Below are 56503 nucleotides of genomic sequence, written 5' to 3'. Positions count from 1 at the left end.
GCGCCGCCCCGCGCGACCGCCTAGGCTGGGGCTCGGAGACGGGGAGCAGCAGGCCGGGGAGCCGAGACGAGGGGGCGCGATGACGCGGTGGATCGAGACGATGTTCGTGCGGGGAGGCACGAGCAAGGGCCTGATGTTCGCCGCTGCGGCGCTGCCGGGCGGGCTCGCCCTGCCCGGAGACCCCGCGGCCGATCCGGCGGTGCTCCGCGAGCGCGATGGGATCCTGTGCGCGGCCCTCGGATCGCCCGACCGCTTCGGTCGGCAGCTCGACGGGATGGGCGGCGGGGTCTCGTCCCTGTCGAAGGCGATGATGGTCGATCGCTCCGTGCGCCCGGGGATCGACCTCGACTACACCTTCGCGCAGGTCTCGGTCGACGAGCCGGTGGTCGACTACGCGGGCAACTGCGGCAATCTCTCGTCGGCGGTCGTGCCCTTCGCACTCGCCGCGGGACTGATCGCGCGTGTCGACGGGCCGCAGCGGTTCGCCCTCTGGAACACCAACACCGGGAAGCGGGTCGACGTGCGGCTCGCCGTGCAGGGCGGGCTCGCGGCGGTGCCGGGCGGGCTCTCGATCCCCGGCGTCGCGGGTACGGGATCACCCATCGAGCTCGTCTACCCCGATCCGGGCGGGAGCCGCACCGCCGGCCTGCGGCCCACCGGCCGCTCGGTCGAGGAGATCGAGGTCGACGGCAGGGCGGTGCGCGTCTCGCTCGTGGACGCCACGAACCCGCTCGTGCTCGTCGCGTCCGCCGACGTCGGCGTCACCGGGGCCGAGCTGCCCGCGGAGCTCGACGCGAACACGGCGGCGATGGAGCTGCTCGAGCGGCTGCGTCGCGCGGGCGCGGTGCGGATGGGGATGTGCACCGACCCCGAGGCGGCACCGCTCGCGGTGCCCAAGGTGGTCGTGATCGCCCCCGCTGCGGCCTCGAGGCAGCTGGACGGCGTCGAGCTGCCGGCGTCGGAGGTCGACGTGCTCGCGCGCACGCTCTCGATGGGGCGCACCCACAACGCGGTGCCCGGCACGGCCGCCATGTGCCTCGCGGCGGCCGCCGAGATCCCAGGCGGCATCGCGGCGGAGGCGGCGGGCGGCGGGCGCCTCGGCGGATCGCTGCGCATCGGCACCCCGTCCGGAGTCGTGACCGCCGGAGCGGTCGTGACGCACTCGGGCGCGGTCGATCCCGAGCCCGACGACGCCCCGCACGCCGTCGAGACCTCCCTGGCCCGCACCGCGCGCATCCTCATGCGCGGGTCGGTGGCGGTGGATCCTGCGACTCGCTCCGCTGGCGCAGGATGACGGGTCGCGCCCGTTGCGCGCAGGGTGATGGGTAGCGCCCGCTGCGCGCAGGGTGATGGGTAGCGCCCGTTGCGCGCAGGATGACGGGTAGCGCCCGTTGCGCGCCGCATGACGGGCCGGGCCCGCTGCGCACCGGGGACGGCCCGACCCTGCGGGTGCCGGCTGAACTCGGGGTGCCGTCCGGGAGCGACCGCTAGGCGAGCCCGGTCTCGCGGATGCGGCGCGCGACGACCGCGAGGTGCAGTGCGGCCTCCGCGGCCTCGCGCCCCTTCGACTCGGGAGCGCCGGGTCGGCCCGAGCGGTCGAGCGCCTGCTGCTCGGTGTCGGTGGTGAGCACGCCGAAGCCGACGGGCTTGCCGGTGTCGAGCTGCACACGGGTCAGCCCGTCGGTGACCGCGTTGCAGACGTAGTCGAAGTGGGGCGTGCCGCCCCGGATGATCACGCCGAGGCAGACCGCGGCGTCGAAACCGCCGCCGCCCTCGTTCGCCGGGGTGAGCGCAGCCTGCGCCGCCAGCGGCAGCTCGAAGGCTCCCGCCACGCGGAACAGCTCGTGCTCGGCCCCGGCCTCGGCCAGGGTCTCCCGGGCGCGTTCGATCAGCGACGACATGATCTCCTCGTGCCAGCTGCCGGCGATGACGGCGACGCGCAGATCGCCCGCGTCGACGGCGAGGTTCGGGGCTCCAGCTCCGCTCATGATGACTGCTCCTTCGGGGGTGGTCCTTCCGCTGCCGCCGAGCGGGTCGCGGAATCTCGGATGGGTGTGGATCCCGCGCTTTGGGCGGGATGGGGGGCGGCAGGCGGGGCGCGGTGCCGTCAGGCGCCGCGCACGTCGCCCGGCAGCTGATGCCCCATGCGGTCGCGCTTCGCCGAGAGATAGCCGATGTTCTGCTCGGTCACCCCGACGAGCAGCGGCACGCGCTCCGTGATCTCGATGCCGTGGGCGCGCAACTGCGCCACCTTGTCGGGGTTGTTGGTGAGCAGCCGCACGCGGTCGACGCCGAGATCGGACAGGATCTCGGCGGCGGCCGAGTAGTCGCGGGCGTCGGCGGGCAGGCCCAGCTGCAGATTGGCGTCGAGCGTGTCGAGGCCCTGCTCCTGCAGCTGGTAGGCGCGGAGCTTGTTGGCCAGGCCGATGCCGCGCCCCTCATGCCCGCGGAGGTATACGACGATGCCGCCGCGCTCGTGGACGAGGCCCAGAGCAGCGTCGAGCTGGGGCCCGCACTCGCACTTCAGCGATCCGAACGCCTCGCCGGTGATGCACTCCGAGTGCACGCGCACGAGCGCCTCGGAGCCGGGCAGCGACCCGTCCGGGGTCGGCGCGACGAGCGCGATGTGGTCGACTCCGATGCGGCGGTCGCGGTACGCGAGCGCGCGGAACTCGCCGTGCTCCGTCGGGAGCAGCGTGTTCGCGCGCAGGCTCACGCTGCGGTGCTGCGGTTCCTCGACAGCGGGCTCTGTACCCGTATGCTCGTTCAGGTATGCGATGAGGCGCTCGATGGTGATCACCGGCACGTCCTCCCGCCGCCCCAGCTCGAGCAGCTCCGGCAGGCGCATCATCTCGCCGTCGCCGGCCACGATCTCGGCGATCACCGCGACGGGGCGCAGGCCGGCGAGCCGCATGAGCTCGACGCTCGCCTCGGTGTGCCCGTCGCGGGCGCGCACGCCGCCGTCGACCGCGCGCAGCGGCAGCACGTGCCCCGGGCGGCGCACGTCGCCGGGGACGGCGTCGGGGTTGGCGAGGGCCCGCACCGTGGTGGCGCGATCGCTCGCGCTGATGCCGGTCGTCACCCCGTGAGTGGCGTCGACCGTCACCGTGTACGCGGTGCCGCGCACGTCCTCGTTGGACTCCACCATCATGGGCAACTCGAGCTGATCCGCGATCTCGTTCGTCATCGGAGCGCAGAGCAGGCCCGAGGAGCGCTGCACGGTCCACGCGATGGTCTCCGGCGTCGCGAGCTCCGCGGAGAGGATCACGTCGCCCTCGTTCTCGCGATCCTCGTTGTCGGCGACGATGATGGGGCGCCCGGCCTTGATCGCGGCGACGGCCTCCTCGATGGTCGAGATGCCGGGGGTGGCGCTGGAATCGCTCATGACGGGTGTCCTTCGGTGGTGGGGATGGAGAAGTCGGCCGCGGTCCCGAGCCGCAGCATGCGGGCGACGTGACGCGCCAGGATGTCGGTCTCGACGTTCACCCGGTCGCCGGGCCGCAGCGCGCCGAGGGTGGTGGCCGTGAGCGTCTCCGGGATGAGCGAGACCTCGAACCACTGCTCGGGGTCCTGCTCCGGCGCGATCGCCGAGACGGTCAGGGAGACGCCCGAGAGCGTCACGGAGCCCTTGTCGACGAGCAGCGGCGCCAGCTCGGGCGAGAGCGAGAACCGCAGGGTGCGCCAGGCCTCGTGCGGCGTCACCGAGAGCAGCTCGGCCGTGCCGTCGACGTGGCCCTGCACGATGTGTCCGCCGAGCCGGGTGTCGACCCGCACCGCGCGCTCGAGGTTGACGGCGCTGCCGGGTCGCAGCTCGCCGAGTGCGGACATGCGGATCGACTGCTGCATGACATCCGCGGTGAAGGCGCCGCGGCCGTCGGGCGCGTCGCCGCGCTCGATCACGGTGAGGCAGACGCCGGAGACGCAGATCGAGGCGCCGTGCGTCGCGTCGGAGGTGACGAGCGGCCCCGCGATGGTGAGGCGCAGCGAGTCGCCGACCGGTTCGACGGCGACGATCTCGCCGATCTCCTCGATGAGTCCGGTGAACATTGATCAACCCTCCTCGGGTGTGGTGGTGGTGGAATCCGTGACGATGGTGGCCGTGATGAGCAGATCGGCGCCGAGCTGCACCGTGCGTGAGACGCGCAGCTGCGCGATCCCGCTCATGCTCTCGATGCCCAGGTCGCCGAGCGCGAGGCGCGGACCGCCGAGCAGTGCGGGGGCGATGTAGACGAGCACGTCGTCCACGAGTCCCGCCGCGATGAACGCACTGGAGACGGTGGGGCCGCCCTCGACGAAGAGGCGGCGGTACCCGCTGGCGTGCAGCTCCGCGAGGTCGGCGGCGAGATCGTCGCCGGTGAGGTGCAGCGGGGCGTCGAGGCCCCGGCCCGCGAGTGCCGGGTGCTGCCGCACGCGGGCGCCGTCGGGAATCGTCCGGTGCCCCATCACGACCGGGACCGGCTGCTGCTCGGCGGGCACGAGCAGGCCGCCGAGTTCGGCGCGCGCCGTGAGCGCCGGATCGTCGGCGATGAGCGTGCCGGTGCCGACGAGGATCGCGTCGGCCTCGGCGCGGCGCCGGTGCACGTCGGCCCGGGCGTCGACGCCGGTGATCCAGCGGCTCGTTCCGTCGGCTGCGGCGGCGCGGCCGTCGAGCGTCTGCGCCCACTTCACGGTCACGTGGGGGCGGGTGAGCGCCCCGCCGGCCGGTCCGTCGCCGGTCGAGCGAGCCGCAGGCGAGTCGGAACCCGATCCCGCCTCGCCGTCGACCCGCTCCGATCGCTCGACCGCCGGAGCGGCCTGCCGGGCGAGCCACGGCCCGAGCACCGCCCTCGCCTCGCCGGGGAGCACGCCGCCGCGCACCTCGACCCCGGCGGCGCGCAGGGTCTCCGCCCCGCCGCCGGCCTCGGCGCCGGGATCGGCGAGCGCGTACGCGACGGACCCGATGCCCGACTCGAGCAGGGCGAGGGCGCAGGGGCCGGTGCGGCCGGTGTGGTTGCAGGGCTCGAGGGAGACGACCGCGGTGAGTTCGGCCGCGCGGGGCCGCCAGGCCTCCGGCAGCTGCCGCAGCGCGTCGATCTCGGCGTGCGGGGTGCCGGATCCCCGGTGCCAGCCCTCGGCGACGATGCGCCCCTCGGCGTCGAGCAGCACGCAGCCGACCCGCGGGTTGGGGTCGTCGGCCGGGCCGCGGCGCGAGATGATCAGCGCGCGACGCATCGCGTCTTCGATAAGCGTCTGATCGAGCATCCCGTTCTTCCATACTGCGACCGGGGTGCTGCAACGGACTCCGGCATTCGCGGAAGTCCGTGTTCCTCTCATCCAGACTCGACCGCGACTCTCGTCGCGGCCATCACTGTCGGCACCGGAATCTCACCGGTTCGGCCTCGCAGGTGCGAGGTTCGCGGGCTGTACCGCCGGTTCGGATTCTCACCGACCCCGGAACACGCTCCCCATCATACCCCTCAGAATGTGACCGCGCTCCACTGTGCCGCTCTGTTACGTCGGATCTCTCGGCACGACCACTCGCCGAGAGGGGTTCTCCCGCGGGAGTCTCCGCGCCTTCGGCCTCGCTCTCCGCCGCTCGGAAACCCTTGAACCGGGTGCGGACGGCCGAGCTACGCGAAGAGGTCGGTGAAGAGCGAGCCGTTCGCGATCACGTTCATCGTGAGCACGATGATGAGCGCATTGAAGAAGAACGCGAGCGTCGTGTGCCACACGACGGTCCAGCGCATGTGCGTCTGCACCACCTTCACATCGGACACCGAGAACGTGGTCGCGTTGGTGAACGCGAAGTAGGCGAAGTCGACGAGGCGGGGCTCGTCGGTCTCGGGGAACTCGAGCGGCGGCCGGTCGGCGCGGTGGAAGCGGGAGAAGTAGATGCGCGCGTAGCCCCAGTTGAACAGCACCCACGAGAGCAGCATGGCCCACACCGCGCTGAACTCGAGGAACGGGTTGTGCACGTCCTGGCCGAGGCTCGTGATGAGGTCGAGCGCGACCGTCAGCCCCAGCAGGCTCGCCCCGAAGGTCAGCACCATCGACAGCAACCGGGTCAGCGGATGGCCCACGAGCAGCCGCGTGGCCGCGGGATCCGGGGTGTCGATGCGCACGAGGATGTTGAGCCAGAGCAGGGTGAGGCCGAGGTACAGGCTCGCGACGAGGCACCAGACGATCAGCACGACCGCCTCGTCCTCGTCGATCTGCCCCTCGCTGCCCCAGATGATGCGGGCGCCGAGCCACACGAGCACGAGCTGCAGGAGCAGGCCGAGGATCTCGCCGGCGATGCTCAGTACGGCGCCGGTCGTGGTGCGGAACGCGTGCAATCTGGACATGATTCCCAACTGTAGGCGGTTTCGGAACGGTGCGGATCGGTGGTGCGGATCGGTGGTGCGGCGGGCGGTGCGGATCGGGACGCGGGTCGGGAGCGGAGCGAAGCGCTGATCAGTCGGCGCGGCCGATCGCGGCCGCCGATGCGACGAGATCGCGCAGCGAGGCGTCGGGCAGGTAGGCGCGGGTGAGCGCGATGCCGATGCGGGGCAGATCCCCCTCGTCCCGATACAGCAGGTGGAGCGACTCGTGCCGCGGGTTGAACTTCTGCTTGAAGCGGTGCAGCGACTTGAACCCGTAGAGCGGCTCGATGAGCCCGCCGATCTGCTCGAGCACCTGATCCACCGGTCCGGCCTCGGCGTGTGCCGGCCGCACGAGCGGGGCGCCCGACAGCGAGACGAAGTCGTAGCCCGCCTCGGAGAAGTGCTGGGCCGACGCGGCGATGAGGAACTCCATGACGGGGCCGAAGCCGCCGTCTCGCCGCCGCATGAGATCGAGCGTCCAGCCCGCGATGCGGGGCTCGCCGCCTCCGGTCGGCACGCCCGGGTGTCCGGTCGCCTCGTTCGCGTCCCGCGCTTCCGGATCCGCGGTCGGGACCGAGCCGTGCGTGTCGGGAGGCGCCGGCGCGTAGACCGGCAGCCACGAGGTGACCCCGTGCAGGCTGCCCTCCCGGTCGACCGCGAGACCGACGAGGGCCTCGGGATCCAGCGCCTCGTCGACCGTGCCCAGCGTGAACCGCATCTCGGGCAGCCCCCGGTCCCCGGTCCACTGCTCGGAGATCGCGCGCACCTGCGCGAGCACGTTCCACGGCTGCTCGGCCAGGCGCACCATGCGGAACTCGATGCCCTCCCGGCCGGCGCGGTTCATCGCGGTGCGCACCGCGCCCCACGCCTTGCCCGTGAAGGCCAGCCCCGGCAGATCGACGATGGTGTCCTCCGCCACGATCACCGAGCGCCACCCGGGCGGCCGCGCGGCTGCGGTGGCCCCGTTCGCCGAGAACACGCAGGGGATCAGCCCGGCGTGCTGCGCCGCCCGCTCGAACCCGGCGAGTGCGTCGGCCCGCGAGGCGTCGTCCACGATGGGGTCGCCCAGCATCACCGCCACGCCGGCGTGCGACTGGTAGGCGACCGCGCCGCCGCCCGCAGCGCCGACGCGGCTGTTCGCCTCCCAGGTGGTCATCCACGAGATCGTGCCGCCGCCGAAGCGCCGCAGCCGCCCGATCAGCTGCTCCCGGCTCAGCGGATCGGAGGAGAGCTCTCGGCGGGAGGTGCGCAGCCGCACGCGCCAGGCGCTGCGTCCCACGATCAGCAGGACCAGGGTGGCCGACCAGAAGAAGGTCGGGGCGATCAGCAGGCCCAGCACATCCGACGGCGAGTCGAGACCGCCGAGCTCGACGAGCAGCGGCAGCAGCGCCAGGCCGAGCACACCGGTCGCCACGTTGAAGACGCCCAGCACGATCGCCGCGATCCACGCGACGCGGTAGCCCTGCCGGATGCCGTTCGCGATGAGCAGGATGATCACCACGTCGATCGCGACGTCGACGAGCGGGGCGGCGGGGTCGTTGCTGCCGAGCGGCCCGTCGTAGGGGACGACTAGGTCGAGCACCTGCACGGCGCCGATCGTGATGAGTGCGGCGAGCCCGATGAGCCGCCACTCGCGCCGGCCCGGCCGGCCGGCCGGGTGCCGGAACGCGGGCAGCCAGCCGCTCGCGGCGAGGGCCGCGACCATCGCGACCGCGTGCTCGAGATCGTGCAGCTGCCCCAGGTACAGCACCGAGATGCCCACCCACACCGCGATCGCGATGCGCGCCCGCAGCCGCCACGGGGCGGGCAGCGTCGCGATCGCGAAGACCAGCGCGGCGAGCGCGCCGCACGAGGGCCCCACGTCGTAGGTCTGCGAGAGCCGTACGGCCCACGGCCAACCGCTCTGCGAGACGAGGGCGAGGATCCCCGCGGCCCCCAGCACCCCGACGACGTGGCCCGCGGCGAAGAGGCCGGCGGTGCGCAGCGTGCCGAAGCGCCACTCGGCCCAGCCGGCGCCGCCCACCACGAGCGGCAGGAGGGTGAGGTAGATGAGCGGATGGCCCACGAAGAAGGGCGATGTGAGGACCGTCCACCAGCGGCCCTCGGCGAAGGCGGGAAGACCCGTCGCCACCTGCGGGTACCACGGCTGCTCCGAGGCGGGGGAGAGCAGCGTACCGGTGACGGCGCCGGCGATCAGCATGGCGAGCACGAAGGACGCCGTGAACGGGGTGCGCCGGAGCACCGCGAGCGCGCGGGGCGAGCGGCGCGGGGTCTCGGCGGACCGGGTGCTGACGGCGTCGTCGGTCATGGACCCAGTCTAAGGATTTCGGGATCGGGGAACCACGGCGGGCGAGGCGAACGGCCCGTGAATGAAAAGCAACGGCTGATGCTTTAAGGTGCGCTCAGGAGTACCCTGGAGGCGAGGACGCCGATCCGACGCCCTGACCCACCGTGGCCGCGAGCCCCGCGGCCGGAACAGGAGAAGCGATGCGCGTAGTGACCTACGTGAAGAACGACACCGTCGAGATCTGGGACAAGCCCGTTCCCGAGATCGAACCGGACGAGGTGCTGCTGAGGGTCGGCGGCGCCGGCCTCTGCCACTCCGACATCACCATCATCGGGATGGGCGACGACAATCCGCTGATCGGCGGCACGCTGGGCCACGAGGTCGCGGGCACCGTCGAGCAGGTGGGGGACGACGTGCTGGGCTGGCAGCCGGGCGAGGGCGCGATCGTGGCGCTGATCCTGTGCTGCGGGCGATGCCGGGAGTGCCTCGCGGGCCGCGACAACCAGTGCGAGGTCTACTACCCGAGAGCGGCCCTCGCGCCGCTCTCGCCGGGCATCGGCAGCCCGGGCGGCATGGCCGACTACATCGCGGTGAAGGCGCATCACCTGCTGCCCCTCGGGGGCCTGGATCCCGTCGCCGCGGCACCGCTCGCCGACGCCGCACTGACCCCGATGCACGCCATCAACTCGGTGCGGGATCGCATGACCGGCGACGCCACCGTCGTCACGATCGGCCTCGGCGGGCTCGGCCACATGGCGCTGCAGATCCTCGCCGCGACCACGGGCGCGAGGATCATCGCGCTCGATACCGACCCCGAGAAGCTGGCCTTCGCGGAGACCCACGGCGCCGATCTCGCGCTGCCGAGCGACGCGAGTGCCGCCGCCCGCATCCTGCAGGAGACCGGCGGCCTGGGCGCCGATGTGGTGCTCGATTTCGTCGGCGTGCAGCCCACCGTGGAGCTGGCGCTCGCCGTCGTGCGCGGCGGCGGTGCGATCCGCTTCGTGGGCCTGGGCGGCGGTGCGTTCACCTACGCCGCGGCCGCGAGCGAGATCCCCTGGGGAGTCAACATCGAGCGCGCCTACGGCGGCACCCGTGCGGAGCTGCTGGAGGTGCTCGGGCTCGCGCGGGCGGGCAAGATCGGCGTCGAGGTGGTGCGCTACCCGCTCGACGACGCGGTGCGCGCGTTCGACGATCTGCACCACGGCCGCGTGCAGGGGCGCGCGGTGCTCGTGCCGTAGGCGGGCCCGGCCCGGATCCCGTCGACACCGAGCCCGTTGCGCGAGCCCGAGTCCTTCAGCGCCGACAATTCATGCGGGTTCGGGCAGTGGGCTCGGTTTCGTGCGAGCGGGCCCGTGCTGACGGAGCCGGGTCGCCCCTCCAGCACGCCCCGGCTCAGCCGCGCAGCAGGCCGATCCGGTCGTAGACCAGGTCGAGAGTGCGGTTCGCCACCTCGTTGGCGCGATCCGCGGCCCCGGCGAGCAGGCGGTCGAGCTCGGCGGGATCCGCCAGCAGCTCCTCCGTGCGCGCACGGACCGGGGCGAGGCTCTCCTCGACCACCTCGACGAGGCCCTTCTTGAGGTCGCCGTAGCCGCGTCCCGAGTACTCCTCGACCACCGAGTCGATCGAACGCCCCGACAGCACCGAGTAGATGGTGAGCAGGTTCGAGACCCCGGGCTTCGCCTCGCGGTCGAAGCGGATCTCGCCGTCGGCGTCGGTGACCGCGCGCATGATCTTCTTCTTCGTCACGTTCGCGGGATCCAGCACCTTGATGAGGCCGGCCTCGGTCTCGGCCGACTTCGACATCTTCGCGGTCGGCTCCTGCAGGTCGTAGATCTTCGCGGTGCCCTTCGGGATCTGCGCCTCGGGCACCACGAAGGTCTCGCCGAAGCGCGAGTTGAAGCGCGCCGCGAGGTCGCGGGTCAGCTCGACGTGCTGGCGCTGATCCTCGCCCACCGGCACGCTCTCGGCCTGGTAGAGCAGGATGTCGGCGGCCATGAGGATCGGATAGGTGAAGAGGCCCACCGAGGCGGCGTCCGCGCCCTGCTTCTGCGACTTGTCCTTGAACTGGGTCATGCGGCTGGCCTCGCCGAAGCCGGTGACGGTGTTGAGCACCCAGGCCAGTTCGGCGTGCGCCGGCACCTGCGACTGCACGAAGAGCGTGGACTTCCGGGGGTCGATGCCCGCCGCGATGTACTGGGCGGCGGTGCGGCGGGTGCGGGCCACGAGTTCGGCGGGATCCTGCGGCACGGTGATCGCGTGCAGGTTGACCACGCAGAAGAAGGCGTCGTAGTCCTCCTGCATCTGCGTCCACTGGCTGAGCGCGCCGATGTAGTTGCCGAGCTGCAGCGAGTCGCTGGAGGGCTGCATGCCGGAGAAGAGGACGGGCTTGGACGGGGTGGAGCTATCGGTCATGGTGTGGGGTTCTCTTTCCCTTGCAAACGAGGCCTAGGCGGTGATGCCGCCTGAAGAAGGTGAGCGGTGCGGGGCCGGATTCCGGGCCGAGCAGCCTGGCTGGGACTGGCGGGAGCGGCCCCCGCGCAGCACCGGCCGCGGATGGACGCCTGCGAGGAACGGGATCCGGTCCCGCACCGCGAGGTTCAGACGCGGTAGTCGACGATGACGGGCGCGTGATCCGACCATCGCTCGGCGTAGGAGGCCGCGCGATCGATGGCGTAGTTCTCCACCCGCTCCGCGAGCGTCGGGGTGACCACGTGGTAGTCGATGCGCCAGCCCGTGTCGTTGTCGAACGCCTGGCCGCGGTTGGACCACCAGGTGTAGGGGCCGTCGATCTCGCCGTGGAAGCGGCGGCCCACGTCGACCCAGCCGAAGCCGGGGCCCTCGGTGCCGTCGACGCCCAGCACGGCCTCGCCGCGAGGGCCGAAGAAGCGGTCGAAGTAGGCGCGCTCGCGGGGCAGGAAGCCGGAGCGCTTCACGTTGCCGCGCCAGTTCTTGATGTCGAACTCGCGATGACCCACGTTGAAGTCGCCGACGATGGCGACGAGGTCGCGCTCCTCGATGAGCTCGTTCATGCGCACGCCCATGGCTTCGAGGAAGGCCCACTTCGCCTCCTGCCGCGGGGTGTCGACCTCGCCGGAGTGCGTGTAGTTGCTGATCACGGTGAAGGGGGAGCCGCCGAGCTCGAAGTCGGCCTCCAGCCAGCGGCCCGACGACTGGATGCTCTCCTGCGCGTCGAGCGCTCCGAGGCCCACTCGGTGCTCGGCGGCGGGCACGCGGCTCGCGATCGCGACGCCGGCGCGGCCCTTGATCTGGCAGGGATCGTGCAGGATGTGCCAGCCGTCGCCGAGCAGCTCGAGCAGGTGCGAGTCGTCCGCGCGCACCTCCTGCATCGCGAGCACGTCGATGTCCCGGCGCTCGAGCCAGTCGCCCATGCCCTTGCGGAAGGCGGCACGGATGCCGTTGACGTTGACGGAGGCGACGCGCAGGAACTCTGACATGCCCACCAGTCTAACTTTCTCCTCCGACACCGTGCTGGTGCGGGGCGGGCGGCGCTACGCGTCAGAACACCATCGGCCGGTCGTACTCGTCCTCGAAGGTGTCGCCGAGCAGGGAGGGATCGATATCGCACACGACGGGGACGTGGTCGCTCGGGGCGTCCCCCTTGCGCTCGTCGCGGTCGATGGACGCCCCGGTGACGGCATCGGCGAAGGTGCGGGAGCCCAGGATGAAGTCGATGCGCATGCCCTGGTTCTTGGGGAAGCGCCCCGCCTTGTAGTCCCAGAAGGTGAAGCCCTCCGGCACGATGGGCCGAACGACGTCCTCGACCGTCGGCGAGAACGACGCGAACATCGACCGCTCCTCCGGGGAGACGTGGGTGGACTCGCCCACGACGAACGAGGGGTCGGCCATGTCGCCGTCGAACGGGGCGATGTTCCAGTCGCCCATCAGCGCGAGCGGCAGATCCGGATCCTCCTCGAGCCATGCCTCGGCGTCGCGCCGCAGCGCCTCGAGCCACGCGAGCTTGTAGTCGAAGTGGGGGTCGCCGAGCGCCCGGCCGTTCGGCACGTAGAGGCTCCACAGCCGGAGGTCGCCCACGGTCACCCCGAGCGCGCGGGCCTCGGCCGGCAGCCCGTTGGCGCCGGTGCCCTGCACCGCCTCCTGGCCGTTCACGGGCTTGCCGAAGCCCGGCATGCCCGTGAAGGAGCGCGCGACGTCGGTCATCTCGTGGCGGCTCGCGAACGCCACGCCGTTCCACTGGTTCAGCCCGTGGATCTCGAGCTCGTATCCCTCCTGCGCGAACGCGTCGACGGGGAACTGCTCGGGCCGGCACTTGATCTCCTGCATGGCCAGGACGTCGATGTCCTCGCGCACCATCCAGTCGACGACACGGCCGAAACGGGTGCGGATCGAGTTGACGTTCCAGGTGGCGATGCGCATGGCTCTAGCGTAGCGGGACGACGAACGTCTGCCAGGACCTGGACTTTCGTTATAGATGAACTGGATCTTTGTCCAGGCAACACGCCGTTCACCTATGACTGAAGTCTGAGAATCGCTTGCTATTTAGCTAGGGCGGGGTGAGAATCTGCCTGAGGGGGAGTCGGGGGGCGAGGGAAGCAGGAGGGAACCAAGATGCCTGTCGGGTCCCGTCGTGGGAGTGGCGGCTCGCACGACGACAAGGGACGCCGAGATCGAACGGCAGGAGCGGGTCCGCAACGGCTTGAACGCGTGATCACCGCTGCCGATTCTCCGGCGTCAGTCACCGTGCTCATCGGAGAGCAGGGGAACGGAAAAGCGTTCCTGGCCGTGCAAGCGGCCGATGAACTGCACGAACGTCTCAGCGGCACCGAAGTGCTGGTGCTGCCCCATCCCCCGCACGCCTCGAGCGGGGTCGTGTCGGTCTTCGCCGGCGACTGCCGGGTGCTCGACGGCGAGCAGAATCCCGTGGAGCTGTCGCACCGCGTCCTGGAGCAGTTCGAGCGTCGAGTCGAGGGGCGCGAGATGATCCTCGTCGCACCGGACATCGACGAGTACTCGCCCCTCGACGCGCAGATCCTCACCCACCTCATCCATCTCGCGCGGGCCCGCCGCGTGCGGATCATCGCGACCGCGAAGCACCTGACGAGCGAGGTGGAACGGCTGTGCCGCGGCTCGAACGGCCGTCTGGTCTCGGTCGGGCCGCTCGACCGCGGGGAGAGCGAGGCGTACCTCGCCTCGCTGCTCGGGGTGGAGCGGATCGAGGCGGAGACCCTGCACCGCTGGTACCAGGCATCCGACGGCAACCGTCATGCGCTCTCGGTGCTCGCCCTCGCGAGCGACCGGACGGGCGCGGTGCACCGCAACCGGGGCACCGCCTGGGTGTCCTCCGACGAGGACTACGTGCCCGGCGAGTTCGCCGAGCTCATCACCGACGCCTGCAGCCAGCGGGAGGTCGACGTCCTCGAGATCATCGCGCTGGCGGAGCCGGTGGCCGAGACGGCGCTGCTGCGCAGCCTCGACGCCGGGTGCCTGTCGCGGCTGTTCGAGCGCGGGCTCGTGACGTCGCACATGCACGACGGCGGCCTGTCGCTGGTGCTGGGGCACACCCTGCTCGCCGCCTCGCTGCGGACGCGGATGTCGCCGGTGCGGCGCATCCAGCTCAACGACCGGATCTTCCGCGCCCTCGACGAGGACCGCGGCGGCGTGGATCCCACGCACATGCCGGACCGGCTGATGCGCCTCGTGGCCTTCGGGCTGGAGGGCGGCAGGGACATCCCGCTGTCGTGGCTCTGGACGGCGTTCGAGCTCACCGCGCGTCACGGCGACCCCCGGGTGATCCTGCGTCTCGCGATGGCCACCGCGGTGCACCCGGAGGCGGAGACGGCGCAGGCCGGAGCCGCTGCGCTGCGGGCGTTCCGGATCGCGAGCCTGCTGGGGGACGACGTCGCCCTGCGCGGCACGATGCGGGTGATCGACGGCATCCTCGACGAGGCCGAGCGGTCGGCATCGGTGGGAGTGCGGCTCTGCATCGCCCTGCGCACCGCGCTGATCCGTCAGCTGGTGTGGGACGGCGAGGAGGTGGGCCAGGCGCTGCTCGCGCTCGACCGGCTCGACCGGGACGCGGAGCGGGCCGAGGATCCCGTGGCCCTGGAGATGGTCCGCAGTACGCGGGTCCTCCTGCTCGCCTGCTCGGGCCGCATCCGGGCCGCGGCCGAAGCCGCACCGGAGCCCGAGCTGTCCCCCGACCTCGGGGTCGAGTGGGTGCGATCGCCGGCGCGGGCCGTGCAGGCGCTGATCCTCGAGCAGCAGGGGGCCCTGCACTGCGCCGTCGCGAGTGCGGAGAGCGCGCGCCGCCTCAGCCGCCTCGGCACCCGCTCGCGCACCGACCACGTCGACCTCCAGGGCTTCTGCTGGCTGCTCGGGTACTGGGGCAGCGGCAGCAGCGAGACGGCGCGACAGGTCCTCGACGAACTCGTCGAGGAGGCCTACGCCGACACGCACGCCGAGGCCCGCTATTCGGGACTGGTCGAGGTGGGAGCCGTGCTGCTCGGAGTGCAGGAGGGCCGCTGGGGAGACGTCGTCGAGAGTGCGGAACGGCTGGTGGATCGCTTCGCGCGCCGCGATCGGTACGGCCTGGAGCCGCTCGTCCAGGCTGCGCTCGCGCTGGCGCTCGCGGTGCTCGGAGAGCGGGAGGCTGCGCTGCGTGCGATTCGGGCCTCGGAGTCGCCGCGGCCCGGCATCGCCCGGGCCCTCGGCGGGCACGGCGCGATCCTCGCGCTGCGCGCGCGTCAATGGCTGCGGTGCGCGGATGCGCCCGCCGAGGCCGAGCGCATCGCGGATTGGGCGCGGGCCGAGGGGCTGACGCTGATCGAGCTGCAGGCGCTGCACGCGATCGCGTTCGAGACGCGCGCACCGTCCGACGCGCTCCGGGCGCGGGCCGAGGGCATCGCCGCGGGGATCGATCCGACCGTCGGGGACGCCTTCGCCGCGCACATCGAGCGCATCGCCGCGCAGCCCGGGTTCACCCCGGCCGACAGCGACGAGCCCGAGGTGCGGCTGCTCGCCGATCTCGGCGTCTGGCTGCCGCTGCCGCCCGCCCCGGGGCTCACCGCGCGGGAGCGCGAGGTCGTGCTGCTGGCGGCCCTGGGGCACACGAGCCGCTTCATCGCGGAGCGGCTGTACATCTCGGTGCGCACCGTCGAGACCCACCTCTCCAACGTCTTCGCGAAGCTCGGCATCGAGAACCGCGACGAGCTCTGGCGATGGGTGACGAGGAACCGCGCGTCGCTGACCTCCGTCTGACCTGCGCCGCGCCTCGCCGATGCACCGCGGGGCCGGCGCCCCGGATCCCGCCCCGATCGGCGCCTCCGCCGCGCGAGGGCTCCAAGGACGCACACAGTAGCCTCGGGTAGATTGAAGCGTCATCGTCGAGCGCGGCCGTCGCGGCTCGCAGGAATCACGGGAAGCTGAATGGCCAAGAAACTCGCTGCAGGGGCGGACCGCTCCACCTCGGTGCGTCACGGCAGGCTGCGCCGTTCCAGCGCCTGGGGCAACGCCCTGCGCGTGCTGCTCACCACCGCGATCGTGGTCGCGCTGAGCGGGGTCGCGACCGTCACCTACGCGCTGTGGGGGCTGGTCTCCGACGTGCGCACGGTCGAGCTCGGGCCCAGCGCCGACGCGGTCGGAGCGGGCGACCAGTCCATCGACGGAGCGCTGACGATCCTGCTCGTGGGCTCCGACTCGCGCGAGGGCCAGAGCTACCAGGACGGCGAGGAGGGCGAGCTCAACGACGTGACCCTCATGCTGCACGTCTCCGCAGACCATCAGAACGCCACCGTCGTGAGCTTCCCCCGCGACCTCATGCTCCCGATCCCGAGCTGCCCCAGCGAGGACGGCCAGCCCGACTACTACCCGGCGATGAGCGAGCAGCAGCTCAACAGCACCATGATGTACGGCGGTCTGCCGTGCACCGTGCGCACGATCGAGGAGCTCACCGGGATGAGCATCCCCTACGCGGGTCTCGTCACCTTCGACGGCGTGATCGGGATCTCCAACGCCATCGGCGGCGTCGACGTCTGCCTCACGCAGCCCATCGTCGACGAGCACACCGGGCTCGACCTCCCCGCCGGGGAGAACACCCTGAAGGGCTCGGACGCGCTGCAGTTCCTGCGCACCCGGCACGGCGTGGGCGACGGCGGCGACACGAGCCGGATCAGCAATCAGCAGGTCTACATGTCGGCGCTCGTGCGGAAGCTGAAGAGCGCCGACACGCTCTCCGACCCGGTGAAGGTGTACGGGCTCGCGAAGGCCGGCGTCGACAACATGACCCTCTCCAGCAGCATGGCCAGCGTGCAGTTCATGCAGGCCGTCGCCGGCACCGTGAAGGACATCGACCTCGACCGCATCAACTTCGTGCAGTACCCGTCGTCCACGCACCCCTATCAGGAGGGGCGCCTCACCCCCGACTACGTCAACGCCCAGGTGCTCTTCGAGGTGATCCAGAGCGGTCAGCCGTTCTCGGTGACCGGCACCGGCGAGGGTGTGGTCAAGGAGGGCGAGGCGACGGCGGAGGATCCGGCGGCTCCGGTCGAGGATCCGAACGCCGAGGTCCCGGTCGATCCGAATGCGCCCGTCGAGACCGAGACGACCGAGACGCCGGCCACCGACGAGAACGGGGCGGTGCTGCTGCCGGAGGGCATCACGGGGCAGGATGCGAACACCGCGACCTGCTCGGCCGGACGCACCGTCTTCTGACGCTTCGAGCGCGGATCGCGCGTGCATCCCGTGCGCCGGGTGCGTCGCGCGGGCGGGCGCCACGATTTCCTGCGGAGCGGGTCGTCCGGTTAGAATGGATGACGTTGTTCGCGTATGGAGACGTGCCGGAGCGGCCGAACGGACTTCACTGCTAATGAAGGGTCGGGCTAAAACCTGACCGGGGGTTCAAATCCCCCCGTCTCCGCCAGTCGAACAACAGCCGAAGGCCCCGACCGCCCTGGTGAACACCGGGACGACGGGGCCTTCGTCATTCCTTCAGCCTGGCGCCGGCAGCGCTTCGACAGCCGCCGCAAGGCGTGTGCAACTACGAACGCCGCCGCTGGCCAGGGAGATCGGAGCGTTCGAACTGCTTGCGGACCTTTTCGCGTTCGCAGCGTCCAGAGGTGGCCTGGCGCTCTACCTCGCTGCACAGTGCGCAAGCCCACGCCGGAGAGCGACCCGCTTCGGCAATTTCCGACATGCTGGCGCCGATGGGGCGAGCAGGCACTGAACGGGGAAGGAGCCAATATCGGTGCTTGGTTGAAAATCCCTGAGTGAATACTATGACTTCCTGGGGGGGGGGTGATTTCTATTCATCCCGAAGAAGTGAGAAGTATGAGAAGGACCTCCCAGCTCTTGGCAGTATCCCTATTGGTGTCGGGGCGTTGTTGATCGGCTCATCTGCTCACGCGCTTGAAGCGCCTGAGCAGAGAGAAACTCAAGGACCTGCGGTTCTTGAGTTTTCAGCATCCCAACCATTGAAACCAATGATCTCTGAGCGGACGCCAGCGTTTCACCTCGATCCCGAAGAGGACCTCGGCGCCGCACTCTCTTCTGTGGAAGATGATCAAGGAACCTCGGCGCTTACAGGCTCTCTGAGCAGCCTGGATGAGGCATCATTCACAACAGACGATTCCACCGGGACCGAGATCAAGATCGACGAAACTGGCTCGGTGTCATTCTCGGCCGACGGAAACCCAGGATTCAGCATCTCATTTGAAGACGTATCGGGCCCACTAGAAGGAGAGAAGAGTGGCGAGCTCCTGTCCTTCGAAGCAGGGGATGATGCGTCAATCGTGCCGCAATTCGTGGACCGGCACTTTCGAGGCCTGTATGTTCTCGACTCACCGGAGTCACCGGACGAGTTCTCGATATCCGTCAGCGGTGCGTCCGGTGCGGTGCTCTCCTTGGCGGACGATGGTGGGATCCTGATCCGAGATGCCATGGGCGAGGAAATCGGCGGACTGCTCGCGCCATGGGCGAAGGACTCCGCGAACAAACCGGTCCCGACGCACTTTGTCGTAGTCGGTCAGGAGGTGCGACAGGTTGTGGACACATCTCGCCTCAGAGAGGCCGATTTCCCAGTTGTTGCCGACCCGGCGACATACATCAACGCGGTGAAACGTACGGTCGTGAACGTGAACAATCATGGTTCAGTCGCCAAATGGAAAAAGCTCAACGCGTGTACGTCGACCTCGCGGCTCAAGGGCTGCGATATCGGGAAGACCTACGGCGTGACCGCTTCTGTCCAGGGCGCTTTGGACCTCTCGGCCGCAAGTGTGGGAAGCTCGCTGGGTATCACAGTGGGGGAGACTCAATCGGTATCTGTTACTTGCAAGCTTGCAAAGGGGCCGGGAACGGTGACCCTGTATGCCGGTGCCAACAAGACTACGTACCAGGTGAAGCGGGTTCAAACATCCGGAGTGGCGCCAAAGTTGAAGACGAAGACGACGATGAGTGGTGTGCTGACCGCCTATAAGCCCAACGGTCGCTATGTGTGCTCGTGATGGTGAATGAAAGGGACCACGGACTGATGAAGATCTTCAACCTGGCGGTTGCTTGTGCAGCCGTCTTGATTGTCGCCATCGTTGCATGGGGCCTCGTAGTAGCAGATATCCCTGCTTCCTACCGGGCCTGTGAGGGCGACATCGTCGATATGGATGCCTGCACCTCGGCGACTCTCGGGCGTACCATTTTTGGGGCGGCGGTCACGACGAGCGGCATCATCGCTGCTGCGGTAGTCGGTGGTGCACTGCTTGTGCGCCACCGGGACCAGAAGTAACCCGTGGCTGAAGCCGTCCTGCCTCTCCTGGGCGGGGCGGCTTTCGCTTCTGTGCCTGCTGTCCCCCGTTGCCGGGGCCGGCGGCCGGCCGCCGGTGAGCGGCTGAGGTAAGCCTCGTCGTGCGCTCCGACGCCCTCGCTCCGGCGTCCCGGGCCTCCGTCGCGCAGGGCGAACGCCTCCGGCCGACCGCGCTCGCGCGAGTCGGGAACGGTCACTCCCGTTTCCCGAGGAGATGGGCTTTGAAACCCAGGAACTCCTCCTCGCTGATGGCCTGTGCGTCTCGGAGCTTGACGAGCCGCTCGATCTCCTCGGCTATGGAGAGCTGGGGTGCTGCGACCTGATGGTGAGGTCGTTTCCAGTGCGCAACGCGACGACGGAGCTCGTTGATCTGCTCGGAGGCCGCCGCATACTCGCTCTTGTTCAGCGGAAGAGTGTTGGACAGGGTGAACGGGTTGCCCGTGTTGGCGTTGGTGCTCCTGCCTGCGCCGCGCCAGTAGTCCTGGTTCGCAGTGCCCTGGTAGCTGGGCGTGAGGATCTCGAGTACGCCGGTCAGGATCTGCGCGTTGTACTCGATGCCCGTGATGTCGGAGTAGAAGAACGTCGTGTGGCGCCCGCCGCCGAGCGCCCCGGCCCCGAGTCCCGTCATCGCCCCGGTCTTGATGATCACCAGGCGATCCTCGAAGGCGGCGAGCACTCCCGCGAACGAGGAGTGGATCGTGAGCCAGGGGCGTTCGTCGCCGACGCAATGGGCGAGGAGCGACCTCATCGCGGCGGGTCGGATCGGGCTGCCGAGATGGACGGAATCTCCCCAGAGCTCCTCCTCCTTCGCCTCCGCCTCCGCCTGGAGCCGCCGGGATTCCTCGAGCGAGGCCGCGACCGCCTGGGCCTTCAGCGCCTTCGACTCCGCCTTCTCGCTCCTCGCCTGTTCGTGACGCCCTCGCTTCCGGGCGGTCTCGGCCTCACGGCTCTCGATCTTCGCGGATCGGGCCGCGAGCTTCTGATCCTTCGCGGCCTGCTTCTGCGCCTCGCCGGCCGCACGCTGCTCCGCCAGCCGGGTGCTGTGGGCCAGCGCGAGAGCCTGGTGGTGGGGAGCGGTGTGCTCGGTCCAGGCCGATCCGTCCCAGTAGCGGAGCGTGAACCGGTCCTCGGGATCCTCGTACCACGCTGCAGGCGGATATGTCATGCGTCAATCATAGGAATGCGGGGGGCCCAGAGCCGCTCCATTTCTACACCGAGTCTTCGGATTGCGTTCCGCTCGCGCTGTGGTGTGCCGGAGGCCGGGGCCGGTGGGCGGCCTCATGCGGCCCGCCCTGCCGCTACGGCGTCTCGGGCTCCTGCGCCCACCGGGCGTTCTTGAGGGAGATCTGCTCGGTCATGTCGTCCAGGAAGCGCGTGACCACCGCTCGCTCGTCGCTGGTCAGCCGCGCCGCCGACGAGAAGCGCCGAGCCTGGTGCTGGCCGACCGTCTCCTGGGCGGAGGCCTGGGTCTCCGGCGTGACCTCGATGACGAACGCGCGTCGGTCCGACGGGTGGATGTGCCGCACGATGTGCCCGCCCTTCTCGAGCCGGCTGAGGAGTTTCGTCGTCGAAGCTGCCGAGATGCGCAGGTGGGCGGCGATCATGCTCGGGGTCACCATGCGCCCCTGACGCTTGGCGACGATCAGATAGTGCAGTGCGCGCATGTCCTGAGTGCTCAGGCGCATGTACTTCCTGGAGGCCTCGGAGAGCAGGAGCTCCGCCTCGCGGAGCCGGGCGAGGGAGTTCATGAGCTCGCTGATCTCGGCGAGATCCTGCTGGGTGAGGTGGGGCGTCTCGGCGAGCTGCGCGGGCGCGCTCGACTCGCTGAAGGCATAGAGGTTCGACGCGATGGGGTCCGCCCCCGACGACTCCTCGCTCTTCTTCACTCCACCATCCTAAGGTTGCTCAACCGGAGCGGTAGATAGTATCTTTCTGGATAATAAGGCGTGTATGGATAATATTAACTCTAGTTGATTGTATTACCAGAGGAGGTTTCGATGGCCGTCGACCGACGAACCGCGGATCCGCAACTCGCGCCGCTCGAGCCTCCCGCGAACGCGGCACCGCCGATCCGGGCCGACACCGGGCGCGAGATCGGCCTGGAGATCCGCGCGCTGCTCGATGGACGCGCGAGCCGCGCCGCCGCCTACGGCCCCTCCTTCGCCGAGCTGTGGGAATGCGCGTCGCGGTGCGCGCAGGGAGGAAAGCTCCTGCGGCCGAGGCTCCTCCTCGACGCGTTCGACGCTCTCGGCGGAGACGCGAGCCGCGACTCCGCTCGGAGGAGGTCGGCACTGCGGATCGCCGCGGCGGTGGAGATCCTGCACTTCTCATTCCTGCTCCACGACGACGTGATCGACGAGGATCTGCTGCGGCGCGGGACCCCGAACCTGATCGGGGAGCTCTTCCTGCAGCAGGAGTCGGCGGTCGCCGACCGCGGGCTTCCGGCCGGAGGAGGACCGCGGAACCATCTGCACTGGGCCCGTAGCAACGGGATCCTGGTGGGAGATGCGATGCTCGCCCTCGCGCACCAGGTGTTCGCGCGGGAGCCGCTCCCCGAAGGGCTCCGGTTGCGACTGCTCGAACTGCTCGATCACGCGATCACGGAGTCGATCGCCGGCGAGCACGCGGACGTGGGATTGAGCGACGGGGTCATGCCCGCCGAGATGAGCGCGGTGCTCGAGATGACGCGGCTCAAGACCGCGACCTACACCTTCGAGCTGCCACTGCGGGCGGCGGCGGTGCTCGCCGAGGCCGGACCCCGCGCGGAGGCCGCGATCGCGGCGATCGCGCGGCGCCTCGGCGTGGCGTTCCAGTTGCAGGACGATCTGCTCTCGGCGTTCTCCCCGAGCGCGGAGCACGGCAAGGACCCGTTCTCGGACTTCCGCGAGGGCAAGGAGACCGCGATCATCGCGTACGCGCGGATGACCAGCGTCTGGCCCGGCATCGAGTCCCGGTTCGGCGCAGCCGACTTCGCCGAGGACGACGGGCGCGCGATCCGCGAGCTGCTGGCGAGCTGCGGCGCCGAGGACTTCATCCGATCGCTCGTCGACGAGCACCTGCGCGCCGCCCTCGAACTCGTGTCGGCAGTCGACTCCGCCGTACCCGTGCGGTTGGTCGACCACCTGCTCCAGCTCGTGGAGACCCTCGAAGCGAGGCGATTCTGATGGCCGGCCTCGAGCATCTCGCGCCGCTCCCCAGATACTCCCGCGCCTCGGAACGTGCCGCGGAGCAGATCATCGGCGCATACTCCTCGTCGTTCGGGATGGCGACCAGACTGCTCGGACCGAGGCATCGGGTGCACATCCGCAACATCTACGCGCTGGTGCGCGTCGCCGACGAGCTGGTCGATGGAGCCGCCGAGGGAGCGGGCCTGCCGCCCGAGGTCCAGCTCGACCTGCTGTGCCGGCTCGAGCGCGAGACCGAGGGCGCGACGAGATGCGGGTACAGCAGCAACCCGGTCGTGCAGGCCTTCGCCGTCACGGCGCGCGCCGCCGGCATCGATGCCGATCTCACCGCGCCGTTCTTCGCCTCGATGCGCATGGACCTCCGTGCGGAGCACCCGGACGGGCGCGGGCTCTCGCCCGAGCGCGCGGAGGCGCGCGGAGCCGGAGCGGGGAGCCACGACCGCTACGTGTACGGCTCGGCCGAGGTGGTCGGCCTCATGTGCCTGCGGGTGTTCCTGCGGGAGGAATCGCGCACGGAGCATGAGGTCGCCGCGCTGGAGCACGGCGCGCGGCGCCTCGGAGCGGCGTTCCAGAACGTCAACTTCCTCCGGGACCTCGGCGATGATCGCGATCGACTGGGGCGCGACTACCTCGGGACGGGCGAGGCGATGGATCCCGAGACGCAGGCGCACTGGATCGCAACGGTGCGAGCGCAGCTGGCCGACGCCGCCGCGACGCTGCCGCTGCTGCCCCGCGACGCCCGCATCGCGGTGGGGTGCGCCCTGCGGCTCTTCGCGGAGCTGACGGATCGCATCGCCCGAACGCCGGCCGAGCTGCTGCCGCGGCGGCGCGTGCGCGTCGGCACCCCGACGAAGGCGCTGCTGGCCCTGCGGTCGCTGCTCGATCTGCCGAGGCCCTCCTCGAAGGAGGTCGCGGCATGACGAGCACCGTCGTGATCGGAGGGGGCGTCGCCGGCCTCGCGACGGCCGCGCTGCTCGCGCGCGAGGGGCACCGGGTGCACCTGTTCGAGCGCAACGGCCGGGTGGGGGGCCGCGCCGGGACGCTCGAGCGCGAGGGATTCCGCTTCGACACCGGCCCGTCCTGGTACCTCATGCCCGGGGTTTTCGACCACTTCTTCGAGATGCTGGGCACGTCGACGGACGAGCAGCTCGATCTGCGCATGCTGGACCCCGGGTACCGGGTGTTCGGCGAGCCGGGCCCCGCGTCCGAGGGCCGCACGCTCACCGTCCCGCACGGCGCCGAGCAGGTGATCGCCTGCTTCGACGCCGTGGAGCCGGGAAGCGGGCCGAGGCTGCGCGCGTATCTGCGATCGGCGAGGCGGGCCTCCGAGCTGGCCGAGCGCTTCTTCCTCTACAACCCCTTCACACGCCTGCGGTCCCTGCTGGCTCCGCCGGTGCTGCGGGCCCTGCCCCGGATCGCAGCGCTGCTCGGCACGCCGCTCGAACGCTTCGTCTCCCGGAGATTCGACGACCCGATACTGCGTCAGGTGCTCGGTTATCCGGCCGTGTTCCTCGGGACCGATCCCGGCCGGGCGCCCGCGATGTACCACCTCATGAGCGCGCTCGATCTCGATGCGGGCGTGCAGTACCCCATGGGCGGCTTCTGGGGTCTCGTCGAGCGCCTCGAGGCGCTGGCTCGCGAGGCCGGGGTGCGGATCTCGACGGAGGCGGAGGTCTCGGCGATCCTGACCCGGAAGTCCGACGGCCGCCTCAGCGCCAGCGGGGTGCGGTGGCGCGATCGCGAGGGATCCGAGCACATCGAGCACGCCAATGTCGTGGTCTCGGGAGCCGACCTGCACCACACCGAGACCGCACTGCTCCCGCCCGAGGCCCGCAGCTTCCCGGAGCACTGGTGGCGGGGCGTGGAGAGCGGCCCCGGCGCGGTCATCCTGCTCCTCGGCGTCGAGGGCGGGGTGCCCGAGCTCGAGCATCACTCGCTGTTCTTCGCTCGGGACTGGCGGAACAACTTCGACGACATCTTCGGGCCGTCTCCGCGCATCCCCGATCCGGCCTCGCTCTACGTCTGCCGGCCGAGCGCGACGGACCCGGGGGTGGCCCCGGAGGGTCACGAGAACCTCTTCGTGCTCATCCCGGTGCCGGCCGACACCGACATCGGCGCCGGGGGACCGGACGGCGCCGGGGATCCTGCCGTCGAGCGCGTCGCGGACGCCGCACTGGAGCAGATCGAGCGCTGGGCGGGGATCCCCGATCTGCGCAGCAGGGTCGTCGTGCGCCACACGATCGGCCCCGCGGACTTCGCCGCCGACTACTCGTCCTGGAGGGGCGGCATGCTCGGCCCGTCGCACGTGCTGCGGCAGAGCGCGCTCTTCCGCCCCCAGAATCAGTCCGAGCGCGTGGCGGGCCTCTACTACGCGGGGGCCACCACCGCTCCGGGCGTGGGCGTGCCGATGTGCCTCATCAGCGCAGAGCTGGTCGTGAAGCGCATCCGCGGAGACCACTCGCCCGGACCGCTCGTGCCGTCCGCGGCGCCCGTCGCGGAGGCGCGTCGATGATCTCCCTCGTCTATCCCGCGAGCCTGCTCGCCGGGATCGGGTGCATGCTGCTGCTCGACTGGCGCTTCCGGCTGTTCTTCTGGAGGGACGCCGCAGCGGCGGCGCTGGTGACGCTCGCAGGTACGGCCTTCCTGCTGCTGTGGGATGCGGCGGGGATCGCGAGCGGGATCTTCCTGCACGGCCCGGGGGCGATCGCCTCGGGGGTGCTGCTCGCACCGGAGATGCCGCTCGAGGAGCCGGTGTTCCTCGTCTTCCTCGTGCTGTGCACCATGGTGCTCTACACCGGGTCCGAGCGCCTGCTCGGCCGGTGGGCGCGGCGGCGGAAGCGGGGCGGATCGTGACCTACGCGCTCCTGTCCGCGGGATTCCTGGCGGCCGCGGCCGCGGCGGGGATCGCGCTCGTGCGGCGCGCGGGCGGCGGCCCCGCGTGGCCGGCGGTCGCGCTCGCCGGCGTCGCACTGCTCGTGCTCACCGCGGTCTTCGACAGCGTCATGATCGCGTCCGGACTCTTCTCCTACGCGCCCGATCTCATCTCGGGTCTGCGCATCGGCCTGGCGCCACTGGAGGACTTCGCGTATCCGGTCGCCGCGGTGCTCGCGCTCCCGGCGCTCTGGGCGCTGCTCACGCGCCCGGGCGGCGTGCCGATGCGGCGCCTGCTCCGCCACGCCTGGGTGGCGTCGCGACCGGTCAGCTGGGTCAACACCGCGTTCCCGTTCGCCGCGGCGATGCTGCTCACGACCCGGGAGGTCGACTGGCTGCTCGTCGTGGGGACGATCTACTACCTGGTGCCCTACAACCTGGCCATGTACGGCATCAACGACGTGTTCGACTACGCGTCGGACGTGCGGAATCCGCGCAAGGGGGGCATCGAGGGCGCTCTCCTCCCGCCGGAGTGCCATCGGCCGCTGATCTGGCTCGCGGCGGCCTCGAACGCACCCTTCCTCGCGGTGATGGTCGCGTCCGGGAACCTCCTCTCCACGGCTGCGATCGGTCTGAGCAGCTTCGCTCTCGCGGCCTACTCGGCGCCGGGCCTCAGGTTCAAGGAGCGGCCCCTGCTCGACTCGGTCACCTCGAGCACGCACTTCGTGAGTCCCGCACTCGTCGGCCTCGCGCTCGCGGGGGCGCGGATCGACCTCGGGCTCGTCCTGACGCTGATCGCGTTCTTCGTCTGGGGCGTGGCGGCCCACGCGTTCGGTGCAGTGCAGGACATCCTTCCCGACCGAGCGGCGGGAATCGGATCGATCGCGACCGCGATCGGGGCCCGGAGGACGGTGCGCCTCGCGCTGCTGCTCTGGATCGCGGCGGGCGCGATCATGCTCGCCGTGCCGTGGCCCGGTCCGCTCGCGGGGATCGTCGCCCTGCCGTATCTGCTCATCTGCCTTCCGTACGCGAGCGTCTCCGACGCGGATTCAGCGCGCACGAATCGCGCCTGGCGCCGCTTCATCCGGCTGAACTACCTCTCCGGCTTCCTCGTCACCCTCATCATGATCCTGTTCTGGAGCCTCACGTCATGAACGCACGCACCCCTCACTCCGCCACCGGCCCCGCGGAGCGATCCCGCATCGGTCCCCGCCCGCCGAGAGCCGTGCGCGTGCTGCTGCCCGCGCTGCTCATCCTGATCTGGTTCGTCGGCGCCGGCATCGGAGGGCCCTACTTCGGCAAGGTGAGCGAGGTCTCCTCGAACGATCAGACCACCTATCTCCCCGAGTCGGCCGACGCGACGCGCGTGCAGGAGGCGCTGCGGGAGTTCAGCGAGTCGGATGCGCTGCCCGCCGTGGTGGTGGTGACCTCGTCGACCCCGCTGACCGAGTCCGAGATCGACCGGGTGCAGGAGGCCGTCGACGGGCTCCCCGGCGTCGGCGGCGTCGCGGACGGGATCTCGCCGCTCATCCCGTCCGAGGACGGCCGCGCGCTCGAGGCGTTCGTGCCCATCGACGCCGACTCCGAGGTCGGAGACGTCGTGGCCGAGGTGTCGCGGCATCTGCGGGAGGCCGCTCCGGAGGGCGTCGAGACGTTCGTCACGGGACCCGCCGGCTTCACGGCCGACCTGGTCGAGGCCTTCTCCGGCATCGACGGCATCCTGCTCGTCGTCGCCCTGCTCGCGGTGCTCGTCATCCTCGTCATCGTCTACCGATCCCTGCTCCTCCCCGTCGCGGTGCTCTCCACCAGCCTCTTCGCGCTCACCGTCGCTCTCCTCGCCGTCTGGTGGCTGGCGAAGGCCGGGATACTGCTGTTGAGCGGGCAGACGCAGGGCATCCTCTTCATCCTCGTCATCGGCGCCGCCACCGACTACTCGCTCCTCTACGTCGCCCGCTACCGCGAGGAGCTCCGCGTGCAGCAGGACAAGTGGGCGGCGAGCCTGCGCGCCGTCCGGGGCTCGTTCGAGCCGATCGTCGCCTCCGGGGGCACGGTGATCGCCGGCCTGCTGTGCCTGCTCCTCAGCGACCTCAAGTCGAACAGCACGCTCGGGCCCGTCGCGTCCATCGGCATCGTCTTCGCGATGCTCTCGGCCCTCACCCTGCTGCCGGCGATCCTCTTCGCGTTCGGGCGCTCCGCGTTCTGGCCGAAGCGCCCCGTGTACGAGCCCGAGGCCGTGGCCGCCGAGGGAGGGGTGCCGCGCACGGGCCTCTGGCATCGGGCCGGCCGCCTCATCAGCCGACGCCCGAGGGTCGTCTGGGCGGTGACCCTCGTCGTGCTGCTCGCCGGTGCCGCGGGGGTCGCCCAGCTGCAGGCGCAGGGCGTGGCGCAGTCCGAGCTCGTGCTCGGCGCTTCGGAGGCGCGCGACGGCCAGCGGGCGCTGGGCGAGCACTTCCCGGGCGGCTCGGGCAGTCCGGTCTCGGTGCTCGCGCACCGGGACGACCTCCAGGAGGTCGCGGACGTGCTGCTCGCCCACCCGGGCATCGACGGCACGAGCGTTCTGAGCGCGGACTCTCCGGCCGGCACGGCCCCCGTCACCTCCGACGGGATCACGGCGATCGGCCCGCCCGGCACCCCTGCGCCCGAGCCCACCGTCGTCGACGGGCAGGTCCTCATCCAGGGCACGCTCGTCTCCGCGGCCGATTCCGCCGAGGCCGAGCAGACCGTGCGGGAGCTCCGGGAGACCTTCGCGGACGGCGGGCTCACGGCGCTCGTCGGGGGCGCCACCGCCACCGCCATCGACACCAATGACGCCTCGATCCACGACCGGACCCTCATCATCCCCGTCGTGCTCGTGGTGATCCTCGTCATCCTGATGCTCCTGCTGCGATCGGTGGTCGCGCCGGTGATCCTCGTGCTCACCACGGTCGTCTCCTTCGGGACCGCGCTCGGCGTCTCGGCGCTGATGTTCAACCACGTCTTCGGATTCCCGGGCGCCGATCCCGCCGTCCCGCTGTACGGCTTCGTCTTCCTCGTGGCGCTCGGCATCGACTACAACATCTTCCTCGCGACGCGGATCCGGGAGGAGGCGCTGCGTCACGGGACGCGCGAGGGGATCCTGCGCGGCCTGTCCGTCACCGGAGGGGTCATCACCTCGGCCGGGCTCGTGCTCGCCGCCACCTTCGCGGCACTGTCGGTCATCCCGATCCTGTTCCTCGTGCAGATCGCGTTCATCGTCGCCTTCGGGGTGCTCGTCGACACCTTCGTCGTGCGCGCGCTGCTCGTGCCGGCCCTCATGTACGACATCGGCTCGGCGGTGTGGTGGCCGTCGCGGCTCAGCCGCGAGTCCCGCAGCACCGCGGGCGAGCGGGTCCCCCACCCCTAGATGCGGTTGATCTCCTGCCGCGGGCGCACCGCGATGTCGGTGATCTGCACGTCGGCGGGGGCGTCGACCACGAAGCGCACGGTGCCCGCCACCGACTCGGGCCGGATGTAGCGCTCGGGGGCGTAGTGCTCGGCGGGGACCATACCGCGCAGCATCTCGGTGTCCGTCTGCCCCGGCGCCAGGGTCACCACGCGCACCCGGTGCGGCTCCTCGTCGATGCGCAGCACGTCGGCCACGGCGCGCAGCGCATGCTTGGTGGCCGTGTAGACGGCGCTGCCCGGCACGGGGCGGGTGCTCGCCCCCGAGCCGATGAAGACCACCGTGCCGCCGGCCGCGCGCAGCAGGGGGAGCGCGAGGCGCGTGAGCACCGCGGGGGCGGTCACGTTGACCGCGAAGTGCGTGCTCCAGTCGTGCGGGCCGGCGTCGTCGACGCGCAGGGCGCGGGCGATCGCCGCCGCGTGCACGAGCACGTCGAGCCGGTCGAGGCCGGCGACGCGCTCGGCGAGCCCCTCGGCGTCGGTGACGTCGAACCGCCAGGGCTCGCCGCCGGTCTCGGCGGCGACGGCGCTCAGCCGCGAGGCGTCGCGTCCGACCGCGATGATGCGGTGGGTGCGCGACAGCTCGCGCGCGATCTCGCGGCCCATGCCGCTGGACGCCCCGGTGATGAGGGCTACGGGACGGGGATCGGACATGCGCTGCTCCTGGTGTCGTGGGCGGTGACCGCGATGCGGATCGCGCTGCGCGCGACGCGGTCGGTCTCGCGCAGCATGGGCGGATCGGTGCCGGGCATCGGGCTGATGATCGTGCCGTGCACGGCCTCGTCGACGGGGATCCCGGCGATGTGCACGGCCGCGTCGACGGAGCCGTCGGCGCCGATCAGCAGCCCGGTCGCAGCGTCGAGGTCGAAGGCGCCGGTCGTCGCTCGCGCGCCGCGCCGCGCCGGCACGGTGAAGGGTCGCGCGCGGCCCGCGGCGACGAGGCTCTGCGCGAGCGGATCGGCGGTCTCGGCGAGGCTGTGGAAGTGCATCCACGCGTCGATGAGCGCGGGCGCGACGACCTCGGATCCCGCGACCGCGGGGGAGCTCGCGGTGAAGCCGCGCTCATCCACCGCGACGCGCGCCTCGGGTCCGATGAAGCGCACGAGGCCCTGCTCGGCGAGGGCCACGAGCTGGCGGTTGCGGAAGGCGGGCGGTCCCGACCCCACCATGCCGCCGATCGCGATGAGCAGATCGTGGCCCGACGCGCGCGACTCGGCGTCGAAGCCGCCCAGCGCGCCCAGCGCTCCCGCGACCCCGCGCGCCGCGCTGATCGACCACAGCCCCGCCTTGAGCGCGCTGTCGTGCCCGAGTGCGGCCTCGCGCAGGTCGTCGAGCACGCGCTCCCGCACCCAGGCGTCGAAGTCGTCGGGGGTCGCGAAGGCCCGGTCCACGGGTCGCATCTCCGCGGCGAAGTCGAAACGGAGCGACGGATCCGGGACGAACGGCGCCAGGGCCGCTCCGATGCGGGCCGGAGCCTCGAAGAGATCGGCCGGGCCGCCGTCGGCCGAGGCGGCGGACCCCTCGGTCAGCTCCTCGAGCGCGGCGGCGATCGCCGCGCGCAGCTCCTCCGGCTCCGCGGTGACCGCCCCGGGCCGCGTGCGTCGCAGCGCGTCCGTGTAGTCGAAGGAGGCGTCGGCGACGACACGGGGCCACAGCTGCCGGTCGAAATCGATGGGGCGGGGGAGCGCGCTCCAGTCGACGCCCCGCGCGAAGCGCTGCTCCGGGCTCGGCGGCAGCGTTCCGTAGAGGGTCTTCGCGCGGAACGGGACGCCGCGCCGCGAGGTGACGTGGAGGATCGGCTCGCGCCCCGAGGGCTCGTAGCGAAGCCCGCCCGGTGCGTGCGGATCCTCGGCGAATCGACCGCCGCGACCGATCGTCAGCAGCGCCATCGTGTCGAAGAAGCCCATGCCCATTCCCCGCACGATCGCGTGGGATCCGGGGGCGATGCCGTCGAGCTCCTGCTCGACCGGGCTCGCCGGCCGCACCCAGGTGAGCTCGGGGCGGTGTGCCAGCGCCGCGGCCATGCCGCGCTCGGCGGCGGTCTCGGCGCGCGGCATCCAGCCCGTGGCGAGGATGACGGCGTCGGCGGCGACGCGGCCGCCGTCCGAGAGCTGCACGATCTCGCGCGGATCCCCCGCCTCGACGTCGCGTTCGACGCCGACGGCGCGTGCGCGGTGCCGGATCACGCGCACGCCGGCGGGCAGCGCGGCGACGGCGCGGTGATAGCACCAGTTCAGGTACTCGCCGTAGAGCGCACGGCTCGGGTGGGAGTCGGGGAGCGTGCGCGCGAGCTCGTCGCGGTAGTCGTGCGCGAGGCCGTCCCGCACCGGGAACGCCTCGAACGCCTCGACGTGCGTCGCCGGGATCTCCGCGAGCGGGGATCGATCGGAGGGAGCGGCGGCGATGCCGGAGCCGGCGGCCGCGGCTCTCCGCGGGGATCGGTCTCCGTCGCGCTGCACGAGCAGGCACCACTCGTAGAGGGTCGGCCCCGGGCGCACGGGCCCCTCGACCGAGCTCCCCGGCTCCGTGAAGAGGGTCACGGCGTGCGCGAGCGTGTTCATGCACAGCTCTCGGGTCTGATCGGTGCGCCAGATGCGCCCGGCCCCCGACTGCGCATCGTCGATCACGTGCAGTTCGATCTCCGCGGGCGCGGGCGCGGGAGCGGCGGCGAGGTTCGCCCCGATGCGCTCGATGAGCGATGCGCCGCGCGGGCCGGCGCCGATCAGGGCGATCGAGGCTCGGTGCGGGGAGGAGCGCGCCCCGCCGCGGTACGCCGCGGATGCGGATCGGACGGAGGCGGATGACCGGAGGTGACGGGTCTGACTCGGAGCGGATTCCATGAAGTTCTGTGACAGCTGCGCTTTCTTGTATCTTATGACACGTATAACAATAGCTTCGATGCTCGGATTGCCGCGCATCCGCATGCCCACCGCGGACAGAGACCCCGAAGGAGTCCCCACATGAACAAGCGCCGTGTCGCCTGGATCGGAGCACTCGCCGCCGTCGCGATCGCGATGACCGGCTGCTCCGCGAGCGGGAACGGCGGGGGAGACTCCGGATCCGGCGCCTCTGCCGGAGGAACCCTCACCTACCTCGAGCCCCAGACCTGGATCACGCTGTACCCGCCGGCCGCCGGCTTCTACCCCAACGGCGGCGTGGTCAACCAGATCACGGATCGTCTGCTGTACCAGAACCCCGAGACCCTCGAGCTCGAGCCCTGGATCGCGGAGGAGCTGCCCGAGGTGAACGAGGACGCCACCGAGTACACCTTCACGCTGCGCGAGGGGGTGACCTACTCGGACGGCACGCCGCTCGACGCCGAGAACGTGGTCAAGAACATCGACCTCTTCGGCAAGGGCGATCCGGATCGCGCACTGTCGGTCTCGGAGGCGATCAACAACTACGATCACGGCGAGGTCGTCGACGAGCACACGGTCAAGTTCCACTTCTCGGCGCCGTCGCCCGGCTTCGGGCAGGCGGTCTCCACCATCAACTCCGGCCTGCTCTCGAACGAGACGCTCGACCGCACCGGCGAGGAGTTCGGTCCGGGCAACGCGACCGAGATCATCGGCAGCGGTCCCTTCGTGATCGAGGACGAGAAGATCGGCAGCGAACTGTCGCTGACGACCCGCGAGGACTACGACTGGGCTCCGCCGTCGCGCGAGCACCAGGGCGCCGCGCGCATCGACGGCGTGAACTTCATCGTCGCGGGCGAGGCCAGCGTGCGCGTCGGCACCGTCGTCTCGGGCCAGGCGGACATCGCCCGCACCATCCCCGCGCCCGACGAGGGGCAGTTCGCGGCGGACGGCCTCGAGCTGGTGGCGGCTGCGACCAACGGCGTGAACAACAGCCTGAACCTCCGCTTCGGACACCCGCTGCTCGAGGACCTCGAGGTGCGCCAGGCGATCATCGCCGGTATCGACCGCCAGAAGATCGTCGACACCCTCTTCACCGACAGCTACCCGCTCGCCACCGGCATCCTGGCCAAGACCGCGCGCGGCTACGTCGACACCTCCGAGAACTACGTCTTCGATCAGGACCGCGCGAAGCAGCTGCTCGACGAGGCCGGCTGGACGCCGGGATCCGACGGCATCCGCGAGAAGGACGGCGAGAAGCTCGTGCTCACCTTCAACGAGGCGCTGCCGCAGCCGCGCTCGAAGGAGGTCGTCACGCTCATCCAGGAGCAGCTGGCCGAGATCGGCATCGGCGTCGAGATCTTCGCGGGCGACCAGGTGGCCCAGGACGAGGCCCAGCGCAACATCGACACCGTGCAGGTCTACCACTCGATGGTCGGCCGCGCCGACTTCGACGTGCTGAAGTCGCAGCTCTACTCGGCCAACCGCAACGCGGCCCTGAACCTCAACGCCGAGACCGGCGACCTCTACGATCCCGAGCTCGACGAGCTGCTCGCCAAGATCGCCTCGGTGCCCACCACCGAGGAGCGCCAGGAGGCCTCGGCCGCTGCGCAGCAGCACATCGCGGAGAACGCCTACGTGCTGCCCCTCTTCGAGGAGCCGCAGGTGTTCGGCCTGCAGTCGTGGGTCAAGGGGTTCAAGACCGAGTCGATCGGCCGCCCCTCGTTCTATGAAGTCACCATCGAGAAATGAGTAGGGGGGCGCTGCTGCGGCGCGTAGGCCAGGCCTTCCTGGTCCTCGCGCTCGCATACACCGGTGCCTACATTCTGCTCGCGGCGCTGCCGGGCGATGCCGTGATGGCTCGCTACGGCAGCCCCGACCTCGGCCTCACGGCGGAGCAGATCGCCGAGATCCGCGAGTCGTACGGCATCGATCGGCCCCTCGTGGTGCGCTACTTCGAGTCGATCGGCGCGTTCCTGCGCGGCGACTTCGGATACTCGGTGCAGAGCGGCGCGAAGGTCTCGGAGCTGATCGCCGAGGCGCTGCCCTCGACGCTGGCTCTGGCGAGCATCGCGCTCGTGTCCGCGGTCTTCCTCGCCGTGGTGATCGCCTTCACCGCGAGCTACGGCAAGGGCCTGTGGCTGCGCCGCCTCTTCCGCAATCTGCCGCCGCTCTTCATCTCGCTGCCCGTCTTCTGGATCGGCATCGTGCTCATCCAGGTGTTCTCGTTCAGGCTCGGCCTGATCCCCGTGATCGGGGCGAGCCCGGCCCAGGCGCTGATCCTGCCCGTCCTCACGCTCACGATCCCGATCGCCGCACCGCTCGCGCAGGTGTTCCTGCGCAGTATCGACGAGGTGCGCGAGCAGCCCTTCGTGAACGTGGTGCGGGCGCGCGGGGCGAGCACCTCGTGGCTGCTGTGGCGCAACGTGGCCCCGAACGCGCTGCTGCCCGCGCTGACCATGGCCGGCCTGCTCTTCGGCGAGCTGGTGGGCGGTGCGATCGTCACCGAGGCCGTCTTCGGGCGGGTCGGGATCGGCAGCCTCACCGCGCAGGCCGTCGCGAACCGCGACACGCCGGTGCTGCTCGCCGTCGTGGTGATCGCGACGGTGGTGTTCGTCACGATCAACCTCGCGGTCGACCTGCTGTACCCCGTGCTCGACGCCCGGCTGCGGCGCAGCGGCGGATCCGGGCGCTCCGCGCGTCGTTCCGCGGCCGCCGCGGCCGCGGAGACCGGGGTCGTCGCGGACTCCGAGCCCGCTGCGGAGCCGACGGCGGCGATCGATCCGACCGCCCCCGCGGCGGAGACCCCGGGAGGAACCCGATGACCGCGATCACCTCGACCGCGACCCTCGGCCCCTCTGCGGGCCCCTCGCGCCGCGAGCGCCGCTCGAGCGCCTGGCGCGCCGCGCTGCGCCCGGGCGTGCTCGTGCCGCTGCTCATCCTGCTCGTCGCGCTCGCGTGGGCGGTGGCGCCCGGTCTCTTCACCTCGGTCAGCCCCACCGCGCAGGTGGGCGCCGCCCTGCAGGGGCCGAGCGCGGAGCACTGGTTCGGCACCGACGCGACGGGCCGCGACATGTACGCGCGGGTGGTGCACGGGGCGTCCCAGTCCATCACCGCGGCGCTCATCGCCGTGTCCGTGGGGCTGGTGTTCGGCTCGCTCATCGGCGTGACCGCGGGCGCCACGGGCGGCAGGCTCGACGAGGCGCTCATGCGGCTGGTCGACGTGCTGCTCGCGATCCCCACGCTGCTGCTCTCGCTCAGCATCGTGATCCTGCTGGGCTTCGGCACCGCCAATGCCGCGATCGCCGTCGGCGTGACCTCCGTGGCGGTCTTCGCGCGCCTGTCGCGCTCCCAGGTGGTGAGCGTGCGCGCGAGCGAATTCGTCGAGGCGGCCTACGGCTCCGGCGGCACCTTCTGGAACGTGCTGTGGCGCCACGTGCTGCCCAACTCCCTCACCCCGGTGATCGCGCTCGCGGCCCTGCAGCTCGGCTCCGCGATCCTGCAGATCTCGACGCTCGGCTTCCTCGGCTACGGCGCACCGCCGCCCACGCCCGAGTGGGGCCTGCTGATCGCCGAGGGCCGCAACTACGTCGCCACCGCGTGGTGGCTCACCACGCTGCCTGGCATCGTGGTGGCGGTCGTCGTGATCGCGACGAACCGCCTGAGTCAGGCCATCAACGCGGAGGGGGAGCGATGAGCGAGTCGCCGCTGCTGAGCATCCGCGATCTGGCGGTGCAGTACCGCACGAAGCGCGGCACGGTCGACGCCGTGCGCGGCGTGAGCTTCGAGGTCGAGGCCGGCAAGGTGACGGCGGTCGTCGGCGAGTCGGGATCGGGCAAGACCACCGTCGCGCAGTCGGTGATCGGCCTGCTCGCCTCGAACGGGCGCATCGCGCGCGGCAGCATCACCCTGAACGAGCGCCGTCTCGGCACCACCGAGCTGGTGGGTCTGCGCGAGCGCCGCTGGCAGGATCTGCGCGGCCGCTGCATCGGGCTGATCCCGCAGGATCCCGGCAACTCGCTCAACCCGGTGCAGCCCGTCGGCAGGAGCATCAGCGAGTCGCTGCGCATCCACGGCCGCCCGAGCCGCGCCGAGGTGCAGGATCGCGTGCACGCCCTGCTCGAGCACGTGGGCATCGACCACCCGATCCGGCGCGCGAAGCAGTACCCGCACGAGTTCTCGGGCGGCATGCGCCAGCGCGTGCTCATCGCGGCCGCGATCGCCAACGATCCCGAGCTGATCATCGCCGACGAGCCCACGAGCGCGCTCGACGTGACCGTGCAGCGCACCGTGCTCGACCTCATCGACCGGTTGCGGGAGGAGACCGGCACGGGCGTGCTGTTCATCACGCACGACCTGGCGGTGGCGGCGGATCGCGCCGACAGCGTCGTGGTGATGCGCGGCGGCGAGGTGCAGGAGGCCGGGCCGAGCGCGCAGGTGCTCGCGCAGCCCGAGTCGGAGTACACGAAGCAGCTGATGGACGACGCCCCGTCGTTCGGGCGCGTGATCGCGCGCGAGACGGCGGTGCCCGGCGCCGCCATCGGCGATCGTGCGCGCCCCGTCGTCCCCGGCGAGCCCGCTCCTGCCGAGCACCCCGGCGAGCCCGCCTCCCCGGTCATCCTGCGCGAGCGCAGCGGATCCTCCAAGGGGAACGCGTCAGCGTTCACCGGATCCGCTGCTGGAGCCACCGCTCCAGAGTCGCAGGATCCAGCGTCCGCACCCCGCTCCTCGGCCCCCCGCCTCCCCGCGCCTCTCGTGGAGGTGCGCGATCTGCGCCAGGTGTTCGGGCGCGGCGCCGACACCTTCGTGGCCGTCGACGGCGTCTCGTTCACCGTGGCCCGCGGCACCACCCACGCGCTCGTGGGGGAGTCCGGCTCGGGCAAGACGACCACCGGCCGGGCGATCGCCGGCTTCTCGCAGCCCACCTCGGGCAGCGTGCGCGTCGGAGTCGAGGGCGACACCGCCGGTGCGGTCGAGGTGACCGAGCTGCGGGGCCGGGGCCTGCGCGAGTTCCGCCGCACCACCCAGATGGTCTACCAGAACCCCTACGGCTCGCTCGATCCCCGCCTCTCCGTCGGCCAGGCGCTCGCCGAGCCGCTGAAGAACTTCCGGATCGGCGCGAGGAGCGAGCAGACGGAGCGGGTGGCGCGCGCCCTCGAGCTCGTGGCCCTGCCGCCGGACTTCGCGCACCGGCAGCCCCGGGAGCTCTCGGGCGGTCAGCGCCAGCGCGTCGCCATCGCGCGGGCGCTCATCGTGGAGCCCGAGCTTGTGGTGCTCGACGAGGCCGTCTCGGCGCTCGACGTGACGGTGCAGGCGCAGATCCTGCGGCTGCTCGCGCAGCTGCAGGAGGACCTCGGCCTCACCTACGTGTTCATCTCGCACGACCTCGCCGTCGTGCGGCAGATCTCCGACACCGTCTCGGTGCTGCAGCGGGGCCGCCAGGTCGAGCACGGCGTGACCGATGAGGTCTTCGGCGACGCCCGGCACCCCTACACGCAGCGCCTCATCGAGGCGATCCCGGGAGCGTCGCTCACCTCGGGGCACTGGGTGATCTGACCGTGTAGCCGATCCGACACCCGCCCCGCCCCATCCGCCCCGCCCCACCCGTCCCCGCCCGCCCCCTCACCCGCACCCATCGTCCCCTCCCTCCACCCGAGACCGAGCCCATTGTTCCGAACCGAGCGAATCATCGACGCTGAAACCCTCCGGTTCGCACGATGACCTCGGTCTCAGGAAGCAGAACAGGAACCCCATGACCGCCGGCACCACCGTCCAGACCGACATCATCGACGCGCTCACCGGGATCGCGGAGGGCGACGCGCTCGACGCCGCGCGCCGGCGCCGCCCCGACGCCCACGACCACGCGCAGGGCAGCTTCGAGGCGCTGTTCCTGCCGGTCGAGGACTCGCAGGTGACGCTGCCGGAGCGCGCCGCCATCGCGCTCTTCGCGGCCCGCCTCCACGAGCAGCCGGCCGCCGTGGCGTTCTACGGCGCGCTGCTGCGCGAGACCGGCGGCGGGGAGGGCCTCGAGCCCCTGATCGTGGCCGAGGCCGAGCGGGCGGCGGGATCGGGTCCCTACGGGGCGTTCCGCGCGGAGAACGCGCCGGAGAGCACCGAGGGTCCCGTCTACACCGTGGCGTCGGTCGAGGCGGCCTACGCGCTCGGAGACCGGCTCGCCGCGGCGCTCGAGCACGCCCACCTGCTCGTGCTGCACCCCCGCGACGCGGCGCGCGAGCACCTGCAGCGGCTGCTCGACGCCGGCTGGAGCAGCACCGGCGTCGTCACGATCTCGCAGCTCGTCGCGTTCCTCTCCTTCCAGCTGCGGGTTGTCCACGGCCTCGACGCCGTGCGCCGCGCCGACGGCGACGCGGCGGTCGCGGCCGGCGATCTGGAGGCGCTCGCCGCGGAGGTCGCGCGCGCCGCCGAGGCACGGCTCGCCGACGGCGGCGCGGGTGCCGCGACCGGGGCCGGCGCACCGTCGGAGCAGCTGCCGCCGGCGCCGCGGGTCGCCGAGCCGCCGCGCTTCACGCAGGACTCGCTGGGATGGAAGCCGTGGCTCGAGCCGCTCCCGGTGGCCGAGTTCACCGAGCGCCACTACGAGGCGCTCGTGGAACGGGAGCGCGTGCACATGCCGTACTTCCGCGTGCTGGCGCGCGATCCCGAGGCGCTGCGCGAGCGCACTCTCACCGACCTCGACATCTTCACCAACACGGACGCCGGACTGCCGCGCGCCGAGCGCGAGCTGGCCGCCGCCGCGGCCTCCCGCTTCAACGGCTGCGTGTTCTGCGCCTCGGTGCACTCGCGCTTCGCGACCGAGCAGGGCGCCGACCGCGCCGAGGTGCAGCGGCTGCTCGACGAGGGTGTGACCGCGCGCTTCGGCGCGCGGTGGGACGCGCTCATCGACGCGACGGTGGCGCTCACGGCGACGCCGTCGCGCTTCGGCTCGGCGGAGGTCGAGGCGCTGCGGGGCGCGGGCCTCGACGAGCTCGAGCTGCTCGACGCGATCCAGGCGGGCGCCTTCTTCAACTGGGCCAACCGGCTCATGCTCTCGCTGGGCGAGCCGACGGTCTGAGGCGCGGCCGCGCGGTCCGCCCGTTCGCGTGTTCGCCCGTTCGCCCGTTTGCGCGTTTGCGCGTTTGCGCGTCCGCGCGTCCGACCACCCGCCCGTTCGCCCGTTCGCCCGTTCGCCCGTTTGCGCGTCCGACCACCCGCTCGTCTGAGCGCGCATGCTCGTGCTCGCGCAGCCCGCTCTCTCCGCTCCTTCCCACGCCCGTTCCTTCCCGAGCCCGTTCCCGCCCACTCCTTTCCGCCGAAACCGAGCCGATCGTTCGAGACCGCATGAAGTATCCACGCTGAACGCATCATGCTCGCACAATGGGTTCGGGTTCGGGTCCGAGTCCGGGTTGGAGGTCGGGATTCGGGTCAGCGCCGGCGCCCCACCGCCCGTGCGCGGTACTCGCTCGGCGTGACGCCGAGCAGCGCCTTGAAGTCCGTGGTGAAGTGGGCGTGATCGGCGTAGCCGAGCTCGCTCGCGAGCGCGGCGATTCCGAGCTCCGGGTCCTCGCGCAGGCGCTGCGCTCCCTCCTGCAGCCTGCGCCTGCGGATCATCGAGTGCAGCGAGAGGCCGAAGAAGCGCTCGGCGAGCCGCTGCAGGGTGCGCGCCGAGGTGTGGAGCCTCGCGGGCAGCTGGTCGACGCGGGTGACCGCGGGGTCGGCGAGCGCCTCGGCGAGCTCGTTCGCGAGGGCGCCGTCGGCTCCGGGCTCCGGGACGCGTTCGAGCAGCCGGCGTGAGAACGCCTCCACCGCGCGCTCCCGGCGCGCCGGGCCCGCAGCCGCCGGGTCGGTCATCGCCGCCGTCGCCTCGGCGAGCAGCTCGGGATCCCGCACCGGGCGCGCGCCGTCGCGGCAGCCGGCCGGATCCGGCACCAGCGCGGGCACGGCAGCGGGTCGCAGCCGCGCACCGACCGCCCAGCCCGTACCCATGAGCACGCGCTCGGAAGCCCGGGTGGTGGGCCCGACGGCCGAGACGCCCTCGGGCTCGACGACGAGGTTGCAGGCCGGGAAGGGCAGCAGCTCCTGGCGCGACTTCACGCCCTCGGGCAGGGACCACTCCGGGATCCAGAACCAGCGCACCGCGTGGACGAGCCGCGGCGGGGGAGCGACGCGGTGGAACTCCGGGAGCCGCTGCGGATACAGGATGCCCCGCCGATCCTCGTCCATGCCGCCTCCCTCCCAGGCACCGCGGGGAGCCGCCCGCATCGTCGCGCGTCGATCGTGTCGCACATCTACAAGCGGCCGCTCCGGCCCGATCCTACGCTGAAGGCATGAACGCTCACGAGACCCGCGCCGCGAACGGCGCGCACACGACCGACGGCATGCCGCACGGATCCACCAGCCTCACCCCGTTCCTCGCGATCCCGGGCGCCCGCGAGGCCATCGACTTCTACCGCGACGTGTTCGGCGCGCGCGTGGTCGACGTGACCGAGATGGGCGGCGCCGTGGTGCACGCCGAGCTCGACTTCGGTGCGGGACATCTGCAGCTCGGCGAGCCGATGCCCGACTACCACCTGATCGCCCCGCCCGGGGGCGAGGACGACTGCTACTCCATGGGACTCTACGTGCCCGACGTCGACGCGGTGGTCGAGCGCGCGGTGGCCGCGGGCGCGACGGTGCGCGAGGCGCCCTCCGACTTCGTCTCGGGCGACCGCTTCGCCAGCATCCGCGATCCGTTCGGCGTGCGGTGGTCGGTGATGACCCGGGTCGAGGACCTCTCCGAGGAGGAGAGCGCCGCCCGCGTGCGGGAGTGGGCGGCGTCGTTCGAGTCCTGACCTTCGCAGGTCTCGACCCCCGCGCAAGGGGTCGCGATCCGGGGTCGTTCCGTCCGATCGCCCCGGATCGCCCCCCATTGCGCGGGGCGGGAGGGGAGCGCCGAGGGGGCCCGGGAGCGTTCAGCGCCCTCGAGCCGGAGTCACCCGAGCGAGTCGCCGGCCAGGTGCCGACCGAAGTTCTGGAGCGCCTCATCCCACCCGTCGTAGACGAAGCCGTCGCCCGGCTTGCCCTCGAAGCCGCGCAAGTGGAACACGAGTTCCGTGCGGTCGCCCTGCGGGACGAGCGTGAGGGTGATCACCGGCGCCGTGTCGACGGGGGCGCCGGGCTCGCCCCAGGTGAAGACCAGGCGGTCGAACGGTTCGACCTCGAGGAAGACCCCGCCGGTCGGGAACCGCTCGCCGGTCTCGTCGTTGGTCATCGTGTACGTGTAGCGTCCGCCGACGCGCACGTCGAACGACACGCTGTCGGTGGAGACGCCGAACGGGTGCAGCCAGGCGGCGAGCTCGGTCTCCTCCGTCCAGGCCCGCCACACGAGCTCGCGGGGGGCGTCGAAGACGCGGGAGATCGAGAACTCCGGCCTCGTATCGGACGGCGTGCGCGTTTCACTCATGATCCTGCCTCCTGGGAATCGTGGATCTTCGATGCGGTCTTCATCGTCTCGAGGTGCGCTTCGAGCGCGTCGAGACGCAGATTCCACTCGCGACGCTGCTGCTCCACCCAGGTCGCGGCCTCGTCGAGCGGGTCGGCCTGCAGTGTGAGCGTGCGCCACTGCGCGCGAGCGGTGCGCGCGATCAGCCCGGCCCGTTCGAGCACCTTCAGATGCTGGGAGATCGCGGGGGCGCTCATCGCGAAGGGTTCCGCCACCTCGCCGACGGTGGCGGAACCCCGGGCGAGCCGCGAGAGGATCTCGCGACGCGTCGGATCGGCGAGAGCCGTGAATACGAGGCTCAGGCGATCCGGAGCAGCCATTTCGTGATCTCCTTAATTAAGGGTTTTCTTTATTAAAGATGAATCGTGCCCGGATGTCAATGCCGACGGTCGACCCCGACGAGATCGGGGGCTGTTCGGAGGATCCGGTGACTCCGCTCACCGCGTGCAGGATGACGGGAGCCGGATCCGGCCGGGCCGCACCCGCGTGCGCGCGTGGGGGCCGGTCGGGTCGCGATCGCATGCGCGAGCGGATCGCGCCGTTCGAAGCCGAAACGGCGGGGCTCCTACTCCGGGCTGTGCAGGTGCAGCCGCTCGCCGACCGTATTGAAGATGCTCACCACCTCGGCGGGCCGGGTGCCCGCGGCGCGCATGCGGTGCGGCGTGGTGGTGTCGAACTCGGCGGCCTCGCCGCGGGAGAGCACGAGCTCCTGCTCTCCGAGCGCGAGCTCCAGTCGTCCCGAGAGCACGTAGAGCCACTCGTGCCCCTCGTGCACCTGCAGCTCCAGCTCCGGGGCGCCGGGGTGGTAGGTGATCTTGAAGGCGCGCACCTCCGACTCCTCACGGGTGAGCGGGGCGATCGTCATGCCGTCGCGCTGGATCGCGCGGCGGCGCACGCGGGGGTCGCGGTCGCGCGGTTCGAGCAGGTCGTCCACGCGGATCCCGAGCCGGCGGGTCAGGGGCAGCAGCAGCTCGAGGCTCGCCTGCCGCTTGCCCGACTCGAGGCGCGAGAGCGTGCTGACCGACATCCCGGCGAGCCCCGCGAGCTCGTCGAGGGTCCACCCGCGCTCCTGGCGCGCGGCCCGCAGGCGCGGACCCAGCTGCCGCAGTTCATCCATGACGCACTCTCCTTGCTGTTTCGGCAAATCTGATTGCGAGTATCGCACATCACCCCGAGCATGGGAGCATGACCCACACGCACCACCACCCCTCCGCCCCCTGGGACGCGATCGTGATCGGCGGAAGCGCCGCCGGACTGAGCGCGGCGCAGGCCCTCGGCCGCTCGCTGCGCCGCACCCTCGTGATCGACGCCGGGCAGCCCCGCAACCGCTTCGCCGCGCACATGCACAACGTGCTCGGTCACGACGGCACCCCGCCCGCCGAGCTGACCGCCCGCGGCCGCGAGGAGGCCGCGGCCTACGGCGTCGAGCTTCGCGAGGGATCCGTGCGCGCCGTGCGCGACGGGGCCGCCCCCGATGCGGCGCCGGCGGCGGGCGCAGCAGGCGGTGCGGGATCGGGCGGCGCAGCCGAGGCGATGGGCGGCTCCGGATCGCCGCGCACCGTGCTCGTCGAGCTCGAGGGCGGCGAGACGCTCGAGGCCCGCGCGCTCGTGGTCGCCACGGGTCTGCGCGACGCGCTGCCCCCGATCCCGGGCCTCGCCGAGCACTGGGGCAGCGGGGTGCTGCACTGCCCGTACTGCCACGGCTGGGAGGTGCGCGGGCAGCGGCTCGCCGTCCTGACGACCTCGCCGCTCGGCGCGCATCAGGCGAAGCTGCTGCGGCAGTGGAGCGATGACCTCGTGGTGTTCAGCGCGGGGCTCGGCGGTCTCGACGCCGAGACCGAGCGGGCGCTCGAGGCGCGGGGCGTGGTGATCGAGCCGGGTCCGGTCGCCGAGATCGTGGGCGACGGATCCCGCGTCACCGCGGTGCGCACGGAGGAGGGCCGCGAGTTCACCGTCGACGCGGTGTTCACGGCGAGCGAGATGGTGCCCCACGACGGGTTCCTCGCCGGACTCGGCCTGGACCGCGCGGAGACCCCGGCGGGGAGCTTTCTCGCGGTCGACGGGATGGGGCGCACCAGCCACCCGCGCGTGTGGGCGGCCGGCAACGTCGTGAACCCCGCCGCCTCGGTGCCGTCGGTGATGGGCGCGGGCGCCTTCGCGGGAGCCGCCGTGAACTTCGCCCTGGTCGAGGAGGACTTCGCGCTCGCCGCCGATGCGTTCGAGAGCGGGCCGGGAGCCGGACCGGCAGCCGGGTCGGCGCGCGGCGCCGACGAGCCCTCCGTGGATGAGCAGGGGGTCCGCGCTCGCGGTGCGGAGGAGCACGGTCCCCACGAGCACGGTGCCCACGCGCACGCGGCGGTCGATGCCGACGAGGAGCCCACGGCGTTCTGGGAGCGCCGCTACGCCGGGGCCGGGCCCGTCTGGTCGGGGCGGGTGAACCGCACGCTCGCCGAGACGGTCGCGGACTGGGAGCCCGGCAGTGCGCTGGATCTCGGCTGCGGCGAGGGCGGCGACGTGCTCTGGCTCGCCGAGCGCGGATGGCGCGCGACCGGCATCGACCTCTCCGAGACCGCGATCGCCCGGGCCCGGGAGGCGGCCGCGGGGCGGGGCGGGGGCGGCGCGCGGTTCGTCGCCGCCGATCTGGGGCGGTGGATCGAAGACCCGCACAGCGCGGCCGGGGCGGCCGGCCCCTTCGACCTCGTGACCGCGAGTTTCCTGCAGTCGCCCGTGGAGCTGCCGCGCGAGCGGATCCTGCGCGCCGCCGCCGATCGGGTGGCGCCGGGAGGGCGGCTCGTGGTGATCTCCCACGCGGCCCCGCCGCCGTGGGCGGAGGGGCACCGAGGGCCGTTCCCGAGCCCGGAGAGCGAGCTCGCGCTGCTCGGCCTCGATCCCGAGCGGTGGAGCGTGACCGCTGAGGTGCGCACCCGCGAGGCGACCGGACCCGACGGCGCCGCGAGCACGCTCGACGACACCGTCGTGGTGGCGCAGCGGATCGGCGCGCCGGCTCAGTAGCCGGCGCAGCCGCCGGCGGCGAGCCCGGCCGCGGAGCACACCGGGCCCACCGAGCCGCGGCCCAGGTAGAGGCGGACGCCGTTCTCGGGCAGCGCGCCCAGCACCCCGATGCGCAGGGCGGCCACGTCGTAGCGGCCCTCGGTCAGATCCGTCCAGTCGGGCGGTTCGGGGGCCCCCGCGAGCGGGTCGTTCTGCGCGTTGACCGTGAGCGAGACGACCCGGCTGATGAACAGCGCGGTGTAGACGTTCGACACGGCGCCCACGAGCGAGGCGACCGGAGCGTCCAGGGCGGCCACGAGCGCGGGCACGGCGGGGAGCAGCCCCCTGGCCGCCGTCGCGACCTTCGGGCCGAGGCCGGTGTTCAGCGCCGTGAGGATCGAGTTCAGCAGCGAGAGGTTGATGCTGCCGAGCACCGTCGCGGTCGCCTGGACGGCGCTCCCCGCCGCCAGCGCGTCCAGGTCGCCGTCGATGTCGATCGAGATATCGGCGAGGGGAACGATCAGGCTCAGCCGCACCGAGGCCTTCGCCTTGACGGTGATTCCCGAGATCGTGGCCTCGACGGCGCTCGTGACTGCTGCGATCCATTCGCCGAGGGCGCTGTCGAGCGCGTTCGTGAGCGCCGTGACGACGCGCGGATCGCCGAGCAGGTCCGTGTTGGGCGCGAGCCCGTTGAGGGTGACCCCGTCGGTGGCGGCGTAGGCGGCCTGCACGAGTCTCGCGGTGTCGACGGTGATCGTCCCGTTCGCGAGGTCGATGGTGGCGATGCCGCCCGAGTCGCCGATGGTGCCCTGGGTGAGCGCGAGGAGCGGGGACGGGTTCGGTACGGTGACCGTGAGCTCGGACAGCCCCACCGATCCCGCCGACAGCGCGCCGAGCAGGGGGTTCAGGATGCTCGAGATCGCCGTCCTGACGAGCGGCGCCAGGGGAGAGCTCGTGCCGGTGAGCGCGCTCGCGGAGGTGCTGATCGACGACGCGATCCCGTTCACCCCGGTGACCAGGGCGCCCACGGTGGGGGAGGAGACGCGCACGTCGGCCGAGGCCGCGAGGTACTCGCGGGTCAGCGCCTCGGCGAGCGACGAGCTCCAGGCCGCAGCGCAGCCGTCGAGCGTCGCCCGCCCAGCCACGGCTCCGATCCCGAGGGACACGTCGGAGACGTTCGAGAGCAGCCCGGCGACCGGCGGGTTGACCGCGGCGAGGAGCTGGGAGAGGCCGAGCGTCGCCAGCTCGGGGTAGGCGTCGCCCGGCGCCGTCGCGATCCCGCCGGTGTCGGTCACGTAGCCGGAGGCACCCGCCCCCGCGCCCCCGTTCGCGGCCCGTCCGTACTGGCCGAGCACGCCGGTGCTGTTGTCGAGCGGCAGCTGCAGCAGGCCCTGGCCGAGGTCCGCGTCGACGGCCGAGAGCGCGACGACGTTGAGCGGGTTGGCGTAGGCGTCGTCGCCCAGCGGTGTCGCCGCACCCGAACCCTCGCGCGAGCGGAGGCCGTTGTTCGTGACCTCGACCCCTCCCGCTTCGACGAGCGCGTCGAGATCGAGGCCCAGGATCGCACCGCTCAGCGCCCGCCCCTCCCCGCGATTCGCGAAGACGCTCTCGGGCGCCGCGCAGTCGGCGGTGCCGACGGCGGGACCGTGCGCCCACTCGGCGTCGTTCCACGCGGCGTCGCTGGTCACCCCGCTCTGCGCGACGAGCGCGGTCGAGACCAGCACCGCTGCTGCGGCGACGCCGATCCCGCGCCGCATCGACGCCCCGGCCCCCGGAGATCCGCGCGCAGCAGCCCCGCGCCGCGGCCGTCGCGCGCGGTCCCGCATCCGCTCGACGAGGCTCATGAGGCCTCCCGCGGCAGATCCGTCCGGCCCGCCCGGCCCGCCCGGCCCCGGAGGGTCAGACTCGCACCGAGACCGCCGAGTCCGACGGCCAGTACGCCGAGCGCGACGGCATCGGCGCCGGTGACCGGCAGGCGCGGGCCGTGACCCTCCACCGGCGTGACGGGGCGCACGCCGCCCTCGCCGGAGGCATGCACGCCGAGACCGACGCGCGCGACGCGCCCGGCCACCGCCTCCGCGTCGGCCTCCGCCGGGACCGACAGCTGCACGAGCAGCTGCCGCGGTTCGCCCCGACGCAGCTCGGCGAGCTCGAAGCGGTCGTCGCGCTGCGCGAGCTGCGACAGCGGGGTCGCGGGCAGCACGACCGCGCGCTCGCCGGAGCAGGGGACTCGCGAGAGATCGGCGCCCGCGTGCGCGCCGGTCCGGAACGCTCCGGTGCAGGCCACGACCTGCGCGGTCATGGCTGAGGCGCCGAGCAGCTCGCCCGAGGCGTCGAGCTCGATCGCGAGCGTACCGAGCTCCGCGTCGAGCAGCGACGCCCGGAGGAGCCAGCGCATCGACTCCCCGGGTCCGAGCGTCGCCTGGAGCGGGGTCGTCGTGTGCGCCGCGAGCCGCAGATACCCCGGGCGCCCGCTCTCCGTGATCTCCTGGAACACGGCCGCGGCGCGGGCCGCCGAGAGCGCGACCCCGAGCAGCGCGACCGCCGCGAACACGCCCGCGAGCAGCAGCGCGATCGCCCGGGACCGGCGCGCCGCCGCGGTCATCGCGATACCTCGGACGCGTGGCGCGGGGCGCGTTCCGGATCGCGCTCGCGCTGCGGTCCGGGATCCTCGTCGTCCCGACGGGGCCAGAACGCCCAGGTGACGAGCGCACCGACCCCGAGTACCAGCGTCCCGGCGCCGATCGGCGTCTGCAGCAGCATGAGCGCGGTGCCGGCGTGGGGCACGGCGAACACGGCTCGGCGCACCTCGGTGACGACGTAGGGCAGATGGTCGGGGGTGTCGTTGTCGTCGCCCTGCATCACGATCTCCCGGGCGTCCGGGTCGCGCGGATCGGGGGCCTCGCCTCCCGGCGCGGCGGCGCGCAGGTCCGGGGCATGCTCCCCCGGCGGCGTCACCTCCCGGATCTCGATCACCCGGTGGGTCACCGGCATCGGCTCCCCAGCCCGCTGCACGGTCACCACGTCCCCGATCCGAAGCGCGTCGGCGGGCGTCGGCAGCGTGACGGCCACGGCTCCCTGCGGCATCGCCGGGCTCATCGAGCCGGTGCGGAAGGTGACGAGGGTCGCGCCGGTCGCCGCGGAGCTGACGAACCAGCAGGCGAGTCCGAGCGCCGCCGCCACGACCACGACCGTGGCGGCGGTGCCGAGGATCTTGCGGATCATGCGCGCCTCTCAGGGTACGGCGAACGCGCCGGTCGAACGATCGACCGGCGGCTCGGCTTCCACTCCCGGCCTGCTAGTCGGACTCCGCCGCGAATCGCCACGCCGGGGCGATCGAGCGGCCCATGAGGTCGACGCCGTCGCCCTCGGCGACGGTCTGCGCGTCCGCCGGCAGGTGGATCACGAAGCAGTAGTGCTGTGGATCGCCGGGTGCGGAGGAAGTCGCCGCGCCCAGTGCCTGGGCGGCTGTGGCGGACGCGCCCAGCGATGCGCCGCTGAGCCCGGTGACCGCGCTCCAGTCGCCGGCGTCGAAATCCGCCGCCGTACAGTCGGGAGCCGTGGCGTCGTCGGAGGTGTGCACCGTGAGCTCGACCGCGTTCCAGAGCTCGTCGTCCGGGTCCGAGGCGGCCGCACCCGTTGCCGCGACCGCTCCGGTCAGGGTCACCTCGCCGCCGATCGAGCCGGTCTTCGTGCGCAGCGACACCGGCGCGTAGACCGTGTCGTCCGGGGCGAGCGCGAGCGCCGCCGTGGTGAAGTCGAGGGCGCCGCCCGGATTGGACTCGTCGTCGTGCCAGCCGCCCTCCGTGAACTGCTCGACGTCGAAGGTGCTCGTGCCGATGCCGGGCTCGTCGCCCGCGGCTCCGCCCCACACCCACTCGGAGTCGGTCCACGACGCGAGCGTGTAGGTGGCACCGAGGCCGACGGCGAGGGCGCCGGCTGCGATGGCCGCGATCTTGCGGCCCCTGCGAGATGACGTTTGACGAGATGACGATTGATGGTGTGCCACGACAGACCTCCCCGTTGTTGTCCCACAAATCGCGTAACGAGAGTCCTGGCGGTCGGCGTCGACCATCCCGCGCGCATGTTCCCCGTACGCGCCGGATCGGGGAGCGCTATGCGCTTCCCAATGTTCCCCGGTGAGATGGAGCGTATCAGTCTTCAGAGGTCGGTGGGAGGTTCCGATTGGACACAGTCCGGTATCGATCTCCGTCGCGTGTGCCGGTCCTCCCGTCCGGACCCATCGCCCGCCCGCGCGAGCTGCCGCCCGGTCGCCCGCCCGTTCGCTCGCCCGCCGGGGAGGCGCACGCGCCGACGGCGCCCGCGCCGACGGCGCCCGCCCGCCGAAGCGGAGGGGCGCCGTCGCGATCCGGAACCGGCCTGGTCTACGGCAGCAGGCGGTTCGGTCCGCGGAAGAGGTAGGTGACCTCGCGGATCGACGACTGCTGCAGCATCAGCATCAGCACGCGGTTCAGGCCCATGCCGAAGCCGCCGTGCGGGGGGACGCCGTAGCGGAAGAAGTCGAGGTAGAACGACAGCTCGGCCGGGTCCATGCCCTTCTCGACGGCCTGGGCCTCGAGCACCTCGATGCGGTGCTCGCGCTGGGCGCCGGTGGAGATCTCGGTGCCGCGGTAGATGAGGTCGTAGCTCCGGGTGAGCTGCGGGTTCTCGGCATCGCGCATGTGGTAGAACGGGCGGATCGAGGCGTCGTAGTCGGTCAGGAAGACGAAGTCGCTGCCGTACTTCTGCTGGACGTGGGCGGCGATGCGGCGCTCGCCCTCGGGGTCCATGTCGGCGTCGGCGCGGGGCACCTCGTAGCCCTCGGCCTTCACGATCTCCTTCGCCTCGGCGAGCGGGATGCGCGGGAACGGGCGCGCGGGCACCTCGAGCTCGACACCGAAGAGCTTCCGGATCTCCTCGCCGTGCTTCTCCTGGACCGCGGTGAGGCCGGCGACGATGAGCTCCTCGTGCAGCTCCATGACGTCCTCGTGGGAGTCGATCCAGCTGATCTCGGTGTCGATCGAGGTGAACTCGGTCGCGTGGCGCGAGGTGAACGAGGGATCGGCGCGGAACGCCGGACCCACCTCGAAGATGCCGCCGAAACCGGCCGCCTGCGCCATCTGCTTGAAGAACTGCGGGCTCTGCGCGAGGAACGCCTTGCCCTCGAAGTACTCCACCTCGAAGAGCTCGGCACGCGACTCGGAGGCGGAGGCCATCAGCTTCGGGGTCTGGATCTCGATGAAGCCGCGCTCCACCCAGACCTCGCGCAGCGCGTGCAGGAAGGTCGTCTGCACGCGGAAGACGAGGTTCTGCTCGGGGCGGCGCAGATCGAGGAAGCGCCAGTCGAGGCGCACGTCGATGCCGCTGTCGGCCGCGATCGGGTTGTCGGGCAGTGCCCTGGTGACGACCTCGATCGTCTCGATCTGGATCTCCACGCCGCCGAGCTTCACGCGCTCGTTGTGCTGCAGTTCGCCCGTGACCGTGATGAACGTGCCCTGGGTGAGCTCGCTGATCGTGGTGGTGCGCGGCACGAGGATATCGGAGCGCGGGTTCTCGGGATCCGGCTCGCGCAGCACGCCGCCGTTGACGAGCTGCACCGCGCCCGACTCGTCGCGCAGCACGACGAACTGCACGTAGCGCTGGTCGCGCACCTTCTCGACCCAGCCGGAAACACGCACGGGGCCGTCTTCGCGGGCGGCCAGATCCTTGATCAATACACGCTCAGTCACCCGGACAGTCTACCCGTGCCGCCGTGCGGTCCCTTCCGGTGCGTCAGCCCCTCGCCCCGGAATCCGCGCGTCAGTAGTTGTCATCAAACCTCGAGGGAGGTGACATCTACTGACGCGCGTCGGTCGAGCACGGTGAGGAACGGACGGGCCGCCGGAACCTCAACCATCAGACGGGACACATTGTGTAATAAAGCCTGGCGGGCTCGGGCGCTCGAATCGCGGAAACCTAGACTGAGGCAGCGTGATCCGCCGCCCCGGGGATCCGAGATCGAGCCGCCAGGCCCCGCGAAAGAGAGACCGGCATGTCGTCACCCGCCCACGTGATCCGTTCCGACGAGGAGGCGCTCGCCCAGGCCGCCGAGTTCCGGGACTCGGTGCTCGAGCGCGCCGCCTCGATCGACGCCGACCGGGTGATCCCGCAGGACATCGTCGAGGAGTTCTCGCAGCGCGGTCTGTGGGCCATCACCGTGCCGAAGAGCCACGGCGGCGCCGACGTCTCGCTCGAGACGGTGGCCGAGGTGATCGCCATCGTGGCCGAGGCCGACAGCTCGCTCGCGCAGATCCCGCAGAACCACTTCTGCCTCGTCGAGGACATCAGGCTCAGCGGCACCCCCGAGCAGCACGAGTTCTTCTTCGGCCTCGTGCTGGGCGGCAGGCGCTTCGCCAATGCCTTCAGCGAACTCGGCGGCAAGAACGTGGGCGATCTGCAGACGAGGCTCGTGCGCGAGGGCGACGAGGTCGTCGTCAACGGGCGCAAGTTCTACTCCACCGGGTCGATCTACGCCGACTGGATCCCCGTGCTCGCCGTGGACGAGGATGGGCTCGAGCTGCTGGTGTTCGCCGAGAAGGACGCGCCGGGCCTCACCGTCGTCAACGACTGGTCGAGTTTCGGTCAGCGCGCGACCGCGAGCGGATCCGTCGTGCTGGAGGACCTGCGCCTGCCCGCGAGCCGGGTGTTCCCCATGTACCAGGAGTACGACAACCCCACGCTGGCGGGCCCGCTCGCGCAGATCACCACCGCCGCGATCGACCTCGGGATCGCCCGCGGGGCGTTCCGCGAGACCCTCGCGGCCACGCGGGCGGCGCGGCCGTGGATCGACGCCGGCGTCGAGTCCGCGACGAAGGATCCGCTCTCCCTGAACATCATCGGCCGCCTCGACATCGATATCCGCGCGGCCGAGGCGCTGACCCGCGAGGCGGCCCGCACGATCGACGCCGCCAAGCCCGCCCCCGACGAGCAGAACGTCGCGGCGGCCTCCATCGCCGTGGCCCGCGCGAAGGTGCTCACCACCGAGGTCTCCCTCGAGGCGTCGAGCCGCCTGCTCGAGCTCGGCGGCACCCGCTCGACGCTGGGGGAGAAGCGCCTCGACCGCTTCTGGCGCAACGCGCGCGTGCACACCCTGCACGATCCCGTGCGCTGGAAGAACCACGCCATCGGCGACTACGTGCTCAACGGCACGCTGCCCGCCCGCCACTCCTGGCTGTGACGCCGGGCGGCCCCCTACCCCGCGACCCCGATCCTCGAAGGCGGAACCGAGCAGCATGAGCACCGAGCCGAGCCCCGCGCAGCGCATCCACCTCAACCTGTTCACGATGAACACGGTGGGCCACCTGTCGCCCGGCCTGTGGCGGCACCCGGCCGACCAGAGCCGGCGCTACACCGAACTGCCCTACTGGCTCGACATCGCGCGCACCGCCGAGGCGGGCCTGCTCGATGCGATCTTCTTCGCCGACGTGCTCGGCACCTACGACGTCTACGGCGGCGGACCGGAGGCGGCACTCGCCGGCGGCGTGCAGGTGCCCGTCAACGACCCGCTGCAGCTGGTGCCGGCGCTCGCCTCGGTGACCGAGCACATCGGCTTCGGCGTCACGGCCTCGACCTCGTTCGAGCACCCCTTCCCATTCGCGCGGCGCATGTCGACGCTCGATCACCTCACCGGTGGCCGGGTCGGCTGGAACGTCGTCACCTCGTACCTGGGCTCCGGCGCGCGCAATCTGGGCCTCGAGGGCCAGGTGTCGCACGATCGCCGCTACGACATCGCCGAGGAGTACCTGGAGGTCTGCTACAAGCTGTGGCAGCGCAGCTGGGACGACGATGCCATCGTCGCCGACGCCGCGACGGGCGTCTTCGCGGATCCCGAGCGGGTGCACGCCATCGGGCACCGGGGCGAGTTCTTCACCGTGCCCGGCTTCCACCTCTCCGAGCCGTCGCCCCAGCGCACCCCGGTGATCTACCAGGCGGGGGCCTCGCCCCGGGGCGTGCGATTCGCCGCGCGGCACGCGGAGCACGTCTTCGTCGCCGCGCCGACCCGCACCGTGCTCGCGAAGCAGGTGCGGGCGGTGCGCGAGGCGGCGGCCGAGGCGGGGCGCACGCAGACGCCGCCCGTGCTCAATCAGCTCACCGTCGTCGTGTCGGACACCGACGCCCACGCGCAGCGGCTCTTCGAGGAGTACCTCGAGGTGGCCTCGCCCGAGGGGGCGCTCGCGCTCATGTCGGGCTGGACCGGCATCGACTTCGCGAGCCTCGAACCCGACGCCCCGCTCGCCGGGCACCGCAGCGACGCCATCCAGTCGGCGCTCGCCGCATTCACCGACGCGGACCCGGATCGGGTGTGGACGCCGCGCGAGATCGCGGACTACGCGCGGATCGGGGGAGACGGCCCCGTGATCGTGGGCTCGGCCGCCACCGTCGCCGACACGATCGAGGAGATCGTCGAGGAGACCGGGGTGTCGGGGTTCAACCTCGCCGCGGTCTCGCAGCCCGAGACGCTGCGAGGCATCGTCGAGCACCTCGTGCCCGAGCTGCAGGCGCGGGGCCGCTTCAAGCGGGAGTACGAGCCGGGCACGCTGCGCGAGAAGCTGGGCGGTGCGGGCGCGCGCCCCGGGGCCGATCACCCCGCCGCGCGGGTGCGCATCGATGGCGCACCCTCCGACTGAGCGGAGGGCAGCCCTTCCCGCCGAGCGGGCGCCGCGAGTCGAGATCGCGGTTCCGCCCCGCTGCTCCCGCCGGTCGCGCGACCCGGAGGCGGCCGCGCCCTCTACGCGCGACGGGCCCGGCTGAAGCGGTGCACCGCCCAGTCGCCGAGCAGCTGGATCGCCTGCACCAGGATGATCTGGATGACGACCGTGACGACCATGACATCCGTCTGGAAGCGCTGATACCCGTAGCGGATCGCCAGGTCGCCGAGCCCGCCCCCGCCGAGCACACCCGACATGGCCGTGTAATCGATGAGCGCGATCGCCGTGACCGTGACGCCGGCGAGCAGCGCCGGTCGCGCCTCGGGCAGCAGGATGTACTGCACGATCTGGCGGGTGCTGGCCGCCATCGACTGCCCGCACTCGATGAGGCTGTGGTCGACCTCGCGCAGCGCGATCTCGACGAGTCGCGCCAGGAACGGGGTCGCGGCGATGACCATGGGCGGGATCGCGCCGGCGACGCCGAGCGTGGTGCCCACGAGCAGCGCGGTGAGCGGCAGCACGGCGATCATCACGATGATGAACGGCACGGAGCGGATGATGTTGACCACCGCGGAGAGCACCCCGTGCACGAGCGGATTGCTGCGGATGTGGCCCTTCCCGCTCAGGTACATCAGGATCCCGAGCGGCAGCGCGAGCACCACCGTGCAGGCGAGCGCGACGACGAGCATCACCACGGTCTCGCCGAGCGCCTCGGCGATCTCGGGCCAGTGCACGTTGGGCAGATAGCGGTCCATGATGACCATCATCGCCAGCGACGGGCATAACCCCGGCGAATGTTTCTCATCATTACTGCGAAACAGTGCGCGGGTGCCCGTCCCGCCTAGCATTCATGCAGCGCACCGCTTCCACGCAGCGCGCCGCCCGGTCCCGTGCGGCGCCGTCGCGGCGGCCGCCAGAGCGCACCGCAGACCCCCTGCGCCCACCGCACCCGACGCACCGCACGAACCCGAGGAGAACCCATGAGCAGCACCACAGAGCCCGGCGGCCCGGGCGGCGACGCCCAGTCGCTGATCGAGGACGCGGCCTCCCGCCGCGGCCGCTCGAAGAAGCGCGGTGTGCTCATCGCGGTCATCGTCGCGGTCATCGCGGCCGCCGCGATCGTCGCGGCGATCCTCATTCCCAGGGCGGGCGCCGAGGCGACGCAGCGGCTCGTCGTGGGCGCCACGCCCGTTCCCCACGCCGAGGTGCTCGAGGTCGTGAAGCCGATCCTCGCCGAGCAGGGCATCGACCTCGAGATCGTGGTGTTCCAGGACTTCATCCAGCCCAACGCCCAGCTGGCGACGGGCGAGCTCGACGCCAACTACTACCAGTACCTTCCGTTCCTCGACAACTACAACGCCGAGAACGGCACCGATCTCGTGCCGACGGTCCCCGTGCACATCGAGCCCTTCGGCGCGTTCTCCGAGAAGTTCGACAGCCTCGACGAGGTCGCCGACGGCTCCAGCATCGCGATCCCGAACGACCCGGTGAACGCCGGGCGCGCGCTGACGCTGCTGGAGCAGGAGGGGCTGATCTCGCTCGCGAGCCCGGGCGACGCGAGCTCCACCATCAACGACATCGCCGAGAACCCGCGCGACCTGGAGATCACGGAGCTCGAGGGGGCGCAGCTCGCCCGCTCGATCGACCAGGTCGACGTCGCGTTCGTGTTCGCCAACTACGCGCTCGATGTGGGCATCGACCCGCTCAGCGCGATCTTCACCGACCAGGGCAACGAGGCCTACTCCGAATACCTGGTGACCCGGCCGGAGCTCGTCGAGGATCCGCGCATCGCCGCGCTGAACGAGGCGCTCAACTCGGACACGGTGCGGGAGTTCATCCTCGACGAGTACGAGGGCTCCATCGATGTCGCGTTCTGAGAACGCGGGGACCGCGGGCGGCGCGGCGGGACGGGATCCCGCCGCGCCCGCCCGCGGCTCCATCTCTCTGCGCGGGCTGCGCAAGACCTTCGCCCGCGGCCGTGGCAAGGGGGAGTTCCACGCGCTCGACGGGGTCGATCTCGACATTCCGGGCGGCTCGATCTTCGGCGTGATCGGGCGCAGCGGTGCGGGGAAGTCGACCCTGCTGCGCACCATCAACCTGCTGGCCGCCCCGGACTCCGGCGAGGTGCTCATCGACGGGGTTCCCGTGACCGGCGCCCGGGGGGCCGAACTCGCGGCGCAGCGCCGCAAGACCGGCATGATCTTCCAGCACTTCAGCCTGATGACCTCGAAGACGGTGTGGCAGAACGTCGCGCTGCCGCTGCGCCTCGCCGGGACGCCCGAGGCCGAGATCGACCGCCGCGTCGCCGAGCTCATCGCCCTCGTGGGGCTCGTGGAGCACGCGCACGCCTATCCGGCGGCGCTGTCGGGCGGGCAGAAGCAGCGTGTCGCCATCGCCCGCGCGCTCGTGCACGATCCCGAGATCCTGCTCTCCGACGAGGCCACCTCGGCGCTCGACCCCGAGACGACGCGCTCCATCCTCGGACTGATCCGGCGCATCAACCGCGAGCGCGGGGTGACGGTCGTGCTCATCACGCACGAGATGTCCGTGGTCGAGGAGATCGCCGATTCGGTGGCGATCGTCGACGGGGGCCGGGTGGTCGAGCAGGGGCCGACGTGGCGGATCTTCAGCGACCCCGCGCACGCGGTGACCGCCGAGCTCGTACGCGCCGCCCGCCGCGACCGGCTCGGCGACATCGCGGCCGCCGTCGCCGACATGCCGAGGCTCGCGCGGCACCGCTACGTCGCGCGCTTCGACGGGGGCGCGTCCATCGGGATCAGCGACGTCGCCCGGCTCGCGCCGGACATCCGGGTGCTGAAGAGCGACATCCGCACCGTGCAGGGGCACTCGCAGGGGTATCTCGTGTTCGAGACGGACGCGGAGCCGGCGCTCGCCGACCGCGCCCCGTTCCGGCTCGAGCCGCTTCCCGCCTGACGTCCGCACCGGGGTGCCGGGACTGCGAGAATGATCGGATGAGCAAGATCCCGGATCCCGCACCGCACCCCGAGCGCACCACGGCCGGCGTGGGTCCCTGGCCCGGCGGGCGCGACGCGTGGCCGAGCGAGGACCGCTACGATCCCGAGCTGCTCGCGCACGGCGACACCCGCAACGTGGTCGATCGCTACCGGTACTGGCGCATGGAGGCCATCGTCGCCGACCTGGACGAGCACCGGCACCCGTTCCACGTGGCGATCGAGAACTGGCAGCACGACATGAACATCGGGTCGATCGTGCGCAGCGCCAACGCGTTCGCCGCCGACACCGTGCACATCGTGGGCCGCCGCCGCTGGAACAAGCGCGGCGCCATGGTGACCGACCGCTACCAGCACGTCGTGCACCGCGAGGGGGTGGATGCGCTCGCGGCCTGGGCGGCGGGCGAGGGGATCCCGATCATCGCGATCGACAACGTACCGGGCTGCGTGCCCATGGAGACCTTCGACTGGCCCGAGCGCTGCGTGATGCTGTTCGGGCAGGAGGGGCCGGGGCTCACCCCGGAGGCGATCGCCGCGGCCGAGGCGGTGGTCGAGATCACGCAGTACGGCTCGACCCGCTCGATCAATGCGAGCGCGGCCGCCGCGGTGGCGATGTACAGCTGGGTGCAGCAGCACTCGCCGCTGAGC

At 71.7% G+C, this 56503-nt stretch carries 47 protein-coding genes, 1 tRNA gene and 1 riboswitch; of the genes, 25 read left to right on the top strand and 23 right to left on the bottom strand.

Features of this window, described 5'->3' with window-relative positions:
• Window positions 1-79 precede the first annotated feature (79 nt).
• Entirely contained in the window at window positions 80-1294 is a 1215-nt protein-coding gene (locus ACWKZU_RS14330) for a PrpF domain-containing protein (RefSeq protein WP_449283011.1), read from the top strand.
• A gap of 193 nt (window positions 1295-1487) precedes the next feature.
• On the opposite strand, the gene ribH is transcribed toward ACWKZU_RS14330, so the two are convergent.
• The 6 genes from ribH to ACWKZU_RS14300 form a co-directional block, all read right to left on the bottom strand.
• Window positions 1488-1988, bottom strand: a complete 501-nt coding sequence (ribH, locus tag ACWKZU_RS14325; protein WP_449283010.1) for a 6,7-dimethyl-8-ribityllumazine synthase — start codon at window positions 1986-1988, stop codon at window positions 1488-1490.
• A 119-nt stretch (window positions 1989-2107) separates the two neighbouring features.
• Window positions 2108-3385: a 3,4-dihydroxy-2-butanone-4-phosphate synthase gene (gene ribB / locus ACWKZU_RS14320; protein WP_449283009.1), complete on the bottom strand. Its 1278-nt coding sequence runs from the start codon at window positions 3383-3385 to the stop codon at window positions 2108-2110.
• Complete coding sequence (locus tag ACWKZU_RS14315) at window positions 3382-4047, bottom strand: riboflavin synthase (protein ID WP_449283008.1); 666 nt, start codon at window positions 4045-4047, stop codon at window positions 3382-3384. The genes ribB and ACWKZU_RS14315 overlap by 4 nt, the downstream gene beginning before the upstream one ends.
• A 3-nt stretch (window positions 4048-4050) precedes the next feature.
• Window positions 4051-5241, bottom strand: coding sequence for a bifunctional diaminohydroxyphosphoribosylaminopyrimidine deaminase/5-amino-6-(5-phosphoribosylamino)uracil reductase RibD (locus ACWKZU_RS14310; RefSeq protein WP_449283007.1), 1191 nt, complete (start codon window positions 5239-5241; stop codon window positions 4051-4053).
• Window positions 5242-5297: 56 nt separating this feature from the next.
• A riboswitch (FMN riboswitch) is annotated at window positions 5298-5442 on the bottom strand.
• 167 nt (window positions 5443-5609) lie between these two features.
• Window positions 5610-6323, bottom strand: a complete 714-nt coding sequence (locus tag ACWKZU_RS14305; RefSeq protein WP_449283006.1) for a DUF1345 domain-containing protein — start codon at window positions 6321-6323, stop codon at window positions 5610-5612.
• Window positions 6324-6432: 109 nt separating this feature from the next.
• Window positions 6433-8649 (bottom strand): bifunctional lysylphosphatidylglycerol flippase/synthetase MprF, encoded by a 2217-nt coding sequence (locus ACWKZU_RS14300; RefSeq protein WP_449283005.1) that lies wholly within the window; start codon window positions 8647-8649, stop codon window positions 6433-6435.
• Window positions 8650-8828: 179 nt separating this feature from the next.
• On the opposite strand from ACWKZU_RS14300, the gene ACWKZU_RS14295 reads away from it, so the two are divergent.
• Window positions 8829-9866 carry an alcohol dehydrogenase catalytic domain-containing protein gene (locus tag ACWKZU_RS14295; RefSeq protein ID WP_449283004.1) on the top strand — a complete coding sequence of 346 codons (1038 nt, stop codon included), beginning with the start codon at window positions 8829-8831 and terminating at the stop codon, window positions 9864-9866.
• A 154-nt stretch (window positions 9867-10020) separates the two neighbouring features.
• Here the strand turns inward: ACWKZU_RS14295 and trpS are convergent, their stop codons facing one another.
• From trpS to ACWKZU_RS14280, 3 genes are all read right to left on the bottom strand, one after another.
• A complete protein-coding gene (gene trpS / locus ACWKZU_RS14290; protein ID WP_449283003.1) occupies window positions 10021-11040 on the bottom strand; it encodes a tryptophan--tRNA ligase in 1020 nt (339 codons plus the stop codon).
• A 185-nt stretch (window positions 11041-11225) separates the two neighbouring features.
• Window positions 11226-12083 (bottom strand): exodeoxyribonuclease III, encoded by an 858-nt coding sequence (locus ACWKZU_RS14285; protein ID WP_449283002.1) that lies wholly within the window; start codon window positions 12081-12083, stop codon window positions 11226-11228.
• Window positions 12084-12144: 61 nt separating this feature from the next.
• Complete coding sequence (locus tag ACWKZU_RS14280; protein WP_449283001.1) at window positions 12145-13023, bottom strand: exodeoxyribonuclease III; 879 nt, start codon at window positions 13021-13023, stop codon at window positions 12145-12147.
• A gap of 288 nt (window positions 13024-13311) precedes the next feature.
• Between ACWKZU_RS14280 and ACWKZU_RS14275 the strand changes: the two genes are divergently transcribed.
• The 5 genes from ACWKZU_RS14275 to ACWKZU_RS14255 all read left to right on the top strand — a co-directional run bounded on the left by ACWKZU_RS14275 (window position 13312) and on the right by ACWKZU_RS14255 (window position 19378).
• Complete coding sequence (locus tag ACWKZU_RS14275; protein ID WP_449283000.1) at window positions 13312-15864, top strand: LuxR C-terminal-related transcriptional regulator; 2553 nt, start codon at window positions 13312-13314, stop codon at window positions 15862-15864.
• A gap of 168 nt (window positions 15865-16032) precedes the next feature.
• Window positions 16033-17316, top strand: a complete 1284-nt coding sequence (locus tag ACWKZU_RS14270; RefSeq protein WP_449282999.1) for an LCP family protein — start codon at window positions 16033-16035, stop codon at window positions 17314-17316.
• Between the two features lie 116 nt (window positions 17317-17432).
• Window positions 17433-17524: transfer RNA gene (locus ACWKZU_RS14265), tRNA-Ser, on the top strand.
• A gap of 346 nt (window positions 17525-17870) precedes the next feature.
• Window positions 17871-19103: a hypothetical protein gene (locus tag ACWKZU_RS14260; RefSeq protein ID WP_449282998.1), complete on the top strand. Its 1233-nt coding sequence runs from the start codon at window positions 17871-17873 to the stop codon at window positions 19101-19103.
• A gap of 26 nt (window positions 19104-19129) precedes the next feature.
• Window positions 19130-19378 carry a hypothetical protein gene (locus ACWKZU_RS14255; protein WP_449282997.1) on the top strand — a complete coding sequence of 83 codons (249 nt, stop codon included), beginning with the start codon at window positions 19130-19132 and terminating at the stop codon, window positions 19376-19378.
• A 211-nt stretch (window positions 19379-19589) separates the two neighbouring features.
• On the opposite strand, the gene ACWKZU_RS14250 is transcribed toward ACWKZU_RS14255, so the two are convergent.
• Window positions 19590-20561: a DUF2510 domain-containing protein gene (locus tag ACWKZU_RS14250; protein WP_449282996.1), complete on the bottom strand. Its 972-nt coding sequence runs from the start codon at window positions 20559-20561 to the stop codon at window positions 19590-19592.
• A gap of 133 nt (window positions 20562-20694) precedes the next feature.
• Entirely contained in the window at window positions 20695-21282 is a 588-nt protein-coding gene (locus tag ACWKZU_RS14245; protein WP_449282995.1) for a MarR family winged helix-turn-helix transcriptional regulator, read from the bottom strand.
• A 111-nt stretch (window positions 21283-21393) separates the two neighbouring features.
• Here ACWKZU_RS14245 and ACWKZU_RS14240 point away from each other — a divergent pair, with 111 nt between their 5' ends.
• From ACWKZU_RS14240 to ACWKZU_RS14215, 6 genes are read left to right on the top strand one after another with little or no spacing between them, the layout of a single operon-like run.
• The gene (locus tag ACWKZU_RS14240; protein ID WP_449282994.1) at window positions 21394-22560 is read left to right on the top strand and encodes a polyprenyl synthetase family protein; all 1167 of its coding nucleotides are present in this window, start codon (window positions 21394-21396) and stop codon (window positions 22558-22560) included.
• Complete coding sequence (locus ACWKZU_RS14235) at window positions 22560-23501, top strand: phytoene/squalene synthase family protein (RefSeq protein ID WP_449282993.1); 942 nt, start codon at window positions 22560-22562, stop codon at window positions 23499-23501. Before ACWKZU_RS14240 ends, ACWKZU_RS14235 begins: the two co-directional genes overlap by 1 nt.
• Window positions 23498-25093: a phytoene desaturase family protein gene (gene crtI, locus ACWKZU_RS14230; protein WP_449282992.1), complete on the top strand. Its 1596-nt coding sequence runs from the start codon at window positions 23498-23500 to the stop codon at window positions 25091-25093. Before ACWKZU_RS14235 ends, crtI begins: the two co-directional genes overlap by 4 nt.
• Complete coding sequence (locus tag ACWKZU_RS14225) at window positions 25090-25434, top strand: lycopene cyclase domain-containing protein (protein ID WP_449282991.1); 345 nt, start codon at window positions 25090-25092, stop codon at window positions 25432-25434. Before crtI ends, ACWKZU_RS14225 begins: the two co-directional genes overlap by 4 nt.
• Window positions 25431-26606, top strand: coding sequence for a prenyltransferase (locus tag ACWKZU_RS14220; RefSeq protein ID WP_449282990.1), 1176 nt, complete (start codon window positions 25431-25433; stop codon window positions 26604-26606). The genes ACWKZU_RS14225 and ACWKZU_RS14220 overlap by 4 nt, the downstream gene beginning before the upstream one ends.
• Window positions 26603-28834 carry an MMPL family transporter gene (locus ACWKZU_RS14215; RefSeq protein WP_449282989.1) on the top strand — a complete coding sequence of 744 codons (2232 nt, stop codon included), beginning with the start codon at window positions 26603-26605 and terminating at the stop codon, window positions 28832-28834. Before ACWKZU_RS14220 ends, ACWKZU_RS14215 begins: the two co-directional genes overlap by 4 nt.
• Here the strand turns inward: ACWKZU_RS14215 and ACWKZU_RS14210 are convergent.
• Together ACWKZU_RS14210 and ACWKZU_RS14205 are read right to left on the bottom strand one after the other, a co-directional pair.
• Window positions 28831-29526 (bottom strand): SDR family oxidoreductase, encoded by a 696-nt coding sequence (locus ACWKZU_RS14210; RefSeq protein ID WP_449282988.1) that lies wholly within the window; start codon window positions 29524-29526, stop codon window positions 28831-28833. The two genes, ACWKZU_RS14215 and ACWKZU_RS14210, sit on opposite strands and share 4 nt — an antisense overlap.
• Window positions 29505-31712: an FAD/NAD(P)-binding protein gene (locus ACWKZU_RS14205; RefSeq protein WP_449282987.1), complete on the bottom strand. Its 2208-nt coding sequence runs from the start codon at window positions 31710-31712 to the stop codon at window positions 29505-29507. The genes ACWKZU_RS14210 and ACWKZU_RS14205 overlap by 22 nt, the downstream gene beginning before the upstream one ends.
• Before the next feature lie 120 nt (window positions 31713-31832).
• Between ACWKZU_RS14205 and ACWKZU_RS14200 the strand changes: the two genes are divergently transcribed.
• The 5 genes from ACWKZU_RS14200 (at window position 31833) to ACWKZU_RS14180 (ending at window position 38799) form a co-directional block, all read left to right on the top strand.
• Entirely contained in the window at window positions 31833-33479 is a 1647-nt protein-coding gene (locus tag ACWKZU_RS14200) for a TIGR04028 family ABC transporter substrate-binding protein (protein WP_449282986.1), read from the top strand.
• A complete protein-coding gene (locus tag ACWKZU_RS14195) occupies window positions 33476-34552 on the top strand; it encodes an ABC transporter permease (protein WP_449282985.1) in 1077 nt (358 codons plus the stop codon). Before ACWKZU_RS14200 ends, ACWKZU_RS14195 begins: the two co-directional genes overlap by 4 nt.
• The gene (locus ACWKZU_RS14190; protein ID WP_449282984.1) at window positions 34549-35424 is read left to right on the top strand and encodes an ABC transporter permease; all 876 of its coding nucleotides are present in this window, start codon (window positions 34549-34551) and stop codon (window positions 35422-35424) included. The genes ACWKZU_RS14195 and ACWKZU_RS14190 overlap by 4 nt, the downstream gene beginning before the upstream one ends.
• Window positions 35421-37283 (top strand): dipeptide ABC transporter ATP-binding protein, encoded by a 1863-nt coding sequence (locus ACWKZU_RS14185; RefSeq protein ID WP_449282983.1) that lies wholly within the window; start codon window positions 35421-35423, stop codon window positions 37281-37283. The genes ACWKZU_RS14190 and ACWKZU_RS14185 overlap by 4 nt, the downstream gene beginning before the upstream one ends.
• A gap of 196 nt (window positions 37284-37479) precedes the next feature.
• Window positions 37480-38799: an alkylhydroperoxidase domain protein gene (locus ACWKZU_RS14180; protein WP_449282982.1), complete on the top strand. Its 1320-nt coding sequence runs from the start codon at window positions 37480-37482 to the stop codon at window positions 38797-38799.
• A 350-nt stretch (window positions 38800-39149) separates the two neighbouring features.
• Here the strand turns inward: ACWKZU_RS14180 and ACWKZU_RS14175 are convergent, their stop codons facing one another.
• The gene (locus tag ACWKZU_RS14175; RefSeq protein WP_449282981.1) at window positions 39150-39947 is read right to left on the bottom strand and encodes a helix-turn-helix domain-containing protein; all 798 of its coding nucleotides are present in this window, start codon (window positions 39945-39947) and stop codon (window positions 39150-39152) included.
• A 104-nt stretch (window positions 39948-40051) separates the two neighbouring features.
• On the opposite strand from ACWKZU_RS14175, the gene ACWKZU_RS14170 reads away from it, so the two are divergent.
• The gene (locus ACWKZU_RS14170; protein WP_449282980.1) at window positions 40052-40555 is read left to right on the top strand and encodes a VOC family protein; all 504 of its coding nucleotides are present in this window, start codon (window positions 40052-40054) and stop codon (window positions 40553-40555) included.
• A 140-nt stretch (window positions 40556-40695) separates the two neighbouring features.
• On the opposite strand, the gene ACWKZU_RS14165 is transcribed toward ACWKZU_RS14170, so the two are convergent.
• The 3 genes from ACWKZU_RS14165 to ACWKZU_RS14155 all read right to left on the bottom strand — a co-directional run bounded on the left by ACWKZU_RS14165 (window position 40696) and on the right by ACWKZU_RS14155 (window position 42322).
• On the bottom strand, window positions 40696-41166 hold the full coding sequence (locus ACWKZU_RS14165) for an SRPBCC family protein (protein WP_449282979.1): 471 nt from the start codon (window positions 41164-41166) through the stop codon (window positions 40696-40698).
• Complete coding sequence (locus ACWKZU_RS14160; protein ID WP_449282978.1) at window positions 41163-41525, bottom strand: ArsR/SmtB family transcription factor; 363 nt, start codon at window positions 41523-41525, stop codon at window positions 41163-41165. The genes ACWKZU_RS14165 and ACWKZU_RS14160 overlap by 4 nt, the downstream gene beginning before the upstream one ends.
• A 245-nt stretch (window positions 41526-41770) precedes the next feature.
• The gene (locus ACWKZU_RS14155; RefSeq protein ID WP_449282977.1) at window positions 41771-42322 is read right to left on the bottom strand and encodes a helix-turn-helix domain-containing protein; all 552 of its coding nucleotides are present in this window, start codon (window positions 42320-42322) and stop codon (window positions 41771-41773) included.
• Between the two features lie 68 nt (window positions 42323-42390).
• On the opposite strand from ACWKZU_RS14155, the gene ACWKZU_RS14150 reads away from it, so the two are divergent.
• Window positions 42391-44217 carry an FAD-dependent oxidoreductase gene (locus ACWKZU_RS14150; protein ID WP_449282976.1) on the top strand — a complete coding sequence of 609 codons (1827 nt, stop codon included), beginning with the start codon at window positions 42391-42393 and terminating at the stop codon, window positions 44215-44217.
• Here the strand turns inward: ACWKZU_RS14150 and ACWKZU_RS14145 are convergent.
• The 5 genes from ACWKZU_RS14145 to aspS all read right to left on the bottom strand — a co-directional run bounded on the left by ACWKZU_RS14145 (window position 44211) and on the right by aspS (window position 49925).
• Window positions 44211-46040: a choice-of-anchor G family protein gene (locus tag ACWKZU_RS14145; protein ID WP_449282975.1), complete on the bottom strand. Its 1830-nt coding sequence runs from the start codon at window positions 46038-46040 to the stop codon at window positions 44211-44213. The two genes, ACWKZU_RS14150 and ACWKZU_RS14145, sit on opposite strands and share 7 nt — an antisense overlap.
• On the bottom strand, window positions 46037-46801 hold the full coding sequence (locus ACWKZU_RS14140) for a hypothetical protein (protein ID WP_449282974.1): 765 nt from the start codon (window positions 46799-46801) through the stop codon (window positions 46037-46039). The genes ACWKZU_RS14145 and ACWKZU_RS14140 overlap by 4 nt, the downstream gene beginning before the upstream one ends.
• Window positions 46798-47421, bottom strand: a complete 624-nt coding sequence (locus ACWKZU_RS14135) for a hypothetical protein (protein WP_449282973.1) — start codon at window positions 47419-47421, stop codon at window positions 46798-46800. The genes ACWKZU_RS14140 and ACWKZU_RS14135 overlap by 4 nt, the downstream gene beginning before the upstream one ends.
• 73 nt (window positions 47422-47494) lie before the next feature.
• Window positions 47495-48205: a SipW-dependent-type signal peptide-containing protein gene (locus ACWKZU_RS14130; protein WP_449282972.1), complete on the bottom strand. Its 711-nt coding sequence runs from the start codon at window positions 48203-48205 to the stop codon at window positions 47495-47497.
• A gap of 376 nt (window positions 48206-48581) precedes the next feature.
• A complete protein-coding gene (gene aspS / locus ACWKZU_RS14125; RefSeq protein WP_449282971.1) occupies window positions 48582-49925 on the bottom strand; it encodes an aspartate--tRNA(Asn) ligase in 1344 nt (447 codons plus the stop codon).
• A gap of 302 nt (window positions 49926-50227) precedes the next feature.
• Between aspS and ACWKZU_RS14120 the strand changes: the two genes are divergently transcribed.
• Both ACWKZU_RS14120 and ACWKZU_RS14115 read left to right on the top strand, forming a co-directional pair.
• Entirely contained in the window at window positions 50228-51412 is a 1185-nt protein-coding gene (locus ACWKZU_RS14120; RefSeq protein WP_449282970.1) for an SfnB family sulfur acquisition oxidoreductase, read from the top strand.
• A 55-nt stretch (window positions 51413-51467) separates the two neighbouring features.
• On the top strand, window positions 51468-52862 hold the full coding sequence (locus tag ACWKZU_RS14115) for an LLM class flavin-dependent oxidoreductase (RefSeq protein ID WP_449282969.1): 1395 nt from the start codon (window positions 51468-51470) through the stop codon (window positions 52860-52862).
• A gap of 101 nt (window positions 52863-52963) precedes the next feature.
• On the opposite strand, the gene ACWKZU_RS14110 is transcribed toward ACWKZU_RS14115, so the two are convergent.
• Window positions 52964-53638 carry a methionine ABC transporter permease gene (locus ACWKZU_RS14110; protein WP_449282968.1) on the bottom strand — a complete coding sequence of 225 codons (675 nt, stop codon included), beginning with the start codon at window positions 53636-53638 and terminating at the stop codon, window positions 52964-52966.
• A gap of 225 nt (window positions 53639-53863) precedes the next feature.
• Between ACWKZU_RS14110 and ACWKZU_RS14105 the strand changes: the two genes are divergently transcribed.
• The 3 genes from ACWKZU_RS14105 to ACWKZU_RS14095 form a co-directional block, all read left to right on the top strand.
• Window positions 53864-54760, top strand: a complete 897-nt coding sequence (locus ACWKZU_RS14105) for a MetQ/NlpA family ABC transporter substrate-binding protein (RefSeq protein WP_449282967.1) — start codon at window positions 53864-53866, stop codon at window positions 54758-54760.
• Window positions 54747-55817, top strand: a complete 1071-nt coding sequence (locus ACWKZU_RS14100) for a methionine ABC transporter ATP-binding protein (RefSeq protein WP_449282966.1) — start codon at window positions 54747-54749, stop codon at window positions 55815-55817. The genes ACWKZU_RS14105 and ACWKZU_RS14100 overlap by 14 nt, the downstream gene beginning before the upstream one ends.
• A 38-nt stretch (window positions 55818-55855) precedes the next feature.
• Window positions 55856-56503: TrmH family RNA methyltransferase (locus ACWKZU_RS14095; protein WP_449282965.1), on the top strand; the 648-nt coding region annotated here is incomplete at its 3' end.

The organism is Leucobacter sp., assembly GCF_053528595.1.
This window is presented reverse-complemented; position numbering and strand designations above follow the sequence as displayed.

Bases quoted from the DNA above. Each gene is read 5' to 3' on its own strand.
- ACWKZU_RS14330 (WP_449283011.1), top strand. From the start codon at position 80: ATGACGCGGTGGATCGAGACGATGTTCGTGCGGGGAGGCACGAGCAAG.
- ribH (WP_449283010.1), bottom strand. From the start codon at position 1,988: ATGAGCGGAGCTGGAGCCCCGAACCTCGCCGTCGACGCGGGCGATCTG.
- ribB (WP_449283009.1), bottom strand. From the start codon at position 3,385: ATGAGCGATTCCAGCGCCACCCCCGGCATCTCGACCATCGAGGAGGCC.
- ACWKZU_RS14315 (WP_449283008.1), bottom strand. From the start codon at position 4,047: ATGTTCACCGGACTCATCGAGGAGATCGGCGAGATCGTCGCCGTCGAA.
- ACWKZU_RS14310 (WP_449283007.1), bottom strand. From the start codon at position 5,241: ATGCTCGATCAGACGCTTATCGAAGACGCGATGCGTCGCGCGCTGATC.
- ACWKZU_RS14305 (WP_449283006.1), bottom strand. From the start codon at position 6,323: ATGTCCAGATTGCACGCGTTCCGCACCACGACCGGCGCCGTACTGAGC.
- ACWKZU_RS14300 (WP_449283005.1), bottom strand. From the start codon at position 8,649: ATGACCGACGACGCCGTCAGCACCCGGTCCGCCGAGACCCCGCGCCGC.
- ACWKZU_RS14295 (WP_449283004.1), top strand. From the start codon at position 8,829: ATGCGCGTAGTGACCTACGTGAAGAACGACACCGTCGAGATCTGGGAC.
- trpS (WP_449283003.1), bottom strand. From the start codon at position 11,040: ATGACCGATAGCTCCACCCCGTCCAAGCCCGTCCTCTTCTCCGGCATG.
- ACWKZU_RS14285 (WP_449283002.1), bottom strand. From the start codon at position 12,083: ATGTCAGAGTTCCTGCGCGTCGCCTCCGTCAACGTCAACGGCATCCGT.
- ACWKZU_RS14280 (WP_449283001.1), bottom strand. From the start codon at position 13,023: ATGCGCATCGCCACCTGGAACGTCAACTCGATCCGCACCCGTTTCGGC.
- ACWKZU_RS14270 (WP_449282999.1), top strand. From the start codon at position 16,033: ATGGCCAAGAAACTCGCTGCAGGGGCGGACCGCTCCACCTCGGTGCGT.
- ACWKZU_RS14255 (WP_449282997.1), top strand. From the start codon at position 19,130: ATGAAGATCTTCAACCTGGCGGTTGCTTGTGCAGCCGTCTTGATTGTC.
- ACWKZU_RS14250 (WP_449282996.1), bottom strand. From the start codon at position 20,561: ATGACATATCCGCCTGCAGCGTGGTACGAGGATCCCGAGGACCGGTTC.
- ACWKZU_RS14240 (WP_449282994.1), top strand. From the start codon at position 21,394: ATGGCCGTCGACCGACGAACCGCGGATCCGCAACTCGCGCCGCTCGAG.
- ACWKZU_RS14235 (WP_449282993.1), top strand. From the start codon at position 22,560: ATGGCCGGCCTCGAGCATCTCGCGCCGCTCCCCAGATACTCCCGCGCC.
- crtI (WP_449282992.1), top strand. From the start codon at position 23,498: ATGACGAGCACCGTCGTGATCGGAGGGGGCGTCGCCGGCCTCGCGACG.
- ACWKZU_RS14225 (WP_449282991.1), top strand. From the start codon at position 25,090: ATGATCTCCCTCGTCTATCCCGCGAGCCTGCTCGCCGGGATCGGGTGC.
- ACWKZU_RS14215 (WP_449282989.1), top strand. From the start codon at position 26,603: ATGAACGCACGCACCCCTCACTCCGCCACCGGCCCCGCGGAGCGATCC.
- ACWKZU_RS14210 (WP_449282988.1), bottom strand. From the start codon at position 29,526: ATGTCCGATCCCCGTCCCGTAGCCCTCATCACCGGGGCGTCCAGCGGC.
- ACWKZU_RS14205 (WP_449282987.1), bottom strand. From the start codon at position 31,712: ATGGAATCCGCTCCGAGTCAGACCCGTCACCTCCGGTCATCCGCCTCC.
- ACWKZU_RS14200 (WP_449282986.1), top strand. From the start codon at position 31,833: ATGAACAAGCGCCGTGTCGCCTGGATCGGAGCACTCGCCGCCGTCGCG.
- ACWKZU_RS14195 (WP_449282985.1), top strand. From the start codon at position 33,476: ATGAGTAGGGGGGCGCTGCTGCGGCGCGTAGGCCAGGCCTTCCTGGTC.
- ACWKZU_RS14190 (WP_449282984.1), top strand. From the start codon at position 34,549: ATGACCGCGATCACCTCGACCGCGACCCTCGGCCCCTCTGCGGGCCCC.
- ACWKZU_RS14185 (WP_449282983.1), top strand. From the start codon at position 35,421: ATGAGCGAGTCGCCGCTGCTGAGCATCCGCGATCTGGCGGTGCAGTAC.
- ACWKZU_RS14180 (WP_449282982.1), top strand. From the start codon at position 37,480: ATGACCGCCGGCACCACCGTCCAGACCGACATCATCGACGCGCTCACC.
- ACWKZU_RS14175 (WP_449282981.1), bottom strand. From the start codon at position 39,947: ATGGACGAGGATCGGCGGGGCATCCTGTATCCGCAGCGGCTCCCGGAG.
- ACWKZU_RS14170 (WP_449282980.1), top strand. From the start codon at position 40,052: ATGAACGCTCACGAGACCCGCGCCGCGAACGGCGCGCACACGACCGAC.
- ACWKZU_RS14165 (WP_449282979.1), bottom strand. From the start codon at position 41,166: ATGAGTGAAACGCGCACGCCGTCCGATACGAGGCCGGAGTTCTCGATC.
- ACWKZU_RS14160 (WP_449282978.1), bottom strand. From the start codon at position 41,525: ATGGCTGCTCCGGATCGCCTGAGCCTCGTATTCACGGCTCTCGCCGAT.
- ACWKZU_RS14155 (WP_449282977.1), bottom strand. From the start codon at position 42,322: ATGGATGAACTGCGGCAGCTGGGTCCGCGCCTGCGGGCCGCGCGCCAG.
- ACWKZU_RS14150 (WP_449282976.1), top strand. From the start codon at position 42,391: ATGACCCACACGCACCACCACCCCTCCGCCCCCTGGGACGCGATCGTG.
- ACWKZU_RS14145 (WP_449282975.1), bottom strand. From the start codon at position 46,040: ATGAGCCTCGTCGAGCGGATGCGGGACCGCGCGCGACGGCCGCGGCGC.
- ACWKZU_RS14140 (WP_449282974.1), bottom strand. From the start codon at position 46,801: ATGACCGCGGCGGCGCGCCGGTCCCGGGCGATCGCGCTGCTGCTCGCG.
- ACWKZU_RS14135 (WP_449282973.1), bottom strand. From the start codon at position 47,421: ATGATCCGCAAGATCCTCGGCACCGCCGCCACGGTCGTGGTCGTGGCG.
- ACWKZU_RS14120 (WP_449282970.1), top strand. From the start codon at position 50,228: ATGTCGTCACCCGCCCACGTGATCCGTTCCGACGAGGAGGCGCTCGCC.
- ACWKZU_RS14115 (WP_449282969.1), top strand. From the start codon at position 51,468: ATGAGCACCGAGCCGAGCCCCGCGCAGCGCATCCACCTCAACCTGTTC.
- ACWKZU_RS14110 (WP_449282968.1), bottom strand. From the start codon at position 53,638: ATGGACCGCTATCTGCCCAACGTGCACTGGCCCGAGATCGCCGAGGCG.
- ACWKZU_RS14105 (WP_449282967.1), top strand. From the start codon at position 53,864: ATGAGCAGCACCACAGAGCCCGGCGGCCCGGGCGGCGACGCCCAGTCG.
- ACWKZU_RS14100 (WP_449282966.1), top strand. From the start codon at position 54,747: ATGTCGCGTTCTGAGAACGCGGGGACCGCGGGCGGCGCGGCGGGACGG.